This window comes from Paenibacillus sp. NPDC056933 (assembly GCF_042674385.1).
Classification (GTDB): Bacteria; Bacillota; Bacilli; order Paenibacillales; family Paenibacillaceae; genus Paenibacillus.
Map to the genome: position 1 here is coordinate 737,419 of NZ_JBHUQN010000003.1, position 55,328 is coordinate 792,746.

General features: G+C 46.3%; 37 protein-coding genes (1 of these 37 running past the window's edge). All 37 read left to right on the forward strand.

Translation table 11 applies throughout. From position 1 onward, the window contains the following. Nucleotides 1–530: the 3' portion of a F0F1 ATP synthase subunit delta gene (locus tag ACFTRD_RS23450; RefSeq protein WP_379384232.1), read on the forward strand. The gene continues 19 nt to the left of window position 1, outside the view; only the last 530 of its 549 coding nucleotides appear in the window; the start codon falls outside the window, past its left edge; the stop codon is at nucleotides 528–530. A 16-nt stretch (nucleotides 531–546) separates the two neighbouring features. Beyond that, complete coding sequence (atpA, locus tag ACFTRD_RS23455; protein ID WP_379384234.1) at nucleotides 547–2,061, forward strand: F0F1 ATP synthase subunit alpha; 1,515 nt, start codon at nucleotides 547–549, stop codon at nucleotides 2,059–2,061. A gap of 207 nt (nucleotides 2,062–2,268) precedes the next feature. Beyond that, the gene (gene atpG, locus ACFTRD_RS23460) at nucleotides 2,269–3,141 is read left to right on the forward strand and encodes an ATP synthase F1 subunit gamma (protein WP_379384236.1); all 873 of its coding nucleotides are present in this window, start codon (nucleotides 2,269–2,271) and stop codon (nucleotides 3,139–3,141) included. A 95-nt stretch (nucleotides 3,142–3,236) separates the two neighbouring features. Next, nucleotides 3,237–4,640 carry a F0F1 ATP synthase subunit beta gene (gene atpD, locus ACFTRD_RS23465; RefSeq protein WP_379384238.1) on the forward strand — a complete coding sequence of 468 codons (1,404 nt, stop codon included), beginning with the start codon at nucleotides 3,237–3,239 and terminating at the stop codon, nucleotides 4,638–4,640. Nucleotides 4,641–4,699: 59 nt separating this feature from the next. After that, nucleotides 4,700–5,104 (forward strand): F0F1 ATP synthase subunit epsilon, encoded by a 405-nt coding sequence (locus ACFTRD_RS23470; protein ID WP_192271280.1) that lies wholly within the window; start codon nucleotides 4,700–4,702, stop codon nucleotides 5,102–5,104. Between the two features lie 602 nt (nucleotides 5,105–5,706). After that, nucleotides 5,707–5,964: a DUF1146 family protein gene (locus tag ACFTRD_RS23475; protein ID WP_062321714.1), complete on the forward strand. Its 258-nt coding sequence runs from the start codon at nucleotides 5,707–5,709 to the stop codon at nucleotides 5,962–5,964. A gap of 519 nt (nucleotides 5,965–6,483) precedes the next feature. After that, on the forward strand, nucleotides 6,484–7,830 hold the full coding sequence (murA, locus tag ACFTRD_RS23480) for a UDP-N-acetylglucosamine 1-carboxyvinyltransferase (RefSeq protein ID WP_082704050.1): 1,347 nt from the start codon (nucleotides 6,484–6,486) through the stop codon (nucleotides 7,828–7,830). A gap of 456 nt (nucleotides 7,831–8,286) precedes the next feature. Next, nucleotides 8,287–9,630: a stage II sporulation protein D gene (gene spoIID / locus ACFTRD_RS23485; protein ID WP_379384241.1), complete on the forward strand. Its 1,344-nt coding sequence runs from the start codon at nucleotides 8,287–8,289 to the stop codon at nucleotides 9,628–9,630. 865 nt (nucleotides 9,631–10,495) lie between these two features. Continuing rightward, the gene (locus ACFTRD_RS23490) at nucleotides 10,496–11,233 is read left to right on the forward strand and encodes a peptidoglycan DD-metalloendopeptidase family protein (RefSeq protein WP_379384243.1); all 738 of its coding nucleotides are present in this window, start codon (nucleotides 10,496–10,498) and stop codon (nucleotides 11,231–11,233) included. Between the two features lie 172 nt (nucleotides 11,234–11,405). Next, nucleotides 11,406–11,693, forward strand: coding sequence for a sporulation transcriptional regulator SpoIIID (gene spoIIID, locus ACFTRD_RS23495; RefSeq protein WP_017691945.1), 288 nt, complete (start codon nucleotides 11,406–11,408; stop codon nucleotides 11,691–11,693). Between the two features lie 219 nt (nucleotides 11,694–11,912). Next, entirely contained in the window at nucleotides 11,913–12,911 is a 999-nt protein-coding gene (gene mreB / locus ACFTRD_RS23500; RefSeq protein ID WP_192271276.1) for a rod shape-determining protein, read from the forward strand. 102 nt (nucleotides 12,912–13,013) lie between these two features. Continuing rightward, nucleotides 13,014–13,898: a flagellar hook-basal body protein gene (locus tag ACFTRD_RS23505; RefSeq protein WP_379384245.1), complete on the forward strand. Its 885-nt coding sequence runs from the start codon at nucleotides 13,014–13,016 to the stop codon at nucleotides 13,896–13,898. Nucleotides 13,899–14,423: 525 nt separating this feature from the next. Next, nucleotides 14,424–15,263, forward strand: a complete 840-nt coding sequence (locus tag ACFTRD_RS23510) for a flagellar hook-basal body protein (RefSeq protein WP_192271272.1) — start codon at nucleotides 14,424–14,426, stop codon at nucleotides 15,261–15,263. 12 nt (nucleotides 15,264–15,275) lie between these two features. After that, on the forward strand, nucleotides 15,276–15,497 hold the full coding sequence (locus ACFTRD_RS23515; protein ID WP_192271270.1) for a DNA-directed RNA polymerase subunit beta: 222 nt from the start codon (nucleotides 15,276–15,278) through the stop codon (nucleotides 15,495–15,497). 481 nt (nucleotides 15,498–15,978) lie between these two features. Further along, nucleotides 15,979–16,410 carry a 3-hydroxyacyl-ACP dehydratase FabZ gene (fabZ, locus tag ACFTRD_RS23520; RefSeq protein WP_063567749.1) on the forward strand — a complete coding sequence of 144 codons (432 nt, stop codon included), beginning with the start codon at nucleotides 15,979–15,981 and terminating at the stop codon, nucleotides 16,408–16,410. 56 nt (nucleotides 16,411–16,466) lie between these two features. Further along, complete coding sequence (locus tag ACFTRD_RS23525; RefSeq protein ID WP_379384248.1) at nucleotides 16,467–18,188, forward strand: phospho-sugar mutase; 1,722 nt, start codon at nucleotides 16,467–16,469, stop codon at nucleotides 18,186–18,188. A gap of 236 nt (nucleotides 18,189–18,424) precedes the next feature. Further along, nucleotides 18,425–20,446 (forward strand): DUF5693 family protein, encoded by a 2,022-nt coding sequence (locus tag ACFTRD_RS23530; protein ID WP_379384250.1) that lies wholly within the window; start codon nucleotides 18,425–18,427, stop codon nucleotides 20,444–20,446. Beyond that, nucleotides 20,422–21,624 (forward strand): polysaccharide pyruvyl transferase CsaB, encoded by a 1,203-nt coding sequence (gene csaB, locus ACFTRD_RS23535; protein ID WP_379384252.1) that lies wholly within the window; start codon nucleotides 20,422–20,424, stop codon nucleotides 21,622–21,624. Before ACFTRD_RS23530 ends, csaB begins: the two co-directional genes overlap by 25 nt. 6 nt (nucleotides 21,625–21,630) lie before the next feature. Next, the gene (locus ACFTRD_RS23540) at nucleotides 21,631–22,389 is read left to right on the forward strand and encodes a WecB/TagA/CpsF family glycosyltransferase (RefSeq protein WP_192271262.1); all 759 of its coding nucleotides are present in this window, start codon (nucleotides 21,631–21,633) and stop codon (nucleotides 22,387–22,389) included. 407 nt (nucleotides 22,390–22,796) lie between these two features. Next, nucleotides 22,797–23,924 (forward strand): glycosyltransferase family 4 protein, encoded by a 1,128-nt coding sequence (locus ACFTRD_RS23545; protein ID WP_192271260.1) that lies wholly within the window; start codon nucleotides 22,797–22,799, stop codon nucleotides 23,922–23,924. Between the two features lie 162 nt (nucleotides 23,925–24,086). Continuing rightward, the gene (locus tag ACFTRD_RS23550) at nucleotides 24,087–27,971 is read left to right on the forward strand and encodes an S-layer homology domain-containing protein (RefSeq protein WP_379384255.1); all 3,885 of its coding nucleotides are present in this window, start codon (nucleotides 24,087–24,089) and stop codon (nucleotides 27,969–27,971) included. Between the two features lie 203 nt (nucleotides 27,972–28,174). Further along, nucleotides 28,175–28,516, forward strand: coding sequence for a hypothetical protein (locus ACFTRD_RS23555; RefSeq protein WP_024631636.1), 342 nt, complete (start codon nucleotides 28,175–28,177; stop codon nucleotides 28,514–28,516). A gap of 517 nt (nucleotides 28,517–29,033) precedes the next feature. Next, nucleotides 29,034–32,036, forward strand: coding sequence for an S-layer homology domain-containing protein (locus ACFTRD_RS23560; protein WP_379384258.1), 3,003 nt, complete (start codon nucleotides 29,034–29,036; stop codon nucleotides 32,034–32,036). Between the two features lie 170 nt (nucleotides 32,037–32,206). Continuing rightward, nucleotides 32,207–34,795 carry a DUF4352 domain-containing protein gene (locus tag ACFTRD_RS23565; protein WP_379384260.1) on the forward strand — a complete coding sequence of 863 codons (2,589 nt, stop codon included), beginning with the start codon at nucleotides 32,207–32,209 and terminating at the stop codon, nucleotides 34,793–34,795. Nucleotides 34,796–34,870: 75 nt separating this feature from the next. Then, nucleotides 34,871–35,467, forward strand: coding sequence for a hypothetical protein (locus ACFTRD_RS23570; protein ID WP_379384262.1), 597 nt, complete (start codon nucleotides 34,871–34,873; stop codon nucleotides 35,465–35,467). Nucleotides 35,468–35,615: 148 nt separating this feature from the next. Next, the gene (locus ACFTRD_RS23575) at nucleotides 35,616–35,888 is read left to right on the forward strand and encodes an alpha/beta-type small acid-soluble spore protein (RefSeq protein ID WP_192271250.1); all 273 of its coding nucleotides are present in this window, start codon (nucleotides 35,616–35,618) and stop codon (nucleotides 35,886–35,888) included. A 256-nt stretch (nucleotides 35,889–36,144) separates the two neighbouring features. Then, nucleotides 36,145–37,347, forward strand: a complete 1,203-nt coding sequence (gene metK / locus ACFTRD_RS23580; RefSeq protein ID WP_379384264.1) for a methionine adenosyltransferase — start codon at nucleotides 36,145–36,147, stop codon at nucleotides 37,345–37,347. A gap of 217 nt (nucleotides 37,348–37,564) precedes the next feature. Beyond that, a complete protein-coding gene (locus tag ACFTRD_RS23585; RefSeq protein ID WP_379384266.1) occupies nucleotides 37,565–41,293 on the forward strand; it encodes a SwmB domain-containing protein in 3,729 nt (1,242 codons plus the stop codon). A gap of 211 nt (nucleotides 41,294–41,504) precedes the next feature. After that, nucleotides 41,505–42,539 carry a hypothetical protein gene (locus ACFTRD_RS23590; protein WP_379384268.1) on the forward strand — a complete coding sequence of 345 codons (1,035 nt, stop codon included), beginning with the start codon at nucleotides 41,505–41,507 and terminating at the stop codon, nucleotides 42,537–42,539. 219 nt (nucleotides 42,540–42,758) lie between these two features. After that, nucleotides 42,759–45,482 (forward strand): stalk domain-containing protein, encoded by a 2,724-nt coding sequence (locus ACFTRD_RS23595; RefSeq protein ID WP_379384270.1) that lies wholly within the window; start codon nucleotides 42,759–42,761, stop codon nucleotides 45,480–45,482. Between the two features lie 47 nt (nucleotides 45,483–45,529). Then, a complete protein-coding gene (locus ACFTRD_RS23600; protein WP_024631628.1) occupies nucleotides 45,530–46,690 on the forward strand; it encodes a sensor histidine kinase in 1,161 nt (386 codons plus the stop codon). A 4-nt stretch (nucleotides 46,691–46,694) separates the two neighbouring features. Then, nucleotides 46,695–47,417, forward strand: coding sequence for a response regulator transcription factor (locus tag ACFTRD_RS23605; protein WP_062321765.1), 723 nt, complete (start codon nucleotides 46,695–46,697; stop codon nucleotides 47,415–47,417). A gap of 326 nt (nucleotides 47,418–47,743) precedes the next feature. After that, nucleotides 47,744–48,124 (forward strand): hypothetical protein, encoded by a 381-nt coding sequence (locus ACFTRD_RS23610; RefSeq protein ID WP_379384273.1) that lies wholly within the window; start codon nucleotides 47,744–47,746, stop codon nucleotides 48,122–48,124. A 558-nt stretch (nucleotides 48,125–48,682) separates the two neighbouring features. Continuing rightward, nucleotides 48,683–48,958, forward strand: a complete 276-nt coding sequence (locus ACFTRD_RS23615; RefSeq protein WP_379384275.1) for a hypothetical protein — start codon at nucleotides 48,683–48,685, stop codon at nucleotides 48,956–48,958. 171 nt (nucleotides 48,959–49,129) lie between these two features. Next, entirely contained in the window at nucleotides 49,130–51,025 is a 1,896-nt protein-coding gene (locus ACFTRD_RS23620) for a helicase-related protein (protein WP_379384277.1), read from the forward strand. Nucleotides 51,026–51,354: 329 nt separating this feature from the next. Next, nucleotides 51,355–52,272 carry a ComF family protein gene (locus ACFTRD_RS23625; RefSeq protein ID WP_379384279.1) on the forward strand — a complete coding sequence of 306 codons (918 nt, stop codon included), beginning with the start codon at nucleotides 51,355–51,357 and terminating at the stop codon, nucleotides 52,270–52,272. 336 nt (nucleotides 52,273–52,608) lie between these two features. After that, nucleotides 52,609–55,328 (forward strand): fibronectin type III domain-containing protein (locus ACFTRD_RS23630; RefSeq protein ID WP_379384281.1); only part of this gene is annotated, 2,720 nt, incomplete at its 3' end.

The following is a 55,328-nucleotide window of genomic DNA, read 5'->3' on the forward strand; positions in this document are numbered from 1 at the left end:
TTGCCAAGCGTTATGCGAAAGCATTGTTTGAGGTTGCTCTCGGACAACAGCAGGTGCTTGAAGTCGAACAAGAGCTACGGACTGTTGTAATTGCCATCACAGGTGATGCGGAAATCGGTAAATTTATCGAGTCACCCAACATCTCTGAAGAGGCAAAACAGAACGTACTTCGCACAAGTCTTGACGGCAAGGTGTCTGAACCTGTTCTGAAAACCGTTTTGCTTTTGATTGAGCGAGGACGTGTTGAATTGCTGGAAGCTCTGCTGAATGATTATGTGAAGATCGAGGGCGAATCGCTCGGCATAGCCGATGCACGCGTGTACTCGACTTATGCTTTGAATGATGAAGAACAAGAAGCGGTAGCCCGTGAATTCGGTGGCCGTGTGAATAAAAAGATCCGTATCGAGAACATTGTTGATCCGACTCTGCTGGGCGGATTGAAAGTCGCCATTGGCGATACGATCTATGACGGCAGCTTGGCTGGCAAGCTCGAACGTCTTGAGCAGTCTTTTAACAGACGAGTACAGTAGATTGGGGTGAGGACACTTGAGTATCAAACCAGAAGAAATCAGTACATTAATTAAGAGCCAAATCGAACAATACAAGACCGATATCGATGTAGTCGAAGTCGGAACGGTAATCGAGGTTGGTGATGGTATCGCTCGTGTTTACGGACTTGAGAACGTCATGTCCAACGAGTTGGTTGAATTCCCAAGCGGTGTTATGGGACTCGCCATGAACGTGGAAGAAAGCAATGTCGGTGTCGTTATCCTGGGACCTTACTACGATATTCGTGAAGGTGACCAAGTGAAACGTACGGGTCAAATCATGCAAGTGCCTGTAGGCGAAGCATTGATTGGACGCGTTGTGAACCCGCTCGGTATTCCGGTGGATGGCAAAGGGCCAATCGCTACAACGGAATTCCGTCCGGTTGAAGGTAAAGCACCAGGCGTAATGGATCGTAAATCGGTTCATGAGCCGATGCAAACAGGGATCAAAGCCATTGATGCCATGGTTCCAATCGGTCGTGGTCAACGTGAGTTGATCATCGGTGACCGTCAAACAGGTAAAACATCGATCGCGATCGATGCCATCCTGAACCAAAAAGGCAGCGGCATGAAATGTATCTATGTTGCTATCGGTCAAAAACAATCTACAGTTGCACAAGTCGTAGAAACTCTTCGTCGTAAAGGCGCAATGGAGTACACGATTGTTGTAACTGCTGCAGCATCCGACCCATCACCACTGTTGTACATCGCACCGTATTCCGGTTGTTCGATGGGAGAGTACTTTATGTATAAAGGTGAGCATGTTTTGGTTATCTATGATGACTTGACCAAACAAGCTTCCGCATACCGTGAGCTCTCCTTGCTGCTTCGTCGTCCTCCGGGCCGTGAGGCTTATCCGGGTGACGTCTTCTACCTGCACTCCCGTTTGTTGGAGCGTGCAGCGAAGCTGAATGATGAACTTGGTGGTGGTTCTTTAACCGCACTTCCGTTTATTGAAACACAAGCTTCCGACGTATCTGCTTACATCCCAACGAACGTAATCTCCATCACAGACGGACAAATCTTCCTGGAAGCTGACCTGTTCAATGCTGGACAACGTCCAGCGATCAACGTAGGTATTTCCGTATCTCGGGTTGGTGGTTCTGCTCAGATCAAAGCGATGAAAAAGGTTGCAGGTTCCCTGCGTCTCGACCTTGCTCAATATCGTGAGCTTCAAGCGTTCTCTCAGTTCGGTTCCGATCTGGATAAAGCGACTCAGGCCCGCCTGAATCGTGGTGCTCGCATGATGGAAATCCTGAAACAAGGTGTAAACCAGCCTCTGCCTGTAGAACAACAGGTAGTCAGCTTGTACACAGCGGTTAAAGGATTCCTGGATGAAATTCCTACAGGTGATGTGACTCGTTTTGAACAAGAATTCCTCGCGTTCATGGAGAGCAGCCACCCTGAAATTCTGGCATCCATCCGTGATACAAAAGAATTGACTGCAGACAATGAATCCGCTCTGAAAGATGCTATTGAGAAATTCAGAAAGAGCTTCGCTGTCTCTGTCTAAATAGATGATATGCAGCTGCGGAGTTGTTTAACCGATTCCGCATGTCTGCATGTAAAACTTTGATTTATCAAAGTTTCAATATGCTTACGAAGTAGTTTTGACCTTGTCAAAACTAGTGAATGCTTACGAAGTAACTTTGGCTTGCCAAAGTAGGATTATGCTTACGATGTAGTTTTGACTCTGTCAAAACTTTAAGGTGGTGAAATCATGGCAAAAGGCATGCGCGAAATAAAGCGGCAAATTAAAAGCGTACAAAGCACCAAGCAGATCACCAAAGCAATGGAGATGGTTGCTGCTGCAAAACTGCGGAAAGCGCAGGAGAAAGCAGAGGCGGCCCGTCCTTATTCGGAGAAACTGAAAGAAGTTGTGGCTAGTATTGCATCAAGTACGCAAGGAATCCAACATCCGATGCTGGAGAGCCGTCCGGTTAAAAAGACAGCGTATCTAATCATCACATCGGACCGTGGTCTTGCGGGGGGGTACAATGCGAACGTTTTGCGTCAGGTCAATCTGACGCTCAAAGAGCGCCACAACTCTCAGAGTGACTACGAATTGTTTGTCATTGGACGTAAGGGACGCGATTACTTCAGACGGCGCGAAATGGCGATGGCATCCGTTGTAACGGATCTATCGGATTCACCATCATTTGCAGATATCAAATCCATTGCACACGAGGCTGTTCAAGGGTTTGAGCTGGCTAAATTTGATGAATTGTACATTTGTTATAACCGCTTTGTGAATGCGTTGACCCAGATTCCTACGGTTGAACGTCTTCTTCCGATGGATACACCTGAGGTAACTGCTGCGGAAGGACCGACGGCAAGCTACGAATACGAGCCTTCAGCTGAGGCTGTACTGGAAGTTTTGCTACCGCGTTATGCGGAAACGCTGATCTACGGTGCACTTCTGAATGGTAAGGCGAGTGAGCTGGGTGCGAAAATGACTGCAATGGGTAATGCAACCAAAAATGCATCCAAACTCATTAACGACTTGTCATTGACCTACAACCGTGCCCGTCAAGCGGCGATTACGCAGGAGATTACGGAAATTGTGGCAGGTGCCAACGCAGCACAAGGCTAACCGTTTTTTATTAATGAAGGCTTGCAGTGCAGAGATAAAAGAGAACGGACATTATTTCTGCAAAACTAGCAGGCTTGTAGGAGGGGAACGTTAAGATGAACAAAGGACGCGTTGTGAGCATCATGGGTCCGGTTGTTGACGTCGAGTTTGATCGCGGCGGTCTGCCGGAAATCCTCAATGCCATTACGATCACTACAGTAAGCGAAAGCGGCGTAAGTGTGAATCTTACACTCGAAGCTTCAAAGCATCTGGGTGACAACCGAGTACGTTGTATCGCGATGTCCTCCACGGACGGACTTGTTCGTGGTATGGAAGCCGTAGATACAGGAGCTCCGATTTCTGTACCCGTTGGGGAAGCGACACTGGGTCGTGTATTTAACGTACTCGGCGAAGCCATTGATACTGGTGGCACTGTAGCTGCTGAACATAAGAACCCGATTCACCGCTCGGCTCCTGCTTTTGATGAACTGACTACCCAGGCTGAAATGCTGGAGACAGGGATCAAAGTTATCGACTTGCTGGCTCCTTACGCCAAAGGTGGTAAAATCGGTCTCTTCGGTGGTGCCGGTGTAGGTAAAACCGTAACGATTCAGGAATTGATCAACAACATCGCACAAGAGCACGGCGGTATCTCCGTATTTGCGGGTGTTGGTGAGCGTACACGTGAAGGTAATGACTTGTATCACGAGATGAGTGATTCCGGCGTTATCAACAAAACAGCGATGGTCTTCGGACAAATGAACGAGCCTCCAGGCGCACGTCTTCGTGTAGCCCTCACAGGTCTGACGATGGCGGAATACTTCCGTGATGAAGAAGGCCGTGACGTGTTGCTCTTTATCGATAACATCTTCCGTTTCACCCAAGCAGGTTCAGAAGTATCTGCCTTGCTCGGACGTATGCCTTCCGCGGTAGGTTACCAACCAACGCTGGCTACAGAGATGGGTCAACTGCAAGAACGTATCACTTCGACCAAAAAAGGATCCGTAACATCTATCCAGGCCATCTACGTGCCTGCGGATGACTATACTGACCCGGCTCCAGCAACAACGTTTGCCCACTTGGATGCAACGACGAACCTGGAGCGTAAAATTTCCGAGATGGGTATCTACCCTGCGGTAGATCCGTTGGCATCAAGCTCCCGGATCTTGTCCCCTGAAGTTGTAGGCGAAGAGCATTACAACGTAGCTCAGGGCGTTAAACGCATCTTGGCTCGTTACAATGAGTTGCAAGATATCATTGCGATTCTTGGTATGGACGAGCTGAGTGAAGAAGACAGAGCGCTCGTTTACCGTGCTCGTAAGATTCAACGTTTCTTGTCCCAGCCATTCCACGTTGCTGAAGCATTTAACGGTATTCCGGGTAAATACGTTCCGGTTAAAGAAACGGTGCGCAGCTTTAAAGAAATTCTCGAAGGCAAGCACGACGATCTTCCGGAAGCAGCTTTCCTCTTCGTGGGTACAATTGAAGAGGCAGTGGAGAAAGCCAAAACACTGGTATAGTCTGAATCCAGGATTGTCCTTATGAAGCGAGCTATCGGATAGTTTCAGGAGGGATGGAATTGAGCACCTTTTTGTTGGAAATTGTAACGCCCGAGCGTTTGGTATTTACAGAGCAAGTGGATAGTATCATCGTTCGAGGTGTTGAAGGGGAACTGGGTATTATGCCAGGTCACATCCCTATGGTCACACCATTGCAGATCGCACCGATTATTATCAAAAACGGAAAACAGAACAAGCAAGTCGCTATTGGCGGCGGGTTTATCGAAGTCCGTAAAGATAAGGTTGTTGTGCTCGCAGAGAGTGCCGAATTCCCGGAAAGTATTGATGTGGACCGTGCGCGTGCAGCGAAAGAGCGGGCGGAACGCCGGCTTAGCAGCCAAAGCAATCAGGACCACTTTGATCACCGCCGGGCAGAGATTGCTCTGCAAAAAGCGGTTAACCGGATCAACGTACACGGCAAATAAACGATTCTTGGAAGCCTGGCAGCTTAGTCTGCCGGGCTTTTTTGAGTTTTCGGAGCGTTATCTTTTCCAGTTACAGTAAAATATATGGACAAATTCTTTGGTTGAAGCACTTGATTTAACGGTAAATAAAGTTAAATATATTCACCGTTTATGGGGATATGAATAGAATGTAGGACTAAAGTCGTGGCGAAACTGCTCCCTGGTAGAACCATTTTTTACGACAGAATTTCAAATTATTTCCGAGGAAATGACAGGATCGATATCGAAATAACGCTCTTTTATGTCGTTTTAGTCACAAAATCCCGGCCATTTGAATTTAAAATATTATCGAAGTGGAAATCAATGTAATTGACAATGTATGATGAAAGAGCCTATATTCCATAGAGTCAGCAGATGCAGGAAGCTGCGTAGATGAATTCCATAGTCATTCACAGCCAGATGGTTGCTGCTCCGTGATTGGGCATCAAAAGTTCCTGCATGTCAGGAGTAAGTCTGAATGTAGGTTCAGTATGTTGTGTTCGAGACATTCCGTATTCTAACAAGTTATGGATGCCAGGCATAATTATGCTGATCGCTGCAACAAATGTGGAGGTAATGAATATATGGATACTGATCTGACAAATCAGTTGAACCAGACATTAAGTACGAATGGCTTGGTCTCGATTATCGTCTCTCTTTTATGTATAGCGTTGTCTTGGTGGGCTCTGCAGAATCTCAAGCTGGATTTAATCATCAGGCAGCCACGAGGAGCACAGGGAAGACTGTTACATTTGCTGCTGGCCATCATACTTGGTCATGCGGTTTCAGGCTTTGTCATTGACTATTTGTCATGGACACAAATGTTGCGTCATTTGTTTTAATGTTGAGATGGTTGGTTAATCATCTGTTAGGTTCTTCAAGCAGTCATTGTCGAATAACATCGATTGATTGTGTTAACAATTAGAGTATGAGTTGTCGGCGGAAGAATTGAGAAAAAAGTGTGACAAGGTATTGGATGAATTTGAGATGTTTTATGTAAAAATGCTTGTATCGTACAATTCAACAATGTTATGATGGAAGTTAGGGAATTCACCATTGTTCACTTATTTTGTGGTTATAAACGGGATATCCGGTTGAATCCGGCTAATAATCATCCCAATCTGTTGTTCTGATGCTTGCTGACCTATAACGTATTATATTTACAAGGTCGGAAGGTATTATGCACGGCACGTGGTATCATCGATAAGGATCATAAACCAATTCTTTTCTGAACAGACATGAAGGGCGGTACTTGCCGGATTATGTCGAAATTCCACACACAGCAACAGTCCTTTCTATCACAGAGGGGCTCACGTATTCCGGAATGAAGAAAAGGGAATAAAAGCGCGGAGGGAACCATGATGAGCAAATTTATCGTCCGCGGTGGCAAAAGGTTGACCGGAAGTGTCAAAGTTAGCGGCGCTAAAAATTCTGTTCTTCCGATCATCGCTGCCTCTCTCTTAGGGGAAGAAGGACAAAGCGTAATTATTGACGCTCCTCCTCTAGACGATGTGATGACGATTAACAAGGTGTTGGAATCGCTGGGAGCGGGTGTTACATACCGGGACGAAGTGATTACCGTAAATGCGGAGAAACTTACTTCCTGTGAGGCACCGTATGAATGGGTAAGTAAAATGCGGGCGTCTTTTCTGGTCATGGGGCCATTGTTGACACGTATGGGTCATACAAGAATTTCGCTTCCTGGTGGATGTGCCATCGGTACACGGCCTATTGATCAGCATTTGAAAGGTTTTGAAGCCATGGGCGCTGAGATCAGCTTGGGCCAGGGCTATATAGAAGCTCGCAGCCAAGGACGGTTGCGTGGCGCTAAAATTTATCTGGATGTGGCTTCCGTAGGTGCCACTCAAAATATTATGATGGCTGCAACATTGGCTGAAGGCGTGACTGTTCTGGAGAACGCGGCAAAAGAGCCAGAGATCGTGGATCTTGCCAATTTCCTGAACGGCATGGGTGCCAAAGTTCGTGGCGCTGGAACTGGAGTCATCCGCATCGAAGGTGTGGAGAAACTGACTGGCGTAAAACACACCGTCATTCCGGATCGCGTTGAAGCAGGTACCTATATGGCTGCCGCTGCAATTTCCGGTGGTGATGTGTATATCGAAGGTGCGATTTCAGACCATTTGGGCTCCGTAATTGCGAAGATGGAAGAGATGGGTGTAACAATCCACCCTGACGAGAATGGCGTGCGAGTGATCGCAGACCGTCCTCTTAAGGCTGTGGATGTGAAAACATTACCATACCCTGGTTTCCCTACCGATATGCAGTCCCAGATGATGGCGCTCTTGCTTGCCTCTGAGGGAACCAGTGTGGTGACAGAGACTGTTTTTGAAAATCGCTTCATGCATGTGGATGAATTCCAGTTGATGAATGCGGAGATCAAAGTGGAAGGACGTTCGTCCATCATCACAGGCAATGCCAAACTGAAGGGTGCCAAAGTAACAGCGACTGATTTGCGTGCGGGTGCCGCACTCATTATTGCGGGTCTGGTTGCTGAAGGTACAACAGAAGTGGGCGGTGTTCATCACATTGACCGTGGCTATGTACACCTCGCTGAGAAGCTTAATGGACTTGGAGCCGATATTTATCGTATTTCGGTTGAAGAGCCTAAGCTGGATGCAGTCAAAGCATCGAACGAAAAGGTTGAGGAAGAAGTACCAATGTTTAAGGTACAACCGACTTGGGCTTAACGTTGGATGGAATAATGGCTGTTGTTCTGAACCGCAATCTCAAAATATGGTGATTGGCGACCCCGGAGCATACGTGCTGTCATGTAACTACAGATTTAAAAGCTAAGCCAACTGGCTTGGCTTTTTTTGTGTTCAACAATCAATTAAATCAGTACCTGATTCTATTAATAGCTGGTCCTAACTTGTAGCATAACATCGTCTTCTGGGCTGATTCTGACAAAATGAAAGGGCGAGTTTTAAAGAAATGTGTTGTACAATACGAACCGGAAAATCGCGCCGGGTCAACGTTTCTCTGTTTTTAAAGTGCAGAGGTTAGTTAAAAGCAGCCCATATGAACTCCCTTCGTTTCTCTTAAATCAGGTTCTATCAGATCCATGCAGCTCATACCCTAAACTATGGATTTGAACTAAAGGACCGGCGCTTGACCGGCCATGGACAACGGAGGGTTATATCACAATGAAGGAAGCCCGTGTACAGGTTAAAGTGCCTCTTGTCCCCCGTCCACCTGGGAAGGAGCCAGAGGAGATTGCTGTTTTCGGTGTGGAACAAGACAAGCTTGCTTCCACGAACTTCAGGACCGTTTCAGGAAAATCCGTAACACCATCATCCAGTCCAGACCCGTTAATAGAGCCAGCGGGGCCGGTTGCGGGGCGTGCGCACGTACCTGTTATTGAATTGGACCAGTTCCGTCGTGTCAAACGCCGCAGAATGCGTACATTTGGCAGAGTCCCCCGATGGGGGAAAGGCACAACTCGTTGGCAGCCGGTAGCAGCTGTTTCTACATTACTGGCGCTTGCCTTGCTCATACCCGCCGTTCTGGTCTGGCCTCGGGCGGTTGATCCGGTCAAACCAATCCCTGTTCCATCAGTTATAGGTAAGGTAACGCCTCCAGCTCCTTCTCCAGCTGTACCTGTTACCTACCCTGAACCTCAAGTAAGGGTATACCTGTCTGCAACCGGTACAACGATGAATCTTCCGCTGGAGGAATATGTTACGGGTGTGGTGGCAGCCGAGATGCCAGCTGAATTCAGACTGGAAGCATTAAAGGCTCAGGCCATTGCAGCAAGAACGTTTATCGTCAGGAGGCTGGCCGCGAATGATACAAGCGGTGTGCCATCAGGAGAAGCCGATGTGACCGATACTGTGAGCCATCAGGTGTTTATACCACCAGACCAAGTAAAAGCGGACTGGACAAGATTAGGGAAAGCCAAGGAATGGGAGAAACTGCAGCAGGCTGTCCGCGAGAGCCGGGATGCGGTCATGACATATCAGGGCAAGGCGATCACCGCTTCTTTTTTCTCCACGAGTAACGGATATACAGAAAATGCAGAGGATGTGTGGGGCAACCCTGTTCCCTACTTGCAGAGTGTAGCCAGTCCGTGGGATAAAAAACTGGCACCGGGTTTTGAGGAAACGATCACAATGAAACGCAGCGAGATTCTCCAGAAGTTGAATCTTAGTGCGAGCTCTATCCCGGTGACCGCGCAGCAGAACGGTGGCTGGATGGAAGTCATGTCTACCACGCAAGGCCATCGGATCAAGGAAATGCGGATTGCAGGTACACCCTTTAGCGGACCGGAGGTTCGAAAGCTGCTAGGCCTGAGATCGAGCCAGTTCAGCTGGAAGACGGATGGGGATGAGGTCCAGATTACCACGTATGGATACGGTCATGGCGTCGGTATGAGCCAGTGGGGAGCCAATGGGATGGCACAGGAGGGTCACACTGCAACCCAGATTCTCAAACACTACTACACCGGTATCTCTTTCGGACAGGCATCCAAGATGCTGGCATCGAAGTAGGAAACATTTTTGAAACGAATGGGATAAGGATAAAGCAGCAGTTTAACGGTGATCCGGGCAAGCTCACCGTCTTCCCCGAGTGGAGGCTAACGAATCTCAGAGAAGCTAATTCCGCAGAAAAGCCGCAATTAAATCGAAACATCCCAGTATTACAGAGAATAACGTTTCTGAGATTCGTTAAATTACCCAACGGACGTGAAATGCTGCATTAGCGTCGATCAGGTTCGTTAGATGTTTTCTGTGACAGGGCATGATGAAATGTTATCTGCTGGAATAGTGTTCTTCCGTCAATAAATTGCACAGTGTCGTTAGGAAGTTTTCTGGTAGTAGAGTGCTCCCGAATTGTTGTGCGTTAGAAATAACCATAGGGCGGCCTCTGCCTCCCTGCACTTTCGCCTCTGCTACTCTATCGTAGCACTCTAACGAATCTCAGACGCCTTATATCGCCTAATATAGCTAATCTCATCCTAACTATCATCCCGTCTAAATAAGTTCATTAACTGACTTCATAGAAGGATGGGCTGTTAAATCCAAATCCAAGCACTTCTGTCTACCACCCCTTCCGGAGCTTTCAGGATTTGGCTAAATCAGTTGGGAATACGAGAGTAAGGAGAACGCAGGGGACAGAAAAGGCGTGTAGAAACAAAGTGTCCGCCTTTATCCCCGGATTTCTCCCATGGAGAATATAATCAGGAAATCCGGGGATAACAGCGGTCGAGAGGTTTACTGTCCCCGAAGTGGCGCACGTATTAGCTGTACACCTCGCAACTTATATAGCACTCTTTGAAAGCTTCGTGAAAATAATTAGAGTCGCGCGTGTATAAAAGAGTTGCACCCGGTAACACTTGTTACTGAGGTGATCAAGATGAATGAACAAAACAAAAAAACAGTCCAAGAAGAAACTCCTAAAACAACTCAAGGAGTACCGGCTAGCCAGCCCTCTTCATGGAGAAGAGCAATGTCCAAACGCTGGGTCTTCCCGGCAGCCTACATCGCAGCAGCAGGCATTATACTAACCTTAGTGTGGGTCTATCAGGGCACAGGCGACAAAACGCTGAACTCGGACCCTGCAAGCGGGGTAGTAGAAACCGGCGCATCGGGTACGGAAGAAACTGCGGTTAATGGAGAACAGGAAAGTGTGGAAGTTGTTGCAAAGTCGGAGAATTTTGTTTGGCCAGTAGCGGTTCCGCCCGAAATTTCGGTCGTAAAACCGTTCTATGAGAACGAAGGTTCAACCGAGGAACATGAAGCAGCGATGGTGCAGTACAATGACACATTTATCCCGAACACGGGTGTAGACTTGGCACGGGGCGATAACAAAACGTTCGAAGTCAAAGCAGCACTCGGCGGTAAAGTTACACGGGTGGAACAAAACCCGCTGACAGGTCAAGTTGTGGAAATCACACACAGTGATAACCTCAAGACCGTATACCAAAGCCTGGCTGACGTTAAAGTGAAACAGGATGATGAAGTGAAACAAGGAGATGCGATTGCATCGGCTGGCGTTAACGAGTTGGAAAAAACGCTGGGCAACCACCTTCACTTTGAAGTATACGAAGACGGTCAACCGGTCAACCCGCAAGGATATCTTCCGGAAAAATAAATGATTTTTACCGCAGCAACATGACGGGCAGAGGGGATTTCTCCTCTGCTCTTTTTGTGCTTTTCAGAAAATAATGGGACCTTCGAAGCTTGTCACACCTCTAAACCGCGAATATATAGGCATGCTCCTCATATAATGTACCAAACTATCCACACAGTAGGGAGGCGGGAGCGTGCACGATTACATCAAGGAACGGACCATCAAAATTGGTCGCTGCATTGTTGAGACGAGGAATACGGTCCGTACCATTGCCAAGGAATTCGGCGTGTCAAAGAGTACTGTGCATAAGGATCTGACGGAGCGTCTGCCGGAAATTAACCCTGATCTTGCTGACCAGGTGAAACACATTCTGGAGTATCACAAATCCATCCGCCATTTGCGGGGCGGTGAAGCGACCAAAATCAAATACAAAAAAACAAGCGGTAAAAAACGTGAGGTGCTGGCTTCCGCTAAATTGTAGGGACCTGCGGCAAGACGTAGGTCAAAAAGCTCACACATGCATTGAATCCATCCCCTGAAGTATGATATGTTAAAAGCTGGTACAGGATCGAATTATGACATCTTATCAGCCCGATTTTTACATATATATGTTGCACTTTGTCGAACGAGCGGTGACGTGATAAGGGACTCTTTTTCACAGGATACGCTGACCAAATAATATCACTTTGGGGGCTCTTTTATGTTTAGCAAGGATATCGGTATTGATCTTGGCACGGCGAACGTGCTTATTCACGTGAAAGGAAGCGGGGTCGTCCTCGATGAACCTTCCGTCGTGACCATTGAAAGCGATACGAAGCGGGTCCTTGCTGTTGGGGAAGAAGCGCGTCGTATGGTGGGGCGTACTCCAGGTAACATTGTTGCCATTAGACCGCTGCGTGACGGTGTTATTGCGGACTTCGAGATTACGGAAGCAATGCTTAGACATTTCATTAATCGTGTGGGGGCTAGAAGCTGGTACAGCCACCCGCGTATTCTGATCTGTGCACCAACCAATATTACTTCCGTGGAGCAGAAGGCCATCCGTGAGGCTGCGGAACGCAGCGGTGCCAAAGAAGTATTTCTGGAAGAAGAGCCGAAAGCGGCAGCGATCGGTGCGGGAATGGATATTTTTCAGCCGAGCGGCAATATGGTCGTGGATATCGGCGGCGGAACGACTGACGTTGCAGTCCTGTCTATGGGCGACGTAGTCACCGCCTCTTCTATTAAAGTCGCAGGGGACAAGTTCGACGAAGCGATTACCAAGTTTATCAAAGCTAAATACAAGCTCATGATCGGTGAACGTACAGCCGAAGATCTCAAGATTGCGATTGGTTCTGTTCACCCGGGTGGTCATCAAACGGAGATGGACATTCGCGGACGGGATATGGTATCCGGTTTGCCTGTTACCGTAACGGTGTCAGGAAATGAAGTGCAGGAAGCACTATGGGATTCCGTGCAATCCATCATCGTTGCAGCCAAGTCGGTATTGGAGCGGACACCGCCGGAATTGTCGGCAGATATTATTGACCGAGGTGTCGTGTTGACAGGTGGAGGCGCTTTGCTGAACGGACTGGACGAACTGTTGTCCAATGAATTGCATGTACCGGTATGGGTTGCAGAGGATCCGATGCATTGTGTCGTGAAGGGAACAGGCATTATGTTGAATAATTTGGATCAGGTGGTTAAGAAAAAGTTCTGATATGCCGATATAAAAAGCAAAGGTTCGCCATGCTCGGGAAGCAGAACGGACAAGCAGCCATCCTGTGATTCAGGACAAGCGCTTGAGGAGAGGGGTTAATACATGTTAAGAGGTCTGTACACCGCAACTGCGGGAATGATAACGCAACAACGCCGCCATGACACTGCAACGCAGAATATTGTAAATATGAACACAACGGGTTATAAACAAGTGAACAGCGTAAGCCGTTCGTTCCCGGAAATGCTCATTTCTTTGGTAGGCGGAGATGCCAATCTTCCGACAAAGCGGCTGGGCAAGCTGAACACGGGTGTGTTCGCGGAAGAAAGTTTGTCTATGAATTTGCAGGGAGCCATTATGGAAAGCGGGCAAAAGAGTGACTTTGCCATTTCGTCCAATCTGGCCGTGAATGATCCGCAGACAGGACAACCTGTCCCGTTTGATGCTTCAGGCAAATTTGTACGGGCTGATGGCACGGTAACCTACCAGCCTCAGGCGTATTTTACGGTACAGGATGCAGAAGGTAATACAAGATATACACGCGATGGTCATTTCGAGGTTACAGGAACTGGACAACTCCTGAGTTCAACGGGTTCACAAGTGTTGGATAATAATGGACAGCCGGTTGTGTTGACAGGTTCGGTAGACCAATTTAAAGTGGATGAGCAAGGTCGTCTTGTCAATGCAGACACAGGTGTACCAACAGGTGTAACATTGGGAATTAGTGTAATCGATCAGCCCAACCAGCTGGTACGCCAGGGCGATGGGAATTTCAGCCTGAATGATCAGGATGGAGCAACCGCCAGAATGATGGCTGCCGGAGATAATGTGCAGATCCGTCAGGGTTATCTGGAGGGCTCGAATGTCGATGCTTCACAGGCCACTGTGGACATGAACGCAGCATTCCGTGCATATGAAGCGAACCAGAAGGTCGTGCAATTCTACGACCGCAGTCTGGACAAAGCTGTTAATGAAGTTGGGCGTGTATAACGTCGACATACCAATATAACCGCGTAGCGGAGAGCCAACGCCCTTTGCGAAGCAAAGCAGAGCTCACGCATAGCGCAAGCCTAAACACAACCGGGCCTATGCGAGGATAGTGTAGCATTATCCTATAGCGCAGCGACGGTCTCGACAGTCCTTTGCGGAGCAAAGCAGGGAGAGACCACGCGGAGCGCTAAGCTCAAACGCAACCGAGCTTGCGCGAGGATTGCGAAGCATTATTCTAAGCGCAGCGACGGTCTCGACAGCCCTTTGCGAAGCAAAGCAAGGAGAGACCACGCGGAGCTACCCGCCGCATTAAGAGCGTGCCCAGCTATGGTTCGGCCATGTGAAACCATGGCGAGAATATAGCTTGGGCAGTCGCGGCGCACACACACCACCGTCACTTAGCAAGATCGTACCCCACGCACCCTCTCCGCTTGTTTCGGGAGTCCAGAGGGCAGCGCCATCTGGGGCCCTCCCTACCAGGGAGGGTTTGGGAGGGTAGAACCACCAGGGGAGGATAACCACCGTATGAATAATTCCATGATTAGTGCAATGGTCTCCATGACCGGAATACAGCAACGTCTGGATGTCATTTCCGATAATATTGCCAACGTGAATACGGCAGGCTATAAGAGCAAGCAAGCAGCCTTCGAGGATGTACTAACCCGAGTGCAGCAGCAACCGGATGAGTATAAGCTGGATGGACGCTCGACTCCGATGGGGTACAACCTCGGATTTGGTGTTCGTTTGGCTGATGTGACGAAGGATATGTCTCAGGGTTCGTTCAATGAGACAGGCAATCCAACAGATCTGGCCATTGAAGGTAATGCGATGTTTGCCGTTGAAGCAAATGGTGAGAAAATGTGGACGCGTCAGGGTGCATTCCATTTTGTCCCTGACACGAGACCCAAAACGAATCCCAATGCACCAGACATGATGGTATTGGTCAATGGGGAAGGCCACTTTGCATTGGATCGTCAGGGTAATCGCATTACGGCACCGAATAATAGCAAAGTAGCTTTTGATGAAAAAGGCAATCTATTGATCCGTCGCGGGAATGCAGCTAATGCAACAATTGGAGCCCAACTGCAACTCGTAGATATCGAACGCCCGGAAGGGCTTGTGCAGTATGCAGATAACCTGTTTGGTCTGGGTGCCGGTCTGACTGAAAATGATGTATTTGGAGCCAATGCAGCTACACGTGAAGCCACTGCCATGATTCGTACCGGTTACCTGGAGCAATCCAATGTGGATTTGACACAGGAGATGGCTTTGCTGATGCAAGGACAGCGGACCTACCAACTGGCGGCACGGGCGCTGACATCCAGTGATTCCATGTCGGGTCTTGCCAACAATATGAGAGCATAAAAGGTGAATGTGATGACAGATACACAACAGCAGAACAGCAAGCCGGATAAGACGAAAGTCAAGAAGAAGAGTGGATGGCGCATCGCAAGATGGTTTCTGGTTCCGGTCCTGCTTGTTCTTGCCCTCGCTGGCGGAATGGTAGCTGGATATGTGGTACTGGGTAAACAGGATATCGGTTCCGTATTGCAGTGGAGTACATGGGAACATGTATATGATCTGGTGTTCGCTCCGTAGATTGATGATATATGTGAAAACTCCTGCGCAGGCAGGAGTTTTCTTTTTGGCGTTGAAAACAGTATAATGATGGATGACGTTTGACGTCAAAAGAGGCCTCCCCTGCGAAAGACTTTCGTCATCGCGAAGAGAGACCCCTTATCTCAACCTTCACTACTGCAGTCATGAAGGATATAACTAGTGTTAACCGAAAATATGTTTTTCATACAACATTAAATTAAAAAACATTTATATGAGGTTCGACTTGATCATAATCAGGTTTCCCATGTCCGCACTAAAGTCAGTGGAGGGAACGGAATCGTTCGAAAGAAGCGAAGCGCTCGCCTTTGTTTCCGAATGTTATCCATCTGAAAAATAGTTCAGAAACATTAGGAAACAACAGCGATCGAAAGAACGATCCGTAACCGTAACGGTCACTTGTGCACATGAGAACTTTATGACGAAGAATTCTCATATAAACACCCCGAGAGGAGATTACACTGTGCTCGATATCAAACAGATTCAAGAGATTATTCCGCATCGTCCCCCGTTTTTGCTGGTGGATAAGATTGTAGAGTTAGAAGATGGCAAACGTGCCGTTGGATTAAAAAATGTAACCATTAACGAACCTTTCTTCATTGGTCATTTTCCAGAGTATCCGGTAATGCCGGGCGTGTTGATTACAGAAGCACTGGCACAGGTCGGTGCAGTAGCTATCCTCAATCTGGAAGGCAACAAAGGCAAAATTGGCTTTTTGGCGGGACTGGATAATTTCCGATTCCGTGGACAAGTTGTGCCTGGAGATACCTTAATGCTGGAAGTGGAGATTACGCGTCTCAAAGGTTCAATTGGTAAAGGCAAAGCTACCGCCAAAGTAGGCGACAAAGTCGTGGCTGAAGGCGAGATCATGTTCGCCCTGTCTGACCCAAGCTAAGGCTTATATTCATTGATGGGTAATTGAATTTATATAGAAGGAAGGGGCTTGCAGGAATGGAACAGTTAAGCACGGCAGCAGCACAAACATTGCAGCAATGGTTGGAGGATGCTTCGATTGATGAAGCGACGAAACAGGAGCTTCGTGATTTGCAGGATCAGCCGAAAGAGCTGGAGGATCGTTTCTACAGAAATCTGGAGTTTGGTACAGGTGGATTGCGTGGTGTGATCGGTGCTGGAAGCAACCGGATGAACCGTTATACTGTAGGTCGTGCAACACAAGGGTTTGCGCGTTATTTGCTGGAGCAGCATGGTGACAAAGAAGGTAAACCTTCTGTCGTGATCGCGCATGATTCACGTCATTTCTCACCGGAGTTCACACTGGATGCTGCCCTAGTTTTGGCTGGCAATGGCATTGTGGCTAAGCTGTTTACATCCCTGCGCCCTACGCCTCAACTGTCATACAGTGTGCGCCATTTGCAAGCAACCGGTGGTATTGTGGTGACAGCCAGTCATAACCCTCCTGAATACAATGGCTACAAAGTATACAACCATGAAGGCGGTCAACTGGTACCGCATGAAGCGGAGAAAGTCATCCAATACATTCAGGAAGTTCCTTCCCTCTCGGATGTGAAAAAGCTGACACAGGAAGAAGCCGAAGCCCAAGGATTGCTCGTATGGCTTGGGGAAGAGGAAGATCAGGCATTTGTGGATACAGTTGCAAGCCTGAGTCTCAGTCGTGACCTGATTCAATCCGGCGTCGGTCGTGATTTCAAAATCGTCTTCACTCCACTGCACGGAACAGGTAATGTGCCTGTACGCCGTGTGTTGGAACAGATCGGTTTTGAGCAGGTTCACATTGTGGCAGAACAAGAGCAGCCGGATGCTGAATTCTCCACAGTGAAATCCCCTAACCCGGAAGAGCGCGAAGCGTTCACGCTGGCGATGAAGCTGGGTGAATCTGTAGGTGCTGACATTCTGATCGGTACAGACCCGGACGCAGATCGCATGGGTGCAGTAGTGAAAGACAACGATGGCAAATATTTTGTGCTGTCTGGTAACCAATCCGGAGCCATCATGGTGCATTATGTGCTGAGCCGCTTGCAAGAGACAGGTAAATTGCCGAAAAACAGTGCGGTTGTCAAAACGATTGTAACGAGCGAGATGGGAGCGGTCATTGCCGAGCATTACGGTGCAGAAGTGATGAACACCCTGACAGGCTTTAAATATATCGGTGAAAAAATGAACCAGTTCGAAGCAACCGGCAGTCATACGTTCTTGTTCGGTTATGAGGAGAGTTATGGCTACTTGGCAGGCAGCTATGCAAGAGACAAGGATGCTGTTCTGGCCGCTATGCTGATTGCAGAAGCAGCTGCTTATTATAAAAACCAAGGCAAAACGCTCTATGATGTCCTGCAAGAACTGTACAGCCAATTCGGATATTTCCTGGAGAAGTTGGAGTCCCGTACGCTGAAAGGCAAGGATGGCGTAGCTCAAATTCAGGCGAAAATGACCGACTGGCGCTCTAATCCGCCACAAGAAGTAGCTGGCATCGCTGTACAAGATGTGCTGGATTACTCACTTGGCCTGGACGGCTTGCCTAAAGAGAATGTGCTGAAGTATATTTTGGCAGACGGATCATGGTTTTGCCTGCGTCCTTCGGGAACAGAGCCGAAGATCAAAGTGTACTTCGCCGTGCGCGGAGAGAGCCTGGAAGACGCGGAAAGCCGCATCGGACGTCTGGCTACTACAGTGATGACGCGTGTAGACGCACAATAAATATGAAGCAGCACGGAGCAATAACATGAGAAAGCCTCTCCGCACCGTAAGGTTGGTTGGCGGAGGGGCTTTTCTTTTAGGTGAAAAGGTGAAAGTCTCGTCGATTTGGGATGAATTGCGGATAGATGCACGTTTGTTGACACAAGCTGTTTGTATCCGGTATTTATTCACGATCTTGCAATGAAAATCATGAACTGAACGTGCATTTGGTTCCAACACTTGAGGAGGTACATGTAGTGCGTCAAAAATGGCTTTATTGGAATACCGCTTCCCGGAAGTGGCTGTGGATTGTTGTCATTATCGGTTTGATTGCTTCCATCCCCGTTATTAGTGATCGGGTGCAGACGGAATCTTCCGCCAAAAAGGTGGAGCTTGTCTTCAATTATCGGGGTCTATTGGATATTTCGGCTTATCAAGCCCATCCGCAAGACTTTATGAATGAACAACTGACTCGTTTGAAAGATGCAGGAGTGACCACCATGGCGGTGTTCGAAAGTACACTGGATGAGTTGAAGAAGTCACGCCGACTGATGGTATATAGCGGGCAGGATCTCGCGAACATGACCCAAAACGTCATTCCTGCTAACGATAATTACACGTATGTGCTGTTCACAAATGAGGAAAATGCACAAACGTATACCCCTATCATTGAACAAACGTTCGCTGATCGGGAGATTCCTGTGGTTTCATGGGAATATGAAGGTCGTAGCGGCTTAATATTGCAGACTCCACCGGAGAATGCCAACATGCAGCCTTTGCAGCCTGATCCGGTTGCCGTGAAGATGCTGCGTGATAAAGGCTTTTACATTTTGCCACGGATCTCGGACAGTGTTCCTTACAATCAGGAATCCATGGAACGCCTGCTTACCTTCTTCGAAGAGAATGGGGTAAAGCGCATCCTGTTTGATGGCGATGCTGTGAAAGGGTACAATGATAATGTAGAGATGAAGAGTCTCGATATGTTTGCCCAGTTGCTGAACAAGCACCATATTGGACTGGCGGCTATTGAGAATTTGAAGAAACCACAATCCGGTTTTGAGACTCTCTCTTACAAAATTGATTATAATGTAACTCGTCTGTACTCCTTAAGTGACGGGGATGCCAATCTGGATGTAGACACCATTGCTGACCGTTTTGTTCTGGCTACCAAAGACCGTAACATTCGTATGCTCTATATGAATGCTTCGCCAAGCCGGAATACCGCCAAAGCCATGATCACCAATCCGATTGATAATCTGATCAACAGTTTGAATGAGCCGGGTCATGCGATTGAACGAATGGGCAAACATGGCTTTGAACTGGGACAAGCTGAAGCATTCACGGTTAAGGATTCATCCATTCAGCGTTATGCCAAGCTGGTTGCCTTGATTGGTGCAATTGCAATGATTGCTCTTATGGTTTCATATTTTGTACCACTGCTGACATTGCTGGTATTTGCACTGGCTCTGGTAGGGAGTGCCGGATTATTCTTGCTCAAACCGACATTGCTGGAGCAAGGCATTGCTTTGCTGGTCGCAATCAGCGCGCCGACCATCGCGATGGTACTGGCGGTTCGGACAGTGAACTATCAGCAACAGCGTCAGCCAGACGCGCCTGCGAGTCGTCGTTTAGCGCAAACGTTATTTTTATATGTAAGAACATCGATTCTGTCGTTCCTAGCCGTGCCTTTTGTCATCGCTTTGCTGAACAGCATTACGTACAGTCTGGTGATTAACCAGTTCCGAGGCGTGAGTCTGTTACACTTTGCACCGATGGCGCTGGTGGCGATATATATTGTGTTTTACCGGGGTTCGGGTTCGTTCTCCATTAAGCAAGTCAAAGAACTGTTGCGTACACCGATTAACGTATTGATGGTTGTATTGGCACTTGTTGCTGCCGTTGTTGGATACTATTATTTGAGCCGTACAGGCAACTCGGGTTCGGTTACTCCGTTCGAGATGTTCCTGCGTACAACGCTGGAAGACACATTCGGCGTACGGCCAAGGTTTAAAGAATTTATGCTGGGACACCCGCTGTTTATTGTTGGCGTGTTCGCCGCTTTAAAATATCGTAAAGTCATCTTTGTGCTCATTATTGCAGCAATTGGACAATTGTCCATGGTGGATACGTTCGCGCATATCCATACGCCTGCTGTGTTGTCACTCATTCGTGGAGTGATGGGATTGGGACTTGGCTTAATCTTCGGTATCGTTGCTGTGGGTGTGTGGCAAGTAGCGGAAGGATGTTGGAAAAAATGGTCACCACTTCTCAAAAGTTAGTCATCTCGGGATATTACGGATTCCGCAACAGCGGAGACGAAGCAGTGCTGAAGTCGATTTTGACGGCATTGGAAGAGGAGAGCCAACGGTCGAACATCACAATTGAACCGATTGTGCTCTCCGGTGACCCGGAGTCGACCACTTCAATGTACGGAGTACGTTCAGTACATCGGATGAAGTTGAAGGACGTTCGTGAAGCGATCAAGGAAAGTGACGGATTAATCAGCGGGGGTGGAAGTCTGTTGCAGGATGCAACCGGACTGAAATCCATCCCCTACTATCTGGGTGTCATCAAACTGGCCCAATGGTTGAAGAAGCCAACATTTATCTATGCGCAGGGCATTGGGCCTGTAAATCGCAAAATTTTCAATCCGATGATTCGCTCGGTCTTCAAGGCCTGCAAATATGTATCTGTTCGGGATGAACAATCTGCGGATTATCTGCGAGGACTGGGGTTGCAGTGGAATCAGATTCATGTCGTTCCCGACCCGGTGATGGGCTTGCCTTTGCCAGAACTGAAATCTCCAGAACCATCATCTAATGCTCAGGAGATCACAGTGGGTGATCAAGCTGTTGATCTTAATGCAGGGGATGTAATTGCAGATAAAACAAGCGTTCATACGAAGCTCCCGGTTGTCGGTGTATCCGTACGTTTCTGGGAGTCAGATCGTAAAGAACTTACAGCGATTGCTGCTGGACTCAAGAAGCTCTGCTCCAAAAAAGCCGTTCACTTGCGCTTTATGCCATTTCACTTACCGATTGATGAGCAGGCTTCACGTTTTGTCATGGAAATGCTCGGTGATTTGGGTAACAAGGGTAGCGAAGTAAGTATTACCAAGGATCTCACTGATCCGCAGCTGATGCTGCAGGAAGTCAGCAATTGTGATGTCGTTATCGGCATGCGTCTGCACAGTCTGATCTATGCAACATCACAGTATGTTCCACCCGTTGGTATCTCGTATGATCCGAAGATCGATCAGTTCATGCTGCGTCTGGATAGTGAAACCGTGGGCAGTACGGATGCGCTGGATGGGGATAAACTGGCGAAGACGGTGGCTAACCTGTTGGATCAGCGTTCACAGTGGCTGAAGGAACATGAAGAAAGCATTACTGAATTGAAGCAGGAAGCCAGAGTGCCTGCACAGCAAATTATTAACTATTTAGGCCGCAAAGGGTGAATTAAAATGAATCAGACCGGACCGATACCTACCGTTTCGATCTATGGCATTCCTTTTTCCAAACTAACGATGAAAGAAACGGTGGAGGTTTTACGCGAAGCAGTGCTCACGAAGAAGCCGCACCAGGTTATCACAGCCAATCCCATCATGGTCATGGCAGCGCTGGAGAATCCGGCGATGATGAAGGTTATGCAGTCTGCGGAAATGATTGTTCCCGATGGAACAGGTGTGGTATGGGCTGCCAATTATTGTGGAGAGCCTGTGGCAGAGCGGGTGCCTGGATTTGAGCTTTTACATGAATTGCTACGTGTTGGAGAAAACTATCGGTGGGGCGTTTATCTGCTCGGCTCTACACCTGAGGTGATTCAAGAAACAGCAGTTCGGTTACAAGAGCAATATCCGGCGATTCGAATTGTGGGCTATCGTGACGGTTATTTTGGTCCGGCTGAGGATGAGCAGGTGGTTGCCTCCATTCGTGAAGCTGCACCTGATCTGCTGTTCGTTGCACGTGGGGCAGACACACAGGAACCGTGGATTCACAAGTACAAAGATGTACTTCAGGTTCCCGTAACCATGGGGGTTGGAGGCAGTTTTGATGTGATTTCGGGTAAAACCAAACGTGCACCGAAACTGTTTCAAAAGTTAAGACTGGAATGGTTTTACCGTCTGCTTCGCGAACCTAGTCGGGCTGGCCGAATGCTTGCGCTTCCGAAATTTGCTGTCAAAGTGATGCGGGACAAAGAAAACGTGACTAAAGTCCGTTAAAATTAGGCTTTTACGAGTAATATGAACGTTTTTGCTAAAAATTGAGGTTGGCATTTCACCTGTGATCAGCGTATAATTCGTTCTGGATTACATGTGTCGTGCTGCTTGAATTAAAAGGTTACACTGAGCAACTACGATAGCAAGGCAACCTTCCGATCGCTGTTATCCCCAGATTTCTTTTATTACCCTCTTATAAGGGTGAAATCCGGTGATAGCGTATGCTTTCGAAGTAGCTTTCTTTCAGAAAGCTTTCAGGCGAACGCTTCGCTTCTTTAGGCTTTCCTTGCTCTCTTCGTTATCGTGTAACAAGTATTCAAAAATAACTAACAAAACATTTTTATATATAAAAAGAGATCAGGGGATTTATAATTTCGTACAGGTATTATAATTGGGGGTCGAATGTTCATATGGTAGCGATCTTTATCATTGGATTTATCGTGTCAATGGGACTGGCTCTTGCCCTGACACCGCTTGTCAAAAAGTTCGCAGTCAAAATTGGGGCGATGGATACGCCAAATGCACGTAAAGTGCACACTCGGATTATGCCTCGTCTTGGTGGTTTAGGAATTTTCCTGGCCTTTATCATTACGGTTGCTGCACTGCTTCCTTTTGTGTCTTCTTGGTTTACAACAAGAGATATGAGCTTTGTCAGTGCCTTTCTGATCGGTGGAACGATCATTGTGCTGATTGGCGCATTGGATGATCGGTTTGAACTGTCAGCCAAAGTGAAGCTGCTCGGACAAATTGTTGCTGCTGCTGTCGTCGTGTTCGGATTCAATATCCGTGTAGACTTTGTCAATATTCCTTTTCAGGATTCCTATTCCTCACTGGAAGCTTGGGTGTCCATTCCGCTGACGATCCTCTGGATTGTTGGGGTCACGAATGCGATTAACCTGATTGATGGTCTGGATGGTCTGGCTGCCGGTGTATCCGGTATTGCCATTGGTACCATTGCCGTGATGTCCTTCCTGATGGGTAATATGATGATTGCTTTGATGTGTCTTGTGCTGCTGGGTAGTATTATCGGATTCCTGTTCTTTAACTTCCATCCGGCCAAGATCTTCATGGGAGATACGGGATCGCTATTCCTTGGGTTCTCTCTGGCGATGTTGTCCATGCTCGGATTCAAACAAATTGCGGTCGTGTCCTTCATTACACCGTTGATCATTATCGGCGTGCCGCTCTCGGATACCTTCTTCGCGATCATTCGTCGTGCGGTACAACGGAAACCGATTTTCTCACCGGATAAAGGTCACTTGCATCACTGCTTGCGTGAACTTGGATTTAGTCACCGTCAGACGGTGCTGATCATCTACGGAATTGCCGCATTCTTCGGTGTACTGGCGATTATCCAATCTTCCGCTGCGATGTTCGAAGCCAACTGGGTAACGTTCGTTGTAATCTGTATCATGATGTTCTTCCTTCAGGTCGGAGCAGAAGTCATCGGACTTGTAAGCAAAACCAGAAGACCGGTTATTAACTTCCTGATGCGCATGCGTGTGAAGCTAAACCCGGAGACTCGTTCGAAATCCTAAATAGAAACATTCGTATACTGATATTATTGAATATTCTTTCAGGCCCAAACCTTGTCCCTCGTGGACAAGGTTTTTTGTTTATTTTGCTGTTTTTACTAAATAATTGGAACCTAATGGCCGATATATAACGGTAACTGACTTAAAAAGAGGAGAGATGATTGCATGCAGCGTACGAAGAAGCCAATGATATGGCTGATGATGGTGGCACTGGTTGTATCTCTAATACCAGCAGGCCTTGCACCAGTCGCATCGGCGGCGGACAAACTGACAAGTTATTTCACCCCGGATGTTTCCGCACTGAGAAACACGGTTGATTTGACATTGACGGCTGGGGTAAATCAAATAACGAGAGATAAAGTATATAAAGTAACAGATGCACAGCAAGCAATTAGCGGCACGTATACAAAAGTAACCGGATCGACATTGGGTGCTAATATCCAATTGCTAAACTGGGATCAAAGCACGAATCGCTGGGTAGAGGACGCTACACGTGTCGCTCCAGCAGTAGTAACATTGGACCCGGACAGACCGGATAACCGTTTCAAAGCAAATGTTACTTTATACCCGGGTATGAACCGCATTACATTTACGGGTGCACAAGGACAGAATGAACGTTCCGAAACGTTCTATATCCTCTTTGACCAAGTACCTTATGTTGAGAAGCTGCAGGTGCTTGGCGGTTCAGACAATCTGGATCTCAATGAAGGAACACAAATTGTAGTGAACAAGGATGAAATTACGCTTCAAGGTAAAGCCATGAATGCCACGAAAGGAACGGTATCGGTAAATAGTGGCCAAGCTTTGTCAACACAACTTTTACAAGATGGTACATTCTTCTCACCGCAACTTAAGCTGAAACCAGGCGTGAATGATCTGAAACTGGTTATACAGAATGGTTCAGATACACTTACCTTTAATTATTCTTTGTTTTATTATGATGAAAAAAATCCGGTAGTGAAGCTCGACCTGCTTGATTCGAGTGGGAATGCGCAGAGTTTGCTTGGTGTGGAGCCTGTCTTTACAGAAGACACGGACAAGACCAAGGTACATGTGCAAATGTTGATTCCTTATGATGAAGTAAACAAAAACAAATTCAGTGAAGGCGCTGAGATCATTGTAGACAACAACACAACGAAAGAGACGCCTACCTTCACTGAAGAAGTTTTCATTCCGAGTCTGAAGGATAACACGCCTTCATACTGGCTGGTATCGTTTGATATCAATGCTGTGAATTTTAACAAGGATACTAATGGTGCAGTTTTGGTCGATCAAAATCATACATTATCCGTAACGTACGGAACGAAGACAATAAGCAAGCGGATGGACTTTCAATATATGAAGGGACAGACGGTTATTACTGACTTGAAGTATCTCAAAGGTTACAGTGGAAGTGGTACAACCAATCTTCCGACGGGCGAGCCCTTGAACGGCGCGAAAGTGGATTCTGGTGATTTTTACGTCATGGTAAATACGAATGGTAAGCCAGCTAATCCTACGACGGGATTGAAAGCAAATTATCTCCCTTTGGGAACAAGCCCAATCACGCTTCAATATGTAGCAACGGTGTCTGATACCAGCTATATCTTCAAAGTAGTTGGATTGAAGAATGGTAACCAGACAGTTCGGTTCAACTACGATGGATCTACAGCTTATAAGGATGTCACAATCTCCTATGCTTCCAAGAACTTTATTTACGTTGAGAACCTCACAGATGGTCAAACGTACAATGTAAATTCGGGAAGCGGAAATACGCTTGCTGTCAAAGGGCAGTACATTGACTTCGATGATACGATCAACAGCAGCTTTTTTGTAGCAGAAGTGTTTGCTAATGGTGTGAAAGTGAGATCAACGAATACTTCAGAAAGCTTAGATCCTGCCTGGTTGAATAAAACCACTGGAGCATTTAATCTCAATCTCAATATTTCTTTGAAAGACGGTCCTTTGGTCTTCGGGGAAAACCGTATTATCTTGACGGGAACGGGTAAAGATGAGAAAGGTCAGGCCCGTGAAATTCGAAAAGAATTACGGATTTATATTGTGGATAACAATGTATCTACCATTGCTAATTTCCAACCGGCTGTGGGGAAAGATCGTCCAAGCTTCCCCCCGAAAGAATATAGTGCCGATAACCCGCAGCTGGCACAGATCTTCAATCTGACTCCTGAGTTTACTTATAATGATAATAAGTATACGACCAGCTTGAAAAACTATGATGTGGTTCTGCGTGGTAGCGGTGCAGTCAAGATGAATCTTAATATGGGAACCAAAAATATTCTGTCGGTTGACTTGCCGGTTAACTCGGTAGACAACGCAACAGTTACATTCGCTGGTGATCGTTACACTTATGATTTTGCCGGTAATCAAAAAGACTTTATTATGCGTATTCAGGATCTCGTTGCAGATGCACCCGGTACTTATGTGTACACGCTGGAATTAATCAATGAGACCGGAGCCAAAACATCGCAAAAACTGGAAATAGTAAGAGAAGTGAGTGCATATCGCATTCTTTCTCCACAACCAACGGTGGGTAAGCAGATTGTAGTGAACAAAAACTTTGTTCATTTTGACATTGAAGCTGAGGGAGCGACAGCAGTTCTCATCGGTAAAGACCCTGCTGTGAAACGTACAGATCTGGGAAATAACCGTTTTGTATATGACTATGTAGGATTGAAGCAGGACAAAGAAAACAAGATCAAAATTACAATCACACGTGCAGGTACAAGCAATACAGATACCATTGAAATATTCTATACAAGTACTGTAGGTGTGGATGCTCAGTATATGGCTCCGAAGGTAGCAACCAAATATAACGTCTTCAATAAGGGGTTACAACTCAGTTTCCCGAAAGGGACTGTCATGCAAAGCACCAACACAAGAGGCATTACAAAGTATTATCCGGATACGAAGCTGCTGTTTGGTATCGCGGACCCGACTACGGGAATTGTGGAACGACGTAATGACTATGGTAACGTAATTGGTTTCCCTGGAACGGGTGAAAATAGTGGTGCACCGGCGTGGAGCATTCCGGATGAGTATCTGCTTAACTTTGGGTCGACGAGTGCGTCAAGCAACTTCGGTCCAGTCTCACAGATCTTCTGGATTAATGGAGGTTTGGGTGAAGCCGGGGATCTGGGTGCAGCAACGTATGCGGCTCCAACGAATGGACTTGCTCCATACTCCGTAGAAGGATTGTTTGGTAATCCTCAGACACCGGCAGAACGCAAAATTACACCATCAAAGCGGGGAAGTCTGACATTGTCGTTTGATCCTAATGTGGTAGACGAAGCTGGTTCCACGATTACAGTATATCGCTATACGTCTAATCGCCAGTGGGAAAATATTGGTGGCGAGGTCGATACCAAAGCGCATACGGTCACTGTGCCGTTTGATGAATTCGGCTATTACAAAGTAATGAAATTAAGCCGCAGTTATAATGATATAACGAATCACAATTGGGCTCGTAATATTCTGAATGGTCTCTATTCCAAAGGCTTTATGAACAACTTGCGTTTCGAGCAATTTGGTACAGATGATCAGACGACAAGAGGCGAATTTGCTACCTTGCTGGTTAAAGGCCTTAATCTGCCAATTAACTCGGATAACAATCGTACATTCGTGGATCTTGTGCCAGGTGCACGTTCTGCAACGTGGGATTATGACCGTATTGAGACAGCAGCAAGAGCGGGTATCGTAACAGGTTTGACTGACGGGGTGTTTGGACCGGATCAACCGCTGACACGTGAACAAGCGGCGGTCATGATAGCACGTGCTCTGAAGTTAAAACTGGCAAATAATGATAGCAAGCTTGATGCTTCACTCGCCAAGGCCTTTATGGATTCGGGCAGTATTGAGAAGTATGCAGGTCCATCCATTATGGCTGTATCCAAGGCGAAAATTATGGAAGGTGCCGCTGTTACGGTTCCGGGCCAGAAAAAGCCGCAGTATAACTTCAATCCGAAAGGTAACTTAACTCGGGCAGAAGCAGGCAAAATTGCTGTGGAACTGCTCAAGAAAAGCACTAAAGTATTCCCTAAAAACTTGAGCTAATTCATGTAAGATCATCTATGCATTATTGGAAGGACCTGTCCCTTGTGCGAAAGGGCAGGTCTTTTTAACTGAAAAACAACTGTTAAAGAACACTTTTATAATAGAAGAAATAAGTTTTTTACCAGTAACTATTTTTGTAATTTGCTAGAGATTAAGATACAATAACGATAAATACACAATGATCTAGAGGGTGAAGTTAGCTAATGAAACCGATTTATTCGAAGGCCCAGCTGGGCTACATGAAGGCAAAGACACAGTTCGAGAAGCAGGCAGTCATTCTGGAGAAGAAGATAGAAGATACACGTAAAACACAGGAAGTTTCCCAAGAAGTGATGGAAGGGCTCGTACAGGCAACTGGCTTCCATGATGCGTATAACAATTTGGTTCTGGCTGAGAATGACTTGATTGAATGGTCTCACACCACGATGAAGCATGAAAAGACATACCGGGAAAATAGACAACCGATTGACGACATGTATCTGAGATTGAACAGTGATCCAAATATGCGTGCTCAAATTATTGATCTTGCGATGAAAATTCGCTAAGTTATATAGCGAGAACTCGACATGAAGGCATTCCATAGGGAATGCCTTTTATTTTTTAGTTTTAGAGGAATTTGTCGCTTCATGTAGGTAATAAGTGGGTACTAATTAAACGTCCACAACGATCCAGACACAGAATAATTTCATCTACGCTGCTGTAATGCCACTGATTTAAAGGTTTTGGGCGTCTTAAATACCCGCACCGTATCAATACATAAATAAGTTCAAAACTTTTTTTGAAGAATCCGCAACTTTTTGAAATCTGCTGCGTTTAAGATGTAGAGTCAAAAACATTGGGCCTCTTACCAAGAATGACCTCGTGAAGAATCTTGTCTATTTATTAGAAAAAATTTCTTTACGGCGAGAGTAACCCATTGTATAATACGTTAGGTAGGATTAGGAAACTACTCTATTTTCGTATGGTTCTATTATTATGCTTGTTTACAAGTTTCTGTGATATGCTCACAGACATCATTTATATTAACTTGCTCAGGACTCTGGAAAGGGGGTGCAACAATATATGAGGAACACGAGCGAAACTATTAAAGAAAATTCCCATGTTATGAACGCCCAAGGAGGAGAAAAAAAGGTTATGAAGAAAATTTTATCCGTAGCATTGTCTACAGCAATGGCATTCTCGATGTTTGCATCTGTAGCATTCGGTGATACAGCAGTTTCACCACAACAACAGTTTGATGCATTGAAAGCAAAAGGTGTTTTCACTGGTTATCCAGATGGAACAGCTGGTTTGGACAAAGAGATGACTCGCGCTGAGTTCGCAAAAGTTATCACTAAATTGCTTGGTCTGAAAGAAATTACTGGTGTTTATTCTTACAAGGATAAAAACTACAATGCTAAAAACTGGGCTGCTCCTTACATTGAAGCAGTAACAGCTGCAGGCATCATGGAAGGTAAAAACGTTGAGAAGAAAATCTTCGACTTCAACGGTAAAGTAACTATCGAAGAAATGGCGAAAGTTCTGACAATCGCTTTGGATCTCGAAGTTCCAACTGAAACTAATAACTCAGCAACAGCTTGGGCTAAAGGTTATGTTCAAGCGGCAATCAACGCTGGTCTGCTTGATTCCAAATTGAACTTCCAATCCAATGCTTCCCGTCAATTGCTTGTAGGCGCTGCTTATGCAATTGATCAAGAGCAAAGCTTGAAAGTTGCTTCTTACGAAGTAACTGAAGCTGGTAAAGTTGTTACTTTCAAAATGAGCGATGGCGAGTCCGTTAAAGTGACTTTGGATAAAGCTCTGGAAGCTAACAAAGAAACTGAAGTGAAATTCACTTACAAAGAGAAAAACTTCACTGAAAAAGTTACTTATAAAACTACTGTAGCTCAAGCTGTAGCTTCCGTATCTGCTACAAACTTGAAAGAAATCACAGTTAAGTTTGATGGTACTGTAGATCCTAACTCTGCTGAAAGCACTAATAACTATGTTGTTAGCGGATTGACTTTCAAAAGCGCTACATTGTCTGATGACAAAACTACTGTAACTTTGTTGGTATCTGAAGGTAACACTTCTTTGACTAACCAAAGATCCACTAGTCTTCAAATCAACAATGTTAAAAATGCTGATGCAACCAAAACTTTCACACAAAAAGTAGAGTTTACTCCACTTGATGTTGCAGTTCCAGAAGTAAAAGAAGTTAAAGCTTTGGGAACAAAAGCTTTCAAAGTAGTTTTCAGTGAGCCAGTTAAACCTGAAACTGTAAATGCAACTTCTTTCCGTGTAGATAACAACGTGATTGCAGCTTCTGTAAAATACGTTTATCCTAACACTGCAATTGTAACTACAGATCTGACTGCTGGTGAGCACACATTGCGTGTGAGCGGCGTACAAGACTACTCTGGTCTGGCTATCGTTCCAGTAGAAAGCAAATTCACTGCAACTGAAGATACAGCTGCTCCTAAAGTTGTTGGTGTTAAATCCAACGACTTGAAAGAAGTAACTGTTGAGTTCGACGAAACAGTGAAAAGCGTTGCAAGTGCATATGCTAACACTACAGGCAACACTGCACAATCCATTGAAATTAACGACAACAAAGTTACATTGAAATTCAACAATCCGTTGAATGTATCGGAGAACACAGTTTATCTGACTGCGGTATCTGACTACAGCAATAACTCTGCTTCTGTTGATGCAAAAGTAACTCCAACTTTGGATACAGTTCGTCCAGCAGTTGTAGATACTAAGTTCAAAATGGAAAACGGAAACTATATCGCTGAAATTCAATTCAGCAAATCCTTGAAAGTAGATTCTGCAGAAAATGCAGAAAACTATGTTCTGAAAAATGCAGAAGGTAAAGTCGTAACTGATTCTGGTTTAACTTCCAAAGGTTACCCTGTAATCAAACCAGTTTATACTGATAATAATAAAACTGTTAAAGTTAATCTGGGAAGCAGCTTGAAATCTGATGCAACTTATACTTTGACTGTATCTGGTATTATTGATACTGCGTATATCGGAAACGTATTGTTGCCTTACACTGCTACGCTGAACGCTAACACTGCTCAAAACGGTAGTGTAACACGTGTATGGACTGATCTTACAGCAGAGCAACTTAATGGTACAACGCAACCTAGATATGTGTACATTCAATTCAACAAAACATTAGCTACATCAGGTGATGGAAATGCTCTGGATGCAGCTAAGTATATGGTAACTTTGAATGGCACACCTTATCAAATTGCTAAAGAGAACAATGATATTACATTGATTTCTACAAATACAGTACGTATTGCTGTAACAAGCGAGAGCATTCCTACCGTTTCTTGGAAAAATGCTAAAGTTTCTGCAAGCTACATCAAAGATTCTGAAGGTAAATACTTCAACTCTTCGAACTATTCCGTTGGAAACAATGTGAACAATTCCCAAGTTGAAGCTGCTACTGATGATGTGTATGCTACAAGCCGTAACGAAGTTAAGGTTAAATTTAACACAGCATTGTCCAACGTTAATTTGAGTGACTTTGATTTGAATGGCGTTCGTCCAACAAGCTACACACTGGCTGATTCTAACAAAACCGTTATCTTGAAATTTGCAGAAAATACTATCGCAAACGATGTTAAAGGTGTTAAATTGTCTGCAACTAACCCAAGCACTCAAGACAGCTTCGGTAACAAACTTGCTGCATTTACTAATGCAGAAGTGAAAGATGGTATTACACCAACTGTTACTTTGAAAGATATCGTTAAAGATGGTGCTACTGTTACAGTAACTGTTTATGCATCTGAGGATATTAAGGCAGATCTTGTCAACTACAAACAAGACTACATTAATGGACTCTTCAGCATTGATGCAGGTACTGGTGTGACAATTAAAGATGTTGTTGCTCTTGTCGGAACTGATAAGAGAACTATCACTATTACAGCAAATGTAACTGCTGGTGACACAACTGGTAAAGTTACAACTGTGAAATTTGATGGTGCTAAAAACAAAGCAGCAAAAGCTATTACGGATGAAAGTACTAATGCATTGGATGAGTTTTCTTTCGGGAAACAACTGACTAATTAATATCTTTTTTCTGAAGCAGCCTTGCATCTTTATAGATGCAAGGCTGCTTTTTTGTTATGTTCTTATTCAAGAAATATTAAATATCATTAAAAGTTACCTCTTTGAAACTTCCTGCTCCTAAAAAACGTCTATAATATAGCATAATGGAAATCTATGTATGGAGGTTTCAAGTGAAGAATAAATTGACGAAAGTTATTATTACTGGTGCTTTATTGGGGATTACGCAAAGTGTATGGGGCGGCTACGTGACCACTGTGGATGCTGCTGTGGCTTCAAAATCTTCAAGTACGGAGCAAACGAAGAAAATGGTTGTAAAAACTTTGACTAATGTCCCAGCCGTTAAGCTATCAAACAAAAGCAGTGTTAGAATCACCGATGTTAATGTATTGACACAAGATGAAGGAAAACTGATTACCTATACCCTAACGTATACTAACAATGATAAGAAAAGCTTGCAGCTGGTTGATTACTGGACAAAGGTGCGCAGCAAGGGAGGAACAACCTATAATTCCAAATTGCTGGCTCAGGATGCAGAGAAAAAAAGTGTCGCCGGGGGCTCTACACTCTCGGTTACATATGTGACTACCGTAGGTAAAAACGTGCAGTTAAGCAATCTTAATTTTGAAATTGTAAAATGGGACTTCAGCAAACCGAACTATGAAAGTATTCTGGGGAAAATCAATATTCCAGCAGCGTATACGGTGGCTACTCCTGTAAATACACCTAAAAAGGTGCGAATTAATGATATCCCGGTAAAGGTCAAGGTTCAAAGTCTTCAGACATTTTCTGCATCAGACAAATCTAATTATGTAAGTGTGAAAATTAATTTGCATAATGTGGGATTTAAAGGCTTGGAGAACCCCGGTGTGAAATGGGTTCTTATCACAAAAGGTGGAAGCAGCTACCCGCTTACCCTGAATGCTAACGATGCAACGTATAGCTTACAGCCTCAAGAGTCCAAGAGCATCAATTATATAACGACTGTTCCCAAGAAGGTGAAGCTGGACGGGGCTGAGCTTATCATGGTGCAAGAAAATGAAGCAGAGAAATCAGTCATTCCGCTGGCCACCATGCAAATGCCAAAATCAACTTCATTGCAGAATACAGAAATTAAGGCAGGAAAGTCCCATACGATCACGCTTGAGGATAACAAAGGAAAGATGGTTACAAGTGTAGGAGAGGTCAGTGTTAGTCAGACCCACGGCAATAACTATTATACTGTCAACTTTAAAATTAAAAATACGGGTTCACGGGAAGTTACTGTTCCTAAGTATGAATTCTCGGTTCAAAACAAAAAAGGAAAAGATTTCCCGTTAGCTACTAAGGCACTGGATAGTCTCAAATTAAAGCCGGATGAAGAACGTTTAATACGTTTGACATTTAGTTTGCCTTACGATGAAGCCGAAGGAACAATGAAATTGGTTATGAACACGCCAAAGGCTGAGGGCGCTGAGGGCACGGTGGACAAAGAAATTAAGTTTTCGTATCCGGCAGGGATTTATGTTTTGCCTAAAGCAAACTCGATGCAACAATCTATTGGAACGGAGAGTACTCTGCAACTACAGAATGGAACATTGGGTGTGACGTGGAACTCGATTCAACGCTTGCCTTGGGAGAACTCGGATGTCTTGTCAGCAAGGGTGACTTTGCGTAATATTTCCACTAATACACTTAAGCTTCCTGATCTAAAAGGAATGTTGTCCATTGACTCGGCGGATATTTCGGATACGAAATTAATGATTAGCCAAAATTCAGCCTTACTTGGGCCTGGAAATTCGGTGGATATTCACTTGTTGACTTCTCTTCCTAGTGACCTGGGCGTGGCTCAACTGCAAGTAGCGTTATCTGAGGTTGTGGGCGAGAATTCATCTGAGTTGATTCGTCTTACTCACATTGGAGAACTTCCAGCATTACCACAAGTGGAGTTGGGAACTAATTATGTATTAAATAAGCCTGGAAAGAGATCTGAAATCAAAGTAAAAAGAACTCTCGTTTATCCGGGAACATCTTCCGACATCGTATATACCGAGCTACAGGTGAAAAATGTGGAAAATCGCCAAATTGATCTGGCCCAATTAACGGGATATTACGAATCCAAAAACGGGCAGTACTACAAAACGACCGTTAAACAAATTGATTATCCCGCAGGTCCTGGAAACTCGGCTTTGGTGACCATGTGGTCCAAAATCCCGAGAAATACGGTTGTATCAGATATGAGGCTGTTAATCGGCGAAACTGTGGGAGGAGAAAGCACAGGCAAAGAAGGAGCAGTGGCTGCTGGTACGGGATATGTGGATGCAGCTTCCTATGAACTCAAACCTGATCAAGAGTCTACATTGACAACAATTAAAAATGTGGATATTTATCCTTTTACCATTCAAACGAGAGACTTCAAAGCATCTCTTAGCGGTGGCTCTACGGTCAACCTCGCATGGAATTACGACGCCTCCCGGAATAATGAGTTGAATTTGCCAGAGAATGGTCATAAGCTTATTGTACAAATTATTGAGCCTACGGGAAAAGTGTTTGATAAAGAAATTGTTTTGGACAAAGATCTTAAAGAAGGTAATAATCAATTCTTAAATTGGACGATCCAAGATGTAGTATTTGATGATCGCCGCAGTGGGGCTTATACCATCGCCATTTATGATGAATTCCAGGGACAACGGATCAAGCTTGCTACACAAGCGATGGGATTTGTGCCTGCGGTTGGGAATCTACCGGATGATGGAAATAGTCCCTCACCGGAGTCGTTGTAGAATCTTTCTATTAAAGATATGATAGACCAAGAGAATAAATATCTTTGGATAGTCTGATAGAAAGGAAGGTATTACATGAAACCTTATATGAAAATCTCAATGGCAGCGCTGGCAATCGGTGTTGGCGTATGGGTTGGGTCCGTATACAGCAACACCGCGATAGGTGCGGGTACAAGCCAGCCAGGAACAGCGGATGATCCGGTAGTAACGAAGAGTTATGTAGACCAGCAAATTCAACAAGCTTTGGGTGGTAAAATTCCCACAGGAAGTGGTAACACGAATAGTGGAGGCAACAACAATGCAGGGGCGGGTAATACATCAGGGAACAACAACGGCTCTACAGGAACAGGAAGCACAGGTGGTGATACAACACTTCCACCAGTAGTATCTGGTGCGACAGATGCTGTTGAGATCGTAACGGTGAAGCCGGGTCAGCAGCTGATCGGTAAGTCTGGCGCGGAGTTCATCGTGCGCAGCGGCAAAGCTGTGATCGTCAGTGAAGGTACGAATGGGGTAGCTGATCTGACGGACGGGATTGACCTGACGAATGGGCAGGCGGCGCCGACCAATCACCTGCTTTCTTTTCCACGAGATGGACGGGGTATAACGGTGTTGGATGGTAACAAGTACAGCCTGACAGTGATGGTGCGTGGTGGATATTCTCTGAAATAGAATGTGCATCTGTCCAAGAAATTATTCGGTTGTCATTCATTTTATTTGCGCAGATTAACCAGTTCTAACAAACATTAATACGGCTAGCCAGCCTTGTTCCTGCTCACTCTATAACTGTAGACAACCAATAATCGGAGGTGCAGGAATCATGGCTAGAAGCAACCGCAAAGTGGTGCCGGAAAGTCGTCAAATGCTGGATCAGATGAAGTATGAAATTGCTGCCGAATTTGGGCTGAATGTGGGATATGGTGGCAGAGGCCTTGCTGGTGCAGATACCGAATTTGGTTCTGAACTGGGAGCTGTGAGTGATCACTCCTATGGCCATTATAAAGGCTGGGGCCACCTGACTTCCCGTGAGAATGGATCGGTTGGTGGAGAGATTACGAAAAGGCTGATTCGTCAGGCAGAGCAGCACTTATAGGGTATTTTCCTTATTCCAATTCGTTTGACACGTCTTGACAAATACGTTAAGATGGCAGTTGAGGTACGCAACCTTTTCCACTAGGGAAAGGTTGATTTTTTGTTGAGGCCATTACCTGAAAAATCCTTATCTTCGTAACTGCGGACCCGCGTCCTTATTCCGCCCGGAAAGCTTTCGAGGGTACAGTGAACGAATCACCGTAAATGTTTTGTTCGGGCAATCGCCATACTACTGGTTATGGGAGGTTGAAACTTCAATGTCTATTAAAGGCCGGCATCTATTCACATCGGAGTCTGTAACTGAAGGACATCCGGATAAAATTTGCGACCAGATCTCGGACGCCGTGTTGGACGCGTTCCTGGCGAATGATCCAAACGCTCGTGTAGCGTGCGAAGTTTCCGTTGCTACAGGCCTTGTGCTTGTCATCGGTGAGATTAGTTCAGCGTCTGAATACGTGGACATTCCGTCCATTGTTCGTAATACGGTTAAGGAAATCGGGTACACACGTGCCAAATACGGTTTCGACTATAATACTTGTGCAGTCCTGACTTCTCTGAACGAGCAGTCTGCTGACATCGCACAAGGCGTGAACGCAGCTCTGGAGAACCGCGACCCGGAACAAATGGCTCGCGAAACAGAGAACATTGGTGCTGGTGACCAAGGTCTGATGTTTGGTTTTGCAACCAACGAAACACCTGAACTCATGCCTTTGCCAATTGCACTATCCCACCGTATCGCTCGCCGTTTGGCTGAAGTGCGCAAAAACGGTACATTGGAATATCTCCGTCCGGATGGTAAAACACAAGTAACGATTGAATACGATGGGGACAAACCGGTTCGTGTCGATACGATTGTAGTTTCCACTCAGCATGCTGAAGAGACTACGTTGGAGCAAATTCAAAAAGACATCAAAGAATATGTAATCTTGCCTGTTGTTCCAGCTGAATTGCTGGACGAGCAGACTAAATATTTCATCAACCCGACAGGACGTTTCGTTATTGGCGGACCTCAAGGAGATGCAGGCCTGACTGGACGTAAAATCATCGTGGATACTTACGGCGGTTATGCACGTCACGGCGGTGGCGCGTTCTCCGGTAAAGATCCGACAAAAGTAGACCGTTCCGCAGCTTATGCGGCTCGTTATGTAGCGAAAAACCTCGTTGCTGCTGGTCTTGCAGACAAAGTGGAAATCCAGCTCGCTTACGCGATTGGTGTAGCCAACCCCGTATCGATCAACGTGGATACATACGGCACAGGCAAAGTCAGCGAAGAGAAATTGGTTGAACTTGTACGTAACAACTTCGATCTTCGTCCGGCTGGCATCATCCGCATGCTGGATCTGCGTCGTCCAATCTACAAACAAACGGCAGCTTACGGTCACTTTGGCCGTACAGATCTGGATGTACCTTGGGAACAAGTGGACAAAGCAGACGTTTTGAAAGAGCAAGCGGGTCTGTAAGTAAGTTTAAGATACGAATAGATTCAAGCCCTTGGTTCCGATAAGGAATCAGGGGCTTTTTTACATACATAAGTAATTGGGTTGAGAGAATCTACCGAACTAATTAATATTCCTTTTAATCCCTTTTGACTAAATAAAATGTCTGTTATAACCGACATACATAATGAGGTCTGTACATTAGACAGGAGAAGAAATATAAGTTGAGGGGGACGAATTGGTGAGTTTGAAACGAATGGCCAAGAAGAGTACAATTGGGCTTTTAATCGTAATATTTACCGCCCAAAGTTGGCTGACGGGCCTGCTTGGAGTGGAAAACACTGTTTATGCGGCAGATGACTTAACTACGCTGGGAGTCACGGCAACGTTACCTGTAGCAGGAGAGAAAAATGTGAATGGAAGCACCCCATTGGAGATCGAATTTGGCCAACCTGTTCGAAAAGCAGCGGGGACTACCAGTGGATACATATCAATAAAACGTGTGTCAGATGATACGGAGGTTATTCCACCTATCTTAGTGGACCCAACGGAATCAAGTAATATTAGCATTACACCAGATGACGCCAGTGTTCCGGATGTAGGGAGAAAAGTGACGATTAATCATGCACCTCTGCCAGGAGGGACATATTATGTTCAAATCGATAAAAATTCATTTGTATACGCGGATGAGAATAATACAGCTTTCAATGGACTGAGCAAAGAATGGACGTTCCATACACAAGGTGTAGGCACAGCATCATTGGTAGAGAAGGTTCCCGCGAATGCAGCGATGCAGGTATCACCTTCATCTAACATAACAATGACATTTAGTAAAAAGGTTTTTGCAGGTGCTGGGAAACTGCAGATTTTTCAAGGGACTACACTATATGAGGAAATACCTGTGAATGCAGGTTCTCCACGTGTTAATGGTCTGGGGACGAATTCCATTGTGATTGATCCAGAGAAAAACTGGAATAGTAGCAGCACATATTATGTTGTTATGCCAGAAGGTCTTTTAAGGGATGAACTTGGGAACGACACCAGTGGAATTGCAGGAACCGAGTGGGGGTTTGGCGTCATTTCGGATCCTACTGCCCTCACCGTATCATCTGTTTCCCCAACGAACGGTACGACGAATGCACCTTTGACGGGAGAACTAACGGTTACATTTAACAAAGAGCTTGATACCAATTATCCAGGCAATGCGACGTTGAGAAAGGCCAATGGTGGAACCGTAGCCGTAACAACAACCATTAGCAGTTCTAACAACAGACAGCTGCGGATTATTCCGCAGAGCACACTGGAAAGCAATACGAATTATTACGTGGATATCCCCGCAAATGTGTTTAGGGACAAGGCGGGTAACCTGTTCACCGGATTGACAGGTACCAGTACATGGGGCTTTAAGACGCTTAGCAGAGATACTACGGCCCCGGTACTTAAAACAGTCAAGATGTACAGTAACAATACGATTCGTCTTACCTACGATGAAAGTTTGTTCAGCGCGAATCCAGCTTATAGCAGCTTCGCGGTAACAGTAAATGGGGAAGCGCGTAATGTCAGCACTGCATATGTATCAGGAGATAGCGTATATGTCGTACTCGATACAGGTGTAGCTGTAGGGCAGGTTGTCCGGATCGGGTATACGCCTGGATTGCGTCCAATACAGGATAATTCGCTGAACCCGGCAGCTTCGTTTGCAGCACGAGATGTGGAAAATACACTGGACTCGGTCATGTCCAAACCACGGGAAGGTACTGTATATTACAGTACAATTAATCTCTACTACCCGGAGACAGTATATATCAATTCCAGTGATGCGGTGTCACAATTCAGTGTGACTGCAAACCAGTCTTCGGTAGGAATCAACAGTATATCCTTAACTAATAGTTCAATGGTAACATTGAATCTGAGCCGTTCCATTACCGATGGGGAAGTGGTTCGTGTCTCGTATGCACCAGGCTCTTCTCCTGTAAAAGACAGTCGGGGACAAGCTCTTGCGGGATTCAGCGGCTTCTATGTTCGGAATAGCATCGATACCAAGGCGCCTGAATTTCAGAGTGCTGAAATAAGTGGCTCCAAGCTATGGATCCGTTATAACGAGCCACTTAGAACAACCAACAAACCGTTAAAAAGCCAGTATTCTGTCCTTGTAGATGGTAAACCTTTATTTGTAAACGACACGGATATTGAAGATGAAACAGTCACGCTGACTTTGGCTTCAGCCGTAGGCACGAACCAGAATGTAACACTTTCTTATGTCCCTGGAGCATTGCGTCTGACGGACCTAAACGGTAATCCTGCTGGTTATATCAACTTAACCCCTGTAAGCTACACAGCGGGTAATGGTATGGTGAAATCAGCTACATTGCAAGGGGATACAGTGACTATTACCTTTAGAGAATCTCTGCAGTCACAGACTCTGCTTACCCCATCTCAATTTAGTGTACAGTTGGGAGGCTCACAGGTAAGTGTGGTTTCTGCTACAGCGTCTGGAACGACGGTAACTCTGAAGTTAGCCAGTTCAGCAACAAGTGGATCAACGGGAACCGTAAGTTATTCACCAGGAGTGATCCCGCTACGTACGCTTCAGAACGTAATTGTTGAGGCTTTTGGACCGCTATCGTTAAGCCAAACTCAAAGTACGGGTTCTACTACTAACACTGGCAGTTTGAGTGGCAACTTGCCATCCTGGCTAACCGTATCGGACACATCGGCTTTTAACCAGTCCATGTATGTCATGAGCACGGATGCAGCGGCAACAACTTCCGCCCAGTCGCGCAATAGTCGCTCTACCCGTCAGTTTAATGTGGATGCTAGCAAGTTAAATCAGGCATTTCAATATGCAAACTTAAGCAATAATTCAAGTCGCATGGTGGTATTTGAAGTTCCTTCAACAGAAGCATCAGCTTACGTTGGATTCCCTATAGACACGCTGACGGAGATAGCGTCACGTGAGCGCTTTTCATTTATTGGGGTGAAATATGGTGAGCGCCTGTGGTCAGTGCCTTTGTCAGATTTGAATCCTTCCAGTATTGCGCAAAGCGTGAATGCAGGTTCGGGTTCTTCATACTTTTATATTCAACTTGAATCAATTCCTGTAACTGTCTCTGGTACGATGGACGGTATGCTTGCATCCGCCGGAGCACAGAGAGTATCCGAGATTACGGATGTTTATCTATCCGCCTATAATGGCTACAGTGGCCAACGTGCAGAACAACTGGTGAAGAGTTCAATTGCACTCAGATTGCCTTCAACGACAACAGGACCGGCTACAGGTCTGGTCTACATTGATCAAGGTACTTCAGCTCTCGCTAATATTCCTCATCATTTCTCCAATGCAACTGGAGCAGTTATTATAACAGGACAGCTGAAAGGCAATCAGGCTATTGTGGCTGCGTCCCATCCCGTTTCATATCGGGATACTGCTTCACACTGGGCTAAGGACGTCATTGGTGAGTTGTCTGCAAAATGGATTATCAATGGACAAAATGGAACCTTGTATGTTCCTGATCAGCAGATATCACGAGCAGAATTCGCTACTTTAGTGGCAAAAGGGTTGGGATTGCCAGGCGACTATGCTAGTGCACAACAATTTAAAGATGTTCGGTATGGTGATATATCAGGTGCATATATTGGTGCAGCCGCTAAAGCGGGTATTGTCACTGGTAATACGGATGGTACTTTTAAACCGGATAGCCTCGTTACTCGTGAGCAGATGGCCATCATGATGGTTCGGGCTTTGGATTATGCCGGTCAGCCAACTGTTCTTAATACTTCGGCAGCGTCAATGTTATCGAAGTTTAAGGACAGCAACAAAATTCAATCCAAGGATTCTGTTGCTAAAGCGGTTCAGGGAGGCATTATCCAAGGAATGACATCGACGACTTTTGTGCCACAAGGTAATGCAACACGTGCACAAGCAGCGGTAATGTTGAAGCGTGTATTGAATAAATTGGGTTATCTGTAGTTCTAATCAGGAAAAAATCGATTTATCTAATTGAAGCGGAAAGCGATCAGAATAATAAGTCCATCTGATTGTTTTCCGCTTTTTGCTATGTGAGTTAATAGGCAAAATCTATTGATAGAAGATGTTTTTATGATCAGAAAGTTGCTATGTATATTCTTGATTTTGGGACTCTGAGTTTATCCAAGTCATGGGGCATCAGGTGAATTATTCAGTGGAGGATCGAGAGATTACAGCCACTATTGGAGCGTCGACATTCACTTTCCTACCGAATGACGGCTACATTAGTGGATCAGGAGATTATTACGAATTACAAAAACCAGGCATTCAAATCAATGGTAAATTCTATTTACCTATCCGCTATGCCGCCTGGTTAACTAAGCACTCGGTTAATTATGATAAAAAGTCGAATACGGCGTGGATGCTGCAGTATGGGTATGGTCAAGAGAAAGAGATACTTGATTTGATAACAACGTATGATAGAGCTTTTACTGTAAAACTACTTGCTTCAGATCATATACAGAGATCCTATTTGACGGACAGTAAGATTACACTCCCAGAGAGTGAAATTCCGGATCGAATCTATAATGTTGATATAACAAGCATTACATACGAATCTGCGAACCAGGCATTATTGTACGTTACTTATATTCATAATAATCAGGTAATAAATGACCAACATGAGGTCGTGTTTCGAATTATAAAGGAGAACAATCAGTGGAAAATACTTCAGGATCGATATCTTTCCCGTAATACTACGCTTCCAGAAGATATCGATAAATCTGTAAGTATAATAAAAGAGAATTTTAATGATGAGCAACAAAGTGTCCTATCTGACTTAAAGACATATTATAGAGCATATAATCAGGAAGATTTTGATTTAACGTATAAGTATACTTCGCCATTTGATATTGAACGAATGAACGCAGATACTGTTGATGAATGGAGAACCTGGGAGCACATTACAAGAGCTTCTTTTGAGTATGGAGACACTACGTATCGTATATCCAATGAACGAGTTGTGTTTCTAGGGGAGAAGCAAGCTGTTGTTCATGCCACCTTGGAATGGAGCTACTTTTCAGAGAAGATAGAGCAGAACCGTTCTATATATGAGGCGCTGATCTACCTCGATTACGCCAATGGGCACTGGAATTATAGTTATGATAATGACATTAGTGCGAACGATGAGGATACCAATCGAACGTTAACCGAGATTCATTTCCCAGAGTTAGATTTAGAATCTGATTAATACGAATATACCGGTATATTCCCATGTACGGATAGTTAACTCCATATGTGGGTTCTTTTTTTGCCAAGAATACCCTCAAAGTTAGCTATTGGCGTAACTTTTTCCACAAAAAGCAGTCTATTAATAGAAGAGTATACTAGAGATCTCGCTATCTGCTGCCACGTGGCAGAGATCGTGATCTCTAAGATTGATATACAAGATGGGAGAGACGTTTCAAACATGTTGGGGAAACAAGGGAAACGGCTGAATGACGTTAAGGGTAATCAGGCAAAGAAATGGGCGATGGTAACACTGGCAGGTGTCATCTGGATTGCTCCGGTTCTGGGAGCGGGACAGCAGGTGTGGTCAGGCACTTCTTGGCAATCGGTAGCTGCTGCGGCATCTACAACGACAAGCAAACTGAGTGAAGAAATTCTGACTTCGGGTGCGAAGTTGATGAAATATAACTATACAACAACACGTTCTGGCGCGAAGGTAAACGTACTGGCAGACGTCATTCAAGTGGATTTGCAAAATCCATATGTGAAGCTGGACGTCATGACAGGCAAGGGTGGCAATCTGAACAGTAAACAAAGCACGGGTAGCATGGCCAAAGAAAACGGTGCAGTAGCTGCCGTGAACGGCGATTATTTCAATGTATCTGGTGAGCTCGCTCCAATTGGTGGACAGGTCTCGGACGGGGTCCTCGTATCCACTCCATCGGAACTGTCGGGCATGTATGCCCTCACTGTAACCAAGGATGGCAAACCGATGATTGATGAGTATTCATTCGATGGCACCGTGAGAGCAGACGATGGTTCAACCTTCCCTTTGCGTGGGATAAATAAAGAGGATTACACGGTCGAATCGAGTTCGGTCAAATACAGTCATGCCAATTCAATGTATATTTATACACCGGCGTGGACATCCACGAAACGGCCGAATGATCCCTCCACAACACCAACCGAGGTACTTGTGCAGAACGGCGTGATTACCCAGATTTCTGATAAAAAGGCGTTGGACATGACGGTGCCAAAGGATGGGTATATTTTGCGCGCGCATGGAACGGCAGCGACCTGGATTATGACCCATCTCACAGTGGGGCAGACGCTGAATGCGGATTACAAACTGAAAGCCAAAACAAGTGGGGAAACCGTTGATCCAAGCAACCTGGAGATGATGATCGGTGGTCACACTATTCTGGTGAATGGCGGCAAGGCGGCTACATTTTCCCGCGATATTGCTGCTTCCGGTATTGGTGGCATTCGTGCGAGAACAGCAGTCGGTTACTCTCAGGATGGTCGGTATGTCTACATCGTTGCAGCGGAGAAAAACAGTAACAGCAGCGGTATGTCGCTGACTGAACTGCAATCCTTCATGACTAGCATTGGTGTATGGAAGGGCATGAACCTGGACGGAGGCGGCTCCACAACGATGGTAACTCGTCCACTCGGCGAGGAGACAGCAGGGCTTACGTTCAACACGGAGTACGGTACAGAGCAGCGTCAGGTCGTAAACACGCTGGGGGTGTTCTCTACGGCACCGGAAGGCAAGCTGAAGGGCTTTGCCGTGAGTGGCAGCCAAACGTTGCTGGTAGGGCAAGAGGGCAAGTACACAGCCAAAGGATATGACACGTACTACAACCCGATTGCGACAGGCGATATCAAGATGACGTGGAAATCCAGCAACAACGGTATCGTGAGTGTAAGCAACGGAACGATCAAAGCCGTGAAGCCAGGCACAGCAACACTGACGGCAACGAGTAACGGCGCTTCATCCTCCATTAAAGTTACCGTACTGGGCGGCAGTGAACTGGCTTCGCTGACAGCAGGATCTGGATTGGGATCGCTCCAGGCGGGCACAACAATTTCAATTCCGGTAACGGCGAAGACGAAAAATGGGCAAAGTGTGACGGTTCCGGCTGACTCGCTGACATGGGAGTTTATCGGTTTCAAGGGTAAAGTAGTTGCTGACCAATTAACCGTATCTTCTGTGGACTCTGGCGCTGAAGTAGGTTATGCAATTGGTCGTTATGACGGATATAGCACGGTAGTTGTTCTCTCCGCTGCAGGAAGTGAAACGATATGGGAGAACTTCGAAAATGTGAGCTATCCGATCAACTTCACGACCAACGCACCAGGTGTAACCGGATCGGCTTCCGTAACAGCAGGAACAGGTGAAAAAGCGGGCTCTAAGGTGTTGCAGCTAAGCTATGACATGACCGCAGGAACAGGTAAAATGTATGCTTATGCCCAATTGAACGGTTCCACCGGCAAAGAGGTATCTGCAACAGCGACATCCATGTCAATTGATGTGATGGGAGATAAGAGCCTGAACTGGCTGCGTGCCGAATTTACCGATGCCAATGGCAAAACTGTATATGCTGATCTCGCCAAGGCCATTGATTGGGATGGTTGGAAAAAGCTCACTGTGGACCTAAATGGGTTGAATATGGCCTATCCGGCGAAGCTGAAACGGGTCTATGTGGTGAACGTGGAAGAAGGCCAGGATGAGCGTGCGATGACAGGAACGGTTGCTTTTGACAACATTGCTTTCACCATGCCATCGAAGTCCAGTGAAGTGGGATTGCCTACAGGAACAGCTTCGCTGGTGCTTGGACAGAAATCCATGACCGTTAATGGAACGAAAAAGGCAATTGATGCGGCACCGGTATTGAAAAATGGAACAACGTATGTGCCCATCAAGCATGTGCTGGACGCTTTTGGAGGGCAGGCGAGCTGGGATAGCAAAAATCAACGGATTACTGTTGTACGTGGCGGCAAGCTGATTGACCTGGTTGTTGGCCAGAAAGAATTCATCATTAATGGCAAAAGACAAAGCGCTACAGTAGCACCATACGTATCTGGTGGTAGGACTTTAGTCCCTCTCAGACTCGTTTCGGAGCAGCTTGGACTGACTGTAAAATGGGAACAGAACACGAAGACCGTTACCATCTCATCGTGATATGGTATGATATATACCGGAAACGATAGAAATGGAGTCGAACAAACGTGGATTTACAAGCCGATGCCATAGACCGCGTCATAAAAAACGCCATACAAGTCATGGAAAACAGTAAATATCAAATGTTTGAGATTATGGACTCGACTCGGAATGAGCTGAAAACGCTGAACGAGGAGTTGAAGTCGGTTCTGAAGGAGACGGCGGAAACGATCGAGAAAGTAGATCAATTGGAGCTCAACTACCGCCGCTCCCGGATTCGGCTGACCGAGGTTAGCCGTGACTTTGTCCGTTATTCCGAGCATGATATCAAACAGGCGTATGAGAAAGCGACGCAGTTACAGCTGGATCTGATGATTTATCGTGAGAAGGAAATGTATCTGAAGGCCCGTCGGGATGATCTGCAGAAGCGTGCCAAAAATGTGGAAGCTTCGGTAGAGCGCGCCGAGACGATCGGCTCCCAGATGGGGGTTGTGCTGGAGTATCTGTCGGGTGAGCTGGGTCAAGTGACCCGCATCATTGAATCCGCCAAAAATCGACAAATGATAGGTTTGAAAATAATTTTGGCCCAGGAAGAAGAGCGGAAGCGTATTGCTCGTGAGATCCATGACGGTCCTGCGCAGATGCTCGCAAATCTAGTACTTAGGACGGAAATTGTAGAAAGAATGCTCATAAAGCAGGATTTTAAGATGGTCCAGGCCGAAATAGTAGATTTGAAAGGCCAGGTTCGTTCGAGTCTTGGAGAAATGAGAAAAGTTATTTTCAATTTGCGTCCTATGGCACTGGATGACCTGGGATTGATTCCAACGCTTCGGAAGTACGTGCAGGATTTTGAAGAAAAAACAAAAATCCGCTCGCTTTTTGAAACGAGAGGCAAGGAACACCGGTTGTCTTCCGCGATGGAGGCTGCGATCTACCGCCTCGTGCAGGAAGGTCTGTCCAATGCTGCAAAGCATGCTTATCCCACTTATGTTGTGGTGGAAATTACATACCAGGCTCAGCTCGTCAAAATTGTCGTGCAGGACAATGGGCTTGGGTTCAAACCGGAGCTTCTTGCGAAGAAGAGCAAGGATCATACCCACTTCGGTCTGATTGGGATGAGAGAGCGGGTTGAACTGCTAGAAGGAAGAATAGAGATCGAATCCGCGGAAAATCAAGGAACCAAAATAGTGATTCATATCCCGACAAACGTGGATAAGGGAAAGGAGTAGCAGGATGGAAAACCGTGATACTGGCAAGACATCGATTAAAGTTCTTTTGGCTGATGATCATCAGCTGTTCCGTGAAGGTCTGAAGCGCATTTTAAATATGGAGGACGACATTGAGGTCATCGGCGAATGTGGCGATGGGATTCAGGTGCTCGAATTCTGTAACCAGGAGAAACCGGATATTGTATTGATGGATATCAACATGCCTGTTGAAAATGGGGTTGAAGCGACGGAGAAATTGCGTGAGCTGTTCCCGGATGTCAAAGTCATTATCCTGTCTATTCATGATGATGAGAGTTATGTGTTCGAGACGCTGCGTAAAGGCGCTAATGGATACCTGCTGAAAGATATGGAGGCCGAGTCCCTGATTAATGCGATTCGTTCCGTTCATGAAGGGCATGCATTCATCCACCCTAAAGTAACTGGCAAACTGATCATGCAGTTGCGTCGGATGACGTACCTTAACGAAACAGGGGCAATGAGCGAAGGAGCTTCAAAAGAAGCAGGCGTCAAATTTGTCGCTGGCGACAATAATCCGCTGACTCGTCGTGAAGCTGAAGTTCTGCGTCTGATGGCAGAAGGCAAGAGCAATAAAATGATTGGTGAGTTCCTCTTTATCAGTGAGAAAACAGTAAAAAACCATGTCAGCAGTATTCTGCAGAAAATGGAAGTGGACGACCGTACCCAAGCCGTTATCAATTCAATTAAATATGGTTGGGTAACGCTCTAATATCATTGTAGTACTACACAGTATAACCTTACGAGATCATAGGATATTCTGTTTACTCGCGCCCGTTCCAGAATGCTGGACTGGTTAGCGGGTTAATGGACTTTACTACTGCAAATGAGCAAAGCGTGAAGTTATGCGAAACTTAGGTTCAAGTTTCGGCATGAATGAGTGAACGACCTGGCCTGTCTTCTTCGTCCGGTGTCGATCAGAATGAATATGAGCATTTGGAATTGCAAGTGTAACCCTTCGGAAAGAGCGGCATATACTGCTGTATACAGGGATGTTCGCCATGGGTGAGCATGACCTTCCGAGGAGGTGCAGTTGCCATGGTTGCTCATCTGACTATGATTCTGCTCATATACTTCCTGGCGGCAATGGGCGTTCATGCCATGCACCAGCGCTATCTTTCCCATCCGGATCCCGAAGGATACGAGCAGATTATGCTCATTCCTTCCAATCAGGAGCAACGGATTGAAGGCATTGTAAGAGCGCTTTGCCGGGAATTATTTTACCGTGGAAAGAGCTTCACATTGACAGTTGTCGCTGATCGTACGGAAGCGGAAACGGTTCGTATTATTGAAAAGCTTATGCATAGGCAAGGGATGGAGCTATCCTACCTGTCTGCTGTCCCTTCCGATATGGAACAGGTAACTCAGACCGGGAACCGTGCGATTCGTCTTATCGATTTGCGTGATCCAAAGCAGTAGATGTTTTTTTGCACCAGTTGGACTCATTAAACGTGGATGCTGCTGAGACAGACTGGCTAAAGCGAGTCATCAGTCAGAATGCACTTTCAATGAAGTCATGCCAGCTTGCCAAAATAAGCTTGGAGTTCATAATGTTCGAGGTTAAAGATTACAGCGTATGCTGTAGTCTTTTTTTGTCATTGTAGCCAAGCTTGCTGTTAAATTAAATATGGGTTTTTATGCAATCTATGGTTATTGAGCCTTTGGAGGCTTGTTGAGGTGAAGAATGAACCTTTTCGAATTCAGAACTCTTAAGTTAAAAGTATAGACTGCGCGGATTGGAAAAAGTTTCGCATGATAAAGAAAGAATATCGTTATTAGTAGAATTGGTAAAATGGGTTTATGCGTTTATGCGTTTATGCGTACATTGACCAATGGTATAGTAAACCATATAATTATTTGAAATAGACAGAGAATCATATTTTATAAGGAACGGGCATTGCAGAACAAAGTAAAGAAGTTAATTAGGGAGAAATAATGGAGCAAATACGCATCAAATAATGGATGTTTTTGATATTATTGATCTTTGTAGCAGGTCTATACTCAAGTACAATCGTAGCCAAAGGAAATATGGACAACGTAAGTGAGCTAACAAGTTCGGAGGATCTTGATCTTATCATCAATAGAGATGCACTGAATGAGTATAACGAAGATGACGAAGTCCCTGATATATATGGCACTTCACCCGAGACGACGTTTACTTTTGAAGTGAATGGACAGGTTCTGCAGCCAGGTGAATCGATCTATATTGAGACAGCCCCTGGTCAACAACCCATCATAAGAGTAGGGAAATAGCCATTTTTTATTTGGAATTGCAACGTTTGTAATGCAGCAATTCAATAGATATACTAAAAGAAAATGGATCACAGAATGGAATAAGGACATGAAGCACATGCTCCGACGAATAGTCGGTTGGCGTGTGCTTTTTTTGCGTTTGGAAACAGGGGAGAAGAGGGAGGAGAGCAGATGAAGGTTGGATTATATGTGTGCCGGGTGAGAGAAGAATGGAAGATGATGCTGTCCCTGAATATCCGGGTGGATGTGGCGTGGTGGCTTGAGGGTGTGAGCGGACAGCAGGTGTTGCGTTGGTTGATACTAGGAAGAGAGCTGCCTTTAAGTAAGGCGTCATGGTTGGTAGAGAATTTTGAGATGGAGCGAGGGATGGATCAGTGGGGAGGGAAGCACTGGCAGGCATATATGCAGCGGAAAATGGATGAGTATGAGCGAGTTTCTGGGGAATATGAGGATAGGATAGGGATTGGGCACAATGCAGGGAGTGCTGCTGGCAGGGGGCTTGAGGTGGGCGGGATGCCAGAACCGTATCCCGCTGGGGAGTGGGCTCAGCTGGAGCGGGGCGCAGCCCTGCTGGCTGAGCGGCTTCGCGGCCGCCAATTGCTGGCGGCCGAGGCAGAGGCGCTGCTGGCGGACACGGTGCCGCAGCTTGCCTCGGTTTGGCGCGCGGCTGCGCAGCTCGCGCACCTGAGCGGGCGGCTGAGCATCACAGCCGCCCTGGAAGGGCCTGCCACGCGGCGGCAACGCCTCGCGTGGCTTGGCCGCGCGCAGAGCGCGCCCCGCTGCCGCCGATGCGGCAGCTTTGCCGGGCAGCGCGTGCCCTGCGCTGCCTGCGGCCTAGCGGCGTGCGCCTACTGCGAGGCTTGCCTCGCGTTGGGGCGCAGCCGTACCTGTGCGCTGCTGCTGCGCAGCGCAGCGCCATGGGCCGTGCCACGACGCAGCAAAGCATCGCGTGGCACGGCCGTTGTCCCCACCGAGGGCGGACTTGCCCGGTGGGGGTTGAGCCCGGCGCAGAGCGCGGCAGCTGCCGCGGCGCTGGCGTTTTTGGCCCGGCCATCCGGAGGAGATGGGCCGGGGCGGTTTTTGCTGTGGGCCGTGACCGGGGCCGGCAAAACAGAAATGATTTTCCCACTGCTCCAAAACATATTGGAGCGGGGTGGACGTGCGCTTGTTGCTACGCCGCGCCGGGACGTCGTGCTGGAGCTGGCTCCTCGTCTGGCGAAAGCATTCCCCGACATCTCGCTCGCTACGCTATATGGAGGCAGCACCGAGCGCTGGAAAGACGCGCAGCTCACACTCGCGACTACGCACCAGTTAATGCGTTTTTATCAGGCGTTTGATCTGGTCATCATCGATGAGCTCGACGCATTTCCCTACCATAATGATCCTATGCTGGCTCATGCGGCGGCGTCCTCGTGCAAGCCTGATGGCCATTTTATGTACTTGTCTGCTACGCCACCAGCCCGGCTACAGCGGGAAGCGGCGCAAGGGAAACTCGATCACGCCAGAGTTCCGGTGCGCTTCCACCGCTATCCTTTACCCGTGCCACGTTTATTGAAGATGCCTACAGTCGCCGAATGTATTCGGAAGCGCGAACTACCTGCTACTCTTAAAAAGAGTATTCAGACTTCCTTGCAACGAGAAGCTCAGGTATTTGTATTTGTGACACGGATCGCTCAGATTGAGGCGTTTGTAACGCTCATGCGTCACATATTTCCTCAAATCCATATCGAAGGAACATCATCCCAAGATCCGGATCGTGCGAGCAAAGTTATTGCTTTTCGTGAACGGTCGATCCGTCTGCTCGTGACCACCACTATCTTGGAGCGGGGCGTCACCATTCCGCGCAGCGATGTATTTATTTTGGATGCGGATAACGGGCTCTTCGACGAAGCTTCTCTGGTACAGATGGCGGGCAGAGCAGGTCGATCTATGGATGATCCAGCAGGAAGGGTCGTCTTTGCCTCCTCCCGTCGTACACGTTCTCAGGTAAAAGCGGTGGCACAGATCCAAAAAATGAACACGATCGCAAGGCGCAAAGGCTACCTCCATCCCCCATCACACCAATAAATACGAAAGGAGGCTAATATTCGATGCCCAACTGGTTAACTAATATAACCGACCATCTGCAACATCTCACCCATCGCCTGCATGGCTTGTTCGCCCCACCGGGAGCGACTTGTCTAACCTGTGGTACTCGAGCGTTACTATCTCCAGTCTATCCAGGCATATGTCAGCGTTGTGTGCAACAAATTCCATGGATTCGTTCCATTCGCTGTCTGCGTTGTGGTCGGGGGATCGGCTGCCCGGACTGCGTCCGCACACACATGCAAAACCGTTCTTTTATATGCAACCGCAGCGCCGTCCAGTATAACGCTCTTATGAAAGAGTGGATTGGGATGTACAAATTCAGAGGGCATGAGCGCTATGCGCCGCTATTAACTGCGCTTATTATTCAAGCATTCCAAGCAATGAGTGAAGAACTCAACCCTGTTTTGGGAAAAGAAACCCTGGCCCCCGTGGCTCATCCCGCCACACCTGCTCATTACCAGGTGGATGCCAGCTTGCATCCACCTGACTCGAGCGCGTCAACCAACGCACTCGTTCACCGACCTGGCGGGCGCGGAACAACACACGCGCCCGTTCAACGACTTGGCTCGCGTCAATCAATCAGCGAGCCTGTTCACTCACATGCCGTGTTTGCGCCCGCACATACACGCTCGCAACACCACAGCTCATACGCGTGCTACACACACGCTCATCCCGGAACAGCGACGCGAAACCGCCAGTCGCTGCTCCAAAACAACAAGCCGCGATGGCGGCCAGACGCGGTGACCTATGTGCCCGTCAGCAACGAACGCCTTGCCGAGCGCGGCTTCAACCAGGCCGAGCGGCTCGCAGCAGGACTTGCCGGAGCCGTCCGCCTGCCTGTAGTTGATCTGCTGCAGCGTCGGATCAACACCACCAAACAAAGCTTCAAAACACGCGGCGAGCGCATTCAGACCATGCAGGATGCGTTTGCAATGCAGCCAGGTGGAATGGAGCTGATGTTTGACCTCTATAAAGCAACCTCTTTTCTCAAGCCAAAGGACATGCAATCACAGCAAACAATTTCATACGCTAGTGGGGAGGAAATATCTTTGCATAGCAGATCAAGGGCACAAAGAGGGCCATTAACCCCCTTACGCTTGCTAATGATCGATGATATTTACACAACGGGCAGTACGTTGGATGCTTGTGGACAGGTAATCCTGAACACTGGATCTTCCATGAACCTTCCAATTGAAATTTACACGCTGACGTTGGCCAGATCCTGACTAGGACAGATAGCTTGAGCAGATAGGTAGTTACTTAATAATAATAGTCTGATTTTGAGAAGCGAGTTACATGATGACAATAATTAGTAGCTTTTTTATAAACGGGAATATATATTCCTATATTTATAGCGTTATCATTTTTTTGGATTTTCATATGCATGTTTATGATTTGTATTTTAGTTGTTTAACGAAATTGCTAACAGATATTAAATAAGAATATTTTTACATGTAAAAAAGAGGAATTTGTTCTACCGTGTAGAATAGATAATTCTGCCGTTCACCATAGGTGACAGCAAAGGGAGTGGCACAACATATCTTTTGAAGGGGAGAACAACGGTGGTTGCAGGAAAAAGAAAAAATGGGCTTTACTTATGGACCGTCCGTTTACTAGTGCTAATGCTGGTATTCGGACAGTTTGGCGTGTACGGGGGAAATCGGGCACATGCCGCAACGAGTAACGGAATTGTCTCATCGAGTAATGACTATCAATATGTAATGACGAATAACAACGGTAAATTACAGGTGAACCAGAAGGATGTCAATCTTAGTTGGGTTAGATCCTACAACATTTCAACGACAGGTTACTCTTTTACAAGAAGGCAGTCCATCTTGGGATTCACCAGTGATATTACGAATATAAGCTTTGGATCGTATACATCCAAGTATAGTGGACAGATCGACAATGCATTTCTTATTGATTTAAGTAAAGTTCGTGAGAACTTCACTGAGATGACGTACAGACAATCCGGCATGGAAGTAGGGCAGTGGACTATCTCCAACTATAATGTTTTGGATCAGCTTACACCGGTTGATGTATACAATTATGATGTTAGGCAGTTAAGTTTGGTTGTTAATGCGGATACGGGGGAGGTCGTGGACTTCTATTCTGAACTGAACCCATATTATACACGTAAAGCGGAACCGGCCTCTTTTACCAAACAGTTGGTGGACCCGGTGACGATTGACAACATGCCAGCTATTCCAGCTGGGATCACAGGAAAACAAAGTGAAAGTGCAGTTAACTTGAAATGGCAGCATGTGCAGCAGGCTGTGCAATATGAAGTTGAGGAGAATGGAATCATTAAGGGGCCTTTCTATGGAGCAACTTTTGGCAGCAATGCATTATTGCCTGATACGTTGTATTCCTACAGAGTGCGTGCTCTAAATTCAATAGGTACTAGTGATTGGAGTCCTATGTATGAGATCAAAACCTTACTCCAACAACCGGTGATTTCGGCAAGCTCCCAGGAAGGTGGAAATATTATCCAATGGAATGCGGTTGATCAGGCTGATCATTACCAATTAAAGATTGATGATGAAGCGCCTATTGAGCTTGGCAATGTGACCTCTTATGAGCATGAGGGTCTCGCGGCAAATTCAAGTCATACGTATACGCTAAAAGCTCTGTCTTCCAACAATGAGAGCGATTGGAGTAAAACAGTAACGCAACTGGTCGTTCCAGACTCCGTCAGTAGTTTGAAAGTAACAGAAGCAACATTTAATAAAGTTGCTCTATCCTGGACCGCTGTAAAAGGTGCGACAGGTTACGATTTGGAGATTGACGGTAACATCGTCGCTGTGACGGGTACCACATATAGCAAAACAGGACTCATTCCTAATACAGAGCATACTTTCCGGTTAAGACCTAAAAATACAGGCGGGGCAGGCAGTTGGTCTGATCTGTTAACCGTGTCTACTCAATTGAGTACGCCCGTACTGAAATCAAGCCCTTCGCAGCAAGAAATTATTCTTGTCTGGCCTTCCATTGATGGTGCTACCTCATATGAAGTGGAAGCTGATGGAGTAATTGCTGGTGTTGTTACAGATCCGACATTTACGCATACCGGACTCACGCCAGCTACAGCACATAAATACCGTGTGCGTGCTTTGACAGATACCAATACAAGTGCGTGGACAGCCGTACTGACTCAAAATACGTTACCAGGTGCTGTTACAGGATTAACAGTGAACTCTGTAACCAATACGGCTATTGCTTTAAAATGGACAGCTGTATCCGGAGCTACCGGATATGACCTGGAGATCGATGGTACAGTCGTCGCTGTTACCGGTGTTGCCTACACGAAGAGTGGTCTGGCAGCAAACACAGAGCACACTTTCCGCATTCGTTCCAAGAATGCCGCAGGAGTAGGGACATGGAGTGATTTGATTAGCAGAACCACGCAATTGAACACGCCTGTATTGAAAGCTACATCGGAAGAGACGGCTATTAATCTGACATGGGCAGAAATCGCCGACGCTACAAAATATGAAGTAGAAGCCGATGGTGTGGTAGTAGCGGCAGTGAACGATCCTTCATACACGCACAGCAGCTTGCTTGCAGGAACAGCACATAAATATCGCGTACGTGCGTTGACCGACACCAACACGAGTGCATGGGCAGCCATTCTGACACAAAGCACACTGCCTGCTTCGGTTAGCGGACTGACTGTAAACTCCGTGACGAATGTGGCGATAGCACTAAAATGGAACGCAGTAACTGGGGCCACCGGATACGATCTGGAGATTGATGGCGCCGTAGTGTCCACTACTGCCACTGCCTATACGAAGAGTGGTCTTGTAGGAAACACAGATCATACCTTCCGCGTCCGCTCCAAGAATGCCGCAGGAGTAGGGGCGTGGAGTGATTTGATCAGCGGAACCACGCAATTGAACACCCCAGTGTTGAAAGCCACATCGGAAGAAACGGCTATTAACCTGACATGGGCAGAAATCGCCGACGCTACCAAATATGAAGTGGAAGCCGATGGCGTGGTCGTAGCGACAGTGAATGAACCTTCGTACACACATAGCAGCTTGCTCGCAGGAACATCACATAAATATCGCGTACGTGCGCTGACTGACACTAATACAAGTGCATGGACAGCTATTTTGACACAAAGCACACTGCCTGCTTCGGTTAGCGGACTGACTATTAACTCCGTAACGAGTGTAGCGATAGCTCTGAAATGGAACGCAGTAACCGGAGCTACCGGATATGACCTGGAGATAGATGGCGCTGTAGTGTCCACTACTGCCACTGCCTACACGAAGAGTGG

Excerpts from the sequence above, each read along its gene's own strand:
- atpG (WP_379384236.1), top strand. The coding sequence starts at position 2,269 with ATGGCAAAAGGCATGCGCGAAATAAAGCGGCAAATTAAAAGCGTACAA.
- atpD (WP_379384238.1), top strand. The coding sequence starts at position 3,237 with ATGAACAAAGGACGCGTTGTGAGCATCATGGGTCCGGTTGTTGACGTC.
- ACFTRD_RS23475 (WP_062321714.1), top strand. The coding sequence starts at position 5,707 with ATGGATACTGATCTGACAAATCAGTTGAACCAGACATTAAGTACGAAT.
- murA (WP_082704050.1), top strand. The coding sequence starts at position 6,484 with ATGAGCAAATTTATCGTCCGCGGTGGCAAAAGGTTGACCGGAAGTGTC.
- spoIID (WP_379384241.1), top strand. The coding sequence starts at position 8,287 with ATGAAGGAAGCCCGTGTACAGGTTAAAGTGCCTCTTGTCCCCCGTCCA.
- ACFTRD_RS23490 (WP_379384243.1), top strand. The coding sequence starts at position 10,496 with ATGAATGAACAAAACAAAAAAACAGTCCAAGAAGAAACTCCTAAAACA.
- mreB (WP_192271276.1), top strand. The coding sequence starts at position 11,913 with ATGTTTAGCAAGGATATCGGTATTGATCTTGGCACGGCGAACGTGCTT.
- ACFTRD_RS23505 (WP_379384245.1), top strand. The coding sequence starts at position 13,014 with ATGTTAAGAGGTCTGTACACCGCAACTGCGGGAATGATAACGCAACAA.
- ACFTRD_RS23510 (WP_192271272.1), top strand. The coding sequence starts at position 14,424 with ATGAATAATTCCATGATTAGTGCAATGGTCTCCATGACCGGAATACAG.
- ACFTRD_RS23515 (WP_192271270.1), top strand. The coding sequence starts at position 15,276 with ATGACAGATACACAACAGCAGAACAGCAAGCCGGATAAGACGAAAGTC.
- ACFTRD_RS23525 (WP_379384248.1), top strand. The coding sequence starts at position 16,467 with ATGGAACAGTTAAGCACGGCAGCAGCACAAACATTGCAGCAATGGTTG.
- csaB (WP_379384252.1), top strand. The coding sequence starts at position 20,422 with ATGGTCACCACTTCTCAAAAGTTAGTCATCTCGGGATATTACGGATTC.
- ACFTRD_RS23540 (WP_192271262.1), top strand. The coding sequence starts at position 21,631 with ATGAATCAGACCGGACCGATACCTACCGTTTCGATCTATGGCATTCCT.
- ACFTRD_RS23545 (WP_192271260.1), top strand. The coding sequence starts at position 22,797 with ATGGTAGCGATCTTTATCATTGGATTTATCGTGTCAATGGGACTGGCT.
- ACFTRD_RS23550 (WP_379384255.1), top strand. The coding sequence starts at position 24,087 with ATGCAGCGTACGAAGAAGCCAATGATATGGCTGATGATGGTGGCACTG.
- ACFTRD_RS23555 (WP_024631636.1), top strand. The coding sequence starts at position 28,175 with ATGAAACCGATTTATTCGAAGGCCCAGCTGGGCTACATGAAGGCAAAG.
- ACFTRD_RS23560 (WP_379384258.1), top strand. The coding sequence starts at position 29,034 with ATGAGGAACACGAGCGAAACTATTAAAGAAAATTCCCATGTTATGAAC.
- ACFTRD_RS23570 (WP_379384262.1), top strand. The coding sequence starts at position 34,871 with ATGAAACCTTATATGAAAATCTCAATGGCAGCGCTGGCAATCGGTGTT.
- ACFTRD_RS23575 (WP_192271250.1), top strand. The coding sequence starts at position 35,616 with ATGGCTAGAAGCAACCGCAAAGTGGTGCCGGAAAGTCGTCAAATGCTG.
- metK (WP_379384264.1), top strand. The coding sequence starts at position 36,145 with ATGTCTATTAAAGGCCGGCATCTATTCACATCGGAGTCTGTAACTGAA.
- ACFTRD_RS23595 (WP_379384270.1), top strand. The coding sequence starts at position 42,759 with ATGTTGGGGAAACAAGGGAAACGGCTGAATGACGTTAAGGGTAATCAG.
- ACFTRD_RS23605 (WP_062321765.1), top strand. The coding sequence starts at position 46,695 with ATGGAAAACCGTGATACTGGCAAGACATCGATTAAAGTTCTTTTGGCT.
- ACFTRD_RS23610 (WP_379384273.1), top strand. The coding sequence starts at position 47,744 with ATGGTTGCTCATCTGACTATGATTCTGCTCATATACTTCCTGGCGGCA.
- ACFTRD_RS23620 (WP_379384277.1), top strand. The coding sequence starts at position 49,130 with ATGAAGGTTGGATTATATGTGTGCCGGGTGAGAGAAGAATGGAAGATG.
- ACFTRD_RS23625 (WP_379384279.1), top strand. The coding sequence starts at position 51,355 with ATGTACAAATTCAGAGGGCATGAGCGCTATGCGCCGCTATTAACTGCG.